Annotated in this window: 53 protein-coding genes (1 of these 53 running past the window's edge); 17 read left to right on the forward strand and 36 right to left on the reverse strand. The window is 51.7% G+C overall.

What is annotated here, in order from left to right:
* Window positions 1-465 precede the first annotated feature (465 nt).
* The 4 genes from BLP45_RS11625 to BLP45_RS11640 all read right to left on the reverse strand — a co-directional run bounded on the left by BLP45_RS11625 (window position 466) and on the right by BLP45_RS11640 (window position 4295).
* Entirely contained in the window at window positions 466-858 is a 393-nt protein-coding gene (locus BLP45_RS11625) for a hypothetical protein (protein WP_090372654.1), read from the reverse strand.
* Window positions 859-910: 52 nt separating this feature from the next.
* Window positions 911-1798: a succinate--CoA ligase subunit alpha gene (gene sucD, locus BLP45_RS11630; protein ID WP_090372655.1), complete on the reverse strand. Its 888-nt coding sequence runs from the start codon at window positions 1796-1798 to the stop codon at window positions 911-913.
* Window positions 1786-2991, reverse strand: a complete 1206-nt coding sequence (locus BLP45_RS11635; RefSeq protein ID WP_090372656.1) for a malate--CoA ligase subunit beta — start codon at window positions 2989-2991, stop codon at window positions 1786-1788. The genes sucD and BLP45_RS11635 overlap by 13 nt, the downstream gene beginning before the upstream one ends.
* Window positions 2992-3344: 353 nt before the next feature.
* A complete protein-coding gene (locus tag BLP45_RS11640; RefSeq protein ID WP_090372657.1) occupies window positions 3345-4295 on the reverse strand; it encodes an HpcH/HpaI aldolase/citrate lyase family protein in 951 nt (316 codons plus the stop codon).
* A 385-nt stretch (window positions 4296-4680) separates the two neighbouring features.
* On the opposite strand from BLP45_RS11640, the gene gshA reads away from it, so the two are divergent.
* Window positions 4681-6288 (forward strand): glutamate--cysteine ligase, encoded by a 1608-nt coding sequence (gene gshA, locus BLP45_RS11650; protein ID WP_090372659.1) that lies wholly within the window; start codon window positions 4681-4683, stop codon window positions 6286-6288.
* Window positions 6289-6344: 56 nt separating this feature from the next.
* On the opposite strand, the gene mltG is transcribed toward gshA, so the two are convergent.
* From mltG to BLP45_RS11695, 9 genes are all read right to left on the reverse strand, one after another.
* Window positions 6345-7343: an endolytic transglycosylase MltG gene (gene mltG, locus BLP45_RS11655; RefSeq protein ID WP_090372660.1), complete on the reverse strand. Its 999-nt coding sequence runs from the start codon at window positions 7341-7343 to the stop codon at window positions 6345-6347.
* A 135-nt stretch (window positions 7344-7478) separates the two neighbouring features.
* Entirely contained in the window at window positions 7479-8726 is a 1248-nt protein-coding gene (gene fabF / locus BLP45_RS11660; protein ID WP_090372661.1) for a beta-ketoacyl-ACP synthase II, read from the reverse strand.
* Window positions 8727-8765: 39 nt separating this feature from the next.
* Complete coding sequence (gene acpP / locus BLP45_RS11665) at window positions 8766-9002, reverse strand: acyl carrier protein (protein ID WP_090372662.1); 237 nt, start codon at window positions 9000-9002, stop codon at window positions 8766-8768.
* A gap of 212 nt (window positions 9003-9214) precedes the next feature.
* A complete protein-coding gene (gene fabG, locus BLP45_RS11670) occupies window positions 9215-9955 on the reverse strand; it encodes a 3-oxoacyl-ACP reductase FabG (RefSeq protein ID WP_176754737.1) in 741 nt (246 codons plus the stop codon).
* Between the two features lie 26 nt (window positions 9956-9981).
* Window positions 9982-10977 (reverse strand): ACP S-malonyltransferase, encoded by a 996-nt coding sequence (gene fabD, locus BLP45_RS11675; RefSeq protein ID WP_090372664.1) that lies wholly within the window; start codon window positions 10975-10977, stop codon window positions 9982-9984.
* A gap of 131 nt (window positions 10978-11108) precedes the next feature.
* On the reverse strand, window positions 11109-12068 hold the full coding sequence (locus BLP45_RS11680; RefSeq protein WP_090372665.1) for a beta-ketoacyl-ACP synthase III: 960 nt from the start codon (window positions 12066-12068) through the stop codon (window positions 11109-11111).
* Between the two features lie 93 nt (window positions 12069-12161).
* Window positions 12162-13226, reverse strand: coding sequence for a phosphate acyltransferase PlsX (plsX, locus tag BLP45_RS11685; protein WP_090372666.1), 1065 nt, complete (start codon window positions 13224-13226; stop codon window positions 12162-12164).
* 79 nt (window positions 13227-13305) lie between these two features.
* Window positions 13306-13485 carry a 50S ribosomal protein L32 gene (gene rpmF, locus BLP45_RS11690; RefSeq protein WP_090372667.1) on the reverse strand — a complete coding sequence of 60 codons (180 nt, stop codon included), beginning with the start codon at window positions 13483-13485 and terminating at the stop codon, window positions 13306-13308.
* A 25-nt stretch (window positions 13486-13510) separates the two neighbouring features.
* A complete protein-coding gene (locus BLP45_RS11695; RefSeq protein ID WP_090372668.1) occupies window positions 13511-14011 on the reverse strand; it encodes a YceD family protein in 501 nt (166 codons plus the stop codon).
* Window positions 14012-14245: 234 nt separating this feature from the next.
* On the opposite strand from BLP45_RS11695, the gene BLP45_RS11700 reads away from it, so the two are divergent.
* Both BLP45_RS11700 and BLP45_RS11705 read left to right on the forward strand, forming a co-directional pair.
* Window positions 14246-14842, forward strand: coding sequence for a Maf family nucleotide pyrophosphatase (locus BLP45_RS11700; RefSeq protein ID WP_176754738.1), 597 nt, complete (start codon window positions 14246-14248; stop codon window positions 14840-14842).
* Entirely contained in the window at window positions 14839-15546 is a 708-nt protein-coding gene (locus BLP45_RS11705) for an SAM-dependent methyltransferase (protein ID WP_090372669.1), read from the forward strand. The genes BLP45_RS11700 and BLP45_RS11705 overlap by 4 nt, the downstream gene beginning before the upstream one ends.
* Before the next feature lie 8 nt (window positions 15547-15554).
* Here the strand turns inward: BLP45_RS11705 and BLP45_RS11710 are convergent, their stop codons facing one another.
* Together BLP45_RS11710 and BLP45_RS11715 are read right to left on the reverse strand one after the other, a co-directional pair.
* Window positions 15555-16505, reverse strand: coding sequence for a S49 family peptidase (locus tag BLP45_RS11710; protein WP_090372670.1), 951 nt, complete (start codon window positions 16503-16505; stop codon window positions 15555-15557).
* 307 nt (window positions 16506-16812) lie between these two features.
* Window positions 16813-17856, reverse strand: coding sequence for an RluA family pseudouridine synthase (locus tag BLP45_RS11715; RefSeq protein ID WP_090372671.1), 1044 nt, complete (start codon window positions 17854-17856; stop codon window positions 16813-16815).
* 406 nt (window positions 17857-18262) lie between these two features.
* Between BLP45_RS11715 and BLP45_RS11720 the strand changes: the two genes are divergently transcribed.
* Window positions 18263-21070 (forward strand): Rne/Rng family ribonuclease, encoded by a 2808-nt coding sequence (locus BLP45_RS11720; RefSeq protein WP_090372672.1) that lies wholly within the window; start codon window positions 18263-18265, stop codon window positions 21068-21070.
* A gap of 74 nt (window positions 21071-21144) precedes the next feature.
* Here the strand turns inward: BLP45_RS11720 and BLP45_RS11725 are convergent, their stop codons facing one another.
* The 5 genes from BLP45_RS11725 to glnE all read right to left on the reverse strand — a co-directional run bounded on the left by BLP45_RS11725 (window position 21145) and on the right by glnE (window position 27477).
* A complete protein-coding gene (locus BLP45_RS11725; protein ID WP_090372673.1) occupies window positions 21145-21660 on the reverse strand; it encodes a low molecular weight protein-tyrosine-phosphatase in 516 nt (171 codons plus the stop codon).
* Between the two features lie 95 nt (window positions 21661-21755).
* Entirely contained in the window at window positions 21756-23132 is a 1377-nt protein-coding gene (locus BLP45_RS11730) for a phosphomannomutase/phosphoglucomutase (RefSeq protein WP_090372674.1), read from the reverse strand.
* 233 nt (window positions 23133-23365) lie between these two features.
* Entirely contained in the window at window positions 23366-23572 is a 207-nt protein-coding gene (locus BLP45_RS11740) for a zinc-finger domain-containing protein (RefSeq protein WP_090372736.1), read from the reverse strand.
* Between the two features lie 40 nt (window positions 23573-23612).
* On the reverse strand, window positions 23613-24533 hold the full coding sequence (locus BLP45_RS11745) for a branched-chain amino acid transaminase (protein WP_090372676.1): 921 nt from the start codon (window positions 24531-24533) through the stop codon (window positions 23613-23615).
* Window positions 24534-24690: 157 nt separating this feature from the next.
* Window positions 24691-27477 (reverse strand): bifunctional [glutamate--ammonia ligase]-adenylyl-L-tyrosine phosphorylase/[glutamate--ammonia-ligase] adenylyltransferase, encoded by a 2787-nt coding sequence (gene glnE, locus BLP45_RS11750; protein WP_090372677.1) that lies wholly within the window; start codon window positions 27475-27477, stop codon window positions 24691-24693.
* Window positions 27478-27824: 347 nt separating this feature from the next.
* Between glnE and BLP45_RS11755 the strand changes: the two genes are divergently transcribed.
* From BLP45_RS11755 to tldD, 3 genes are all read left to right on the forward strand, one after another.
* The gene (locus BLP45_RS11755) at window positions 27825-31655 is read left to right on the forward strand and encodes a YhdP family protein (RefSeq protein WP_256327803.1); all 3831 of its coding nucleotides are present in this window, start codon (window positions 27825-27827) and stop codon (window positions 31653-31655) included.
* 252 nt (window positions 31656-31907) lie between these two features.
* Window positions 31908-32768, forward strand: coding sequence for a carbon-nitrogen hydrolase family protein (locus BLP45_RS11760; protein WP_090372678.1), 861 nt, complete (start codon window positions 31908-31910; stop codon window positions 32766-32768).
* A gap of 39 nt (window positions 32769-32807) precedes the next feature.
* The gene (gene tldD, locus BLP45_RS11765) at window positions 32808-34268 is read left to right on the forward strand and encodes a metalloprotease TldD (RefSeq protein WP_090372679.1); all 1461 of its coding nucleotides are present in this window, start codon (window positions 32808-32810) and stop codon (window positions 34266-34268) included.
* A 97-nt stretch (window positions 34269-34365) separates the two neighbouring features.
* On the opposite strand, the gene BLP45_RS11770 is transcribed toward tldD, so the two are convergent.
* The 4 genes from BLP45_RS11770 to BLP45_RS11785 all read right to left on the reverse strand — a co-directional run bounded on the left by BLP45_RS11770 (window position 34366) and on the right by BLP45_RS11785 (window position 36239).
* Window positions 34366-34788 carry an RDD family protein gene (locus BLP45_RS11770; protein ID WP_090372680.1) on the reverse strand — a complete coding sequence of 141 codons (423 nt, stop codon included), beginning with the start codon at window positions 34786-34788 and terminating at the stop codon, window positions 34366-34368.
* An 82-nt stretch (window positions 34789-34870) separates the two neighbouring features.
* Complete coding sequence (locus BLP45_RS11775) at window positions 34871-35170, reverse strand: DUF3106 domain-containing protein (RefSeq protein WP_256327804.1); 300 nt, start codon at window positions 35168-35170, stop codon at window positions 34871-34873.
* Between the two features lie 74 nt (window positions 35171-35244).
* Window positions 35245-35613, reverse strand: coding sequence for a DUF3619 family protein (locus tag BLP45_RS11780; RefSeq protein WP_090372682.1), 369 nt, complete (start codon window positions 35611-35613; stop codon window positions 35245-35247).
* Window positions 35610-36239 (reverse strand): RNA polymerase sigma factor, encoded by a 630-nt coding sequence (locus BLP45_RS11785; RefSeq protein WP_256327805.1) that lies wholly within the window; start codon window positions 36237-36239, stop codon window positions 35610-35612. The genes BLP45_RS11780 and BLP45_RS11785 overlap by 4 nt, the downstream gene beginning before the upstream one ends.
* Before the next feature lie 656 nt (window positions 36240-36895).
* Here BLP45_RS11785 and BLP45_RS11790 point away from each other — a divergent pair.
* The 6 genes from BLP45_RS11790 (at window position 36896) to BLP45_RS11815 (ending at window position 40669) form a co-directional block, all read left to right on the forward strand.
* Window positions 36896-37351, forward strand: a complete 456-nt coding sequence (locus BLP45_RS11790; RefSeq protein ID WP_256327806.1) for a TlpA family protein disulfide reductase — start codon at window positions 36896-36898, stop codon at window positions 37349-37351.
* 9 nt (window positions 37352-37360) lie between these two features.
* A complete protein-coding gene (locus tag BLP45_RS11795) occupies window positions 37361-38014 on the forward strand; it encodes an energy transducer TonB (protein WP_090372684.1) in 654 nt (217 codons plus the stop codon).
* Window positions 38015-38018: 4 nt separating this feature from the next.
* Window positions 38019-38759, forward strand: a complete 741-nt coding sequence (locus BLP45_RS11800) for a MotA/TolQ/ExbB proton channel family protein (protein WP_090372685.1) — start codon at window positions 38019-38021, stop codon at window positions 38757-38759.
* Window positions 38759-39181 (forward strand): ExbD/TolR family protein, encoded by a 423-nt coding sequence (locus BLP45_RS11805; protein WP_090372686.1) that lies wholly within the window; start codon window positions 38759-38761, stop codon window positions 39179-39181. The genes BLP45_RS11800 and BLP45_RS11805 overlap by 1 nt, the downstream gene beginning before the upstream one ends.
* Window positions 39182-39283: 102 nt before the next feature.
* Window positions 39284-39805 carry a FecR domain-containing protein gene (locus BLP45_RS11810; protein WP_090372687.1) on the forward strand — a complete coding sequence of 174 codons (522 nt, stop codon included), beginning with the start codon at window positions 39284-39286 and terminating at the stop codon, window positions 39803-39805.
* A gap of 162 nt (window positions 39806-39967) precedes the next feature.
* Window positions 39968-40669: a type 1 glutamine amidotransferase gene (locus BLP45_RS11815; RefSeq protein WP_090372688.1), complete on the forward strand. Its 702-nt coding sequence runs from the start codon at window positions 39968-39970 to the stop codon at window positions 40667-40669.
* A gap of 25 nt (window positions 40670-40694) precedes the next feature.
* Here BLP45_RS11815 and BLP45_RS11820 read toward each other — a convergent pair whose 3' ends face one another.
* From BLP45_RS11820 to rpsT, 7 genes are all read right to left on the reverse strand, one after another.
* The gene (locus BLP45_RS11820; RefSeq protein ID WP_090372689.1) at window positions 40695-41180 is read right to left on the reverse strand and encodes a YajQ family cyclic di-GMP-binding protein; all 486 of its coding nucleotides are present in this window, start codon (window positions 41178-41180) and stop codon (window positions 40695-40697) included.
* Between the two features lie 54 nt (window positions 41181-41234).
* On the reverse strand, window positions 41235-42467 hold the full coding sequence (locus tag BLP45_RS11825; RefSeq protein ID WP_090372690.1) for an argininosuccinate synthase: 1233 nt from the start codon (window positions 42465-42467) through the stop codon (window positions 41235-41237).
* Window positions 42468-42615: 148 nt separating this feature from the next.
* Window positions 42616-43557, reverse strand: coding sequence for an ornithine carbamoyltransferase (gene argF / locus BLP45_RS11830; protein WP_090372691.1), 942 nt, complete (start codon window positions 43555-43557; stop codon window positions 42616-42618).
* Window positions 43558-43742: 185 nt separating this feature from the next.
* Window positions 43743-44915, reverse strand: a complete 1173-nt coding sequence (locus tag BLP45_RS11835; RefSeq protein WP_090372692.1) for an aspartate aminotransferase family protein — start codon at window positions 44913-44915, stop codon at window positions 43743-43745.
* Between the two features lie 151 nt (window positions 44916-45066).
* The gene (locus BLP45_RS14645) at window positions 45067-45216 is read right to left on the reverse strand and encodes a hypothetical protein (protein ID WP_176754739.1); all 150 of its coding nucleotides are present in this window, start codon (window positions 45214-45216) and stop codon (window positions 45067-45069) included.
* 25 nt (window positions 45217-45241) lie between these two features.
* Entirely contained in the window at window positions 45242-47221 is a 1980-nt protein-coding gene (locus BLP45_RS11840; protein ID WP_090372693.1) for an aminotransferase class I/II-fold pyridoxal phosphate-dependent enzyme, read from the reverse strand.
* 246 nt (window positions 47222-47467) lie between these two features.
* Window positions 47468-47731: a 30S ribosomal protein S20 gene (gene rpsT / locus BLP45_RS11845; RefSeq protein WP_090372694.1), complete on the reverse strand. Its 264-nt coding sequence runs from the start codon at window positions 47729-47731 to the stop codon at window positions 47468-47470.
* A 208-nt stretch (window positions 47732-47939) separates the two neighbouring features.
* On the opposite strand from rpsT, the gene murJ reads away from it, so the two are divergent.
* Both murJ and BLP45_RS11855 read left to right on the forward strand, forming a co-directional pair.
* Window positions 47940-49478, forward strand: a complete 1539-nt coding sequence (murJ, locus tag BLP45_RS11850; protein WP_090372695.1) for a murein biosynthesis integral membrane protein MurJ — start codon at window positions 47940-47942, stop codon at window positions 49476-49478.
* 440 nt (window positions 49479-49918) lie between these two features.
* Window positions 49919-50881 carry an MlaA family lipoprotein gene (locus BLP45_RS11855; protein ID WP_090372739.1) on the forward strand — a complete coding sequence of 321 codons (963 nt, stop codon included), beginning with the start codon at window positions 49919-49921 and terminating at the stop codon, window positions 50879-50881.
* A gap of 245 nt (window positions 50882-51126) precedes the next feature.
* On the opposite strand, the gene htpX is transcribed toward BLP45_RS11855, so the two are convergent.
* From htpX to xseA, 5 genes are all read right to left on the reverse strand, one after another.
* A complete protein-coding gene (gene htpX / locus BLP45_RS11860) occupies window positions 51127-52008 on the reverse strand; it encodes a protease HtpX (protein ID WP_090372696.1) in 882 nt (293 codons plus the stop codon).
* 182 nt (window positions 52009-52190) lie between these two features.
* Window positions 52191-52697 carry a disulfide bond formation protein B gene (locus tag BLP45_RS11865; RefSeq protein ID WP_256327807.1) on the reverse strand — a complete coding sequence of 169 codons (507 nt, stop codon included), beginning with the start codon at window positions 52695-52697 and terminating at the stop codon, window positions 52191-52193.
* A 360-nt stretch (window positions 52698-53057) separates the two neighbouring features.
* Entirely contained in the window at window positions 53058-54239 is a 1182-nt protein-coding gene (locus tag BLP45_RS11870; RefSeq protein WP_090372697.1) for a THUMP domain-containing class I SAM-dependent RNA methyltransferase, read from the reverse strand.
* 52 nt (window positions 54240-54291) lie between these two features.
* On the reverse strand, window positions 54292-54666 hold the full coding sequence (locus BLP45_RS11875; protein ID WP_090372698.1) for a DUF423 domain-containing protein: 375 nt from the start codon (window positions 54664-54666) through the stop codon (window positions 54292-54294).
* Between the two features lie 407 nt (window positions 54667-55073).
* Complete coding sequence (gene xseA, locus BLP45_RS11880) at window positions 55074-56417, reverse strand: exodeoxyribonuclease VII large subunit (protein WP_256327808.1); 1344 nt, start codon at window positions 56415-56417, stop codon at window positions 55074-55076.
* Window positions 56418-56735: 318 nt separating this feature from the next.
* Here xseA and BLP45_RS11885 point away from each other — a divergent pair, with 318 nt between their 5' ends.
* Together BLP45_RS11885 and BLP45_RS11890 are read left to right on the forward strand one after the other, a co-directional pair.
* On the forward strand, window positions 56736-57350 hold the full coding sequence (locus tag BLP45_RS11885; protein ID WP_090372699.1) for a MotA/TolQ/ExbB proton channel family protein: 615 nt from the start codon (window positions 56736-56738) through the stop codon (window positions 57348-57350).
* A 163-nt stretch (window positions 57351-57513) separates the two neighbouring features.
* A protein-coding gene (locus BLP45_RS11890; protein WP_090372700.1) for an ExbD/TolR family protein crosses the window boundary here: on the forward strand, window positions 57514-57671 show its beginning. 259 nt of this gene lie beyond the right edge of the window; the window shows 158 of its 417 coding nt (coding positions 1-158); its start codon is at window positions 57514-57516; its stop codon lies off the right edge, out of view.

Consider the following 57671-nt stretch of genomic DNA (forward strand, 5'->3'; position numbering starts at 1 on the left):
GTAGGACGTCGCCGCCATCAACGCCCCAAATGTGAGCACCATTAGCCTCAGCCCAAGCTTGACTACCATTTCGTTTCTCCTTTGTTTGCCGTAATTCCAGATGAAACCGCATGTACAGTTGTCATGGGATAACTCATGGTTTCTCCTCGGAGGCAAGTATCCGCTTCACGTTATAAAAATATGAACTCCACTACGGGCCATATTTTATTTCTGGTTTATGGAAACGGGTAGCACCAGTGCCGCGACTCTTTCTGGTACCACGAAAACTGCTTCAATCACGCGATAAATCAACCACTGGCGACAGGCGGAGGAGATTGTATAGGAAATTACGGGCCAGCATGGAACAGCCTTATGACCGGTACAAGACCCGGAAAGTACGTTTATTGCGCTGGAGGAAGTAAGACCGCACCGAGCGATTGCTCGTGGGCGCCACACTCGCAGGAATAGGCATCGGGCCGGGGATTATTACTTGCTCATCATCAGCCAGAATACCAGGCCAGCCAGCACGCTGACCAGTAAAATACAGGCAATAAGCAGAATCTTCACTCGAACTCGAAACACTTCAATGGCCTCAACGATCAGCGCATTCTGTTCAGCAAGGGACTTGATTAGCTCGGTGGAGGATTTTTGCTCATCGCTCAATTCAACGATTCTTGTCTCTAACAGGCGGACGCGTTTATTCAGCTTATCCGCATTGGCGAAACCATCACCGGCTGATGAATTTGGGGCTTCGGCAAAACCGCTTGCGTCGGTCTTGGTTGCGGAAAAGAGATGTTTTGCCGCCTTGACGATATGGGGTGCCGATTCCAGTACATCTCCCCACGGAATGATCTTTAATGCTGTCATCCAGATTGCCATGTCCTAAGCCTCCACTGTCAAGCATACCCTGATAAAACCAGGTGCATAAAAACTACATCCTGGCCAGCACCTTGGCAACCGTTTCGCCCATCGCGGCGGGCGTTGGGCAAATTGTGACGCCCAACTCCTCAAGGGCAGCCACTTTTTCCGCGGCACTTTCACCTGCCGACGAAATAATCGCCCCGGCGTGGCCCATGCGACGGCCCTCAGGCGCGGTTAAACCTGCAATATAAGCGATTAGCGGCTTACTTAAATGTTCTTTGGCAAAAACACCGGCTTCAACCTCCTGGGGCCCGCCGATTTCACCGATCATGACCACTACCTTGGTCTCGATATCTTCCTCAAATCTTTCCAGGATATCCCGATGCGAACTGCCGATAATCGGATCCCCGCCGATTCCCACCGAAGTCGATATGCCAATACCCAACGTTCTCATCTGATCAGCGGCTTCGTAGCCGAGTGTCCCCGAGCGACCGATAATTCCGACATGACCTTGAATATAAATATGCCCGGGCATAATTCCCAACATTGCCCGGCCGGGGCTAATCGTACCGGCACAGTTTGGTCCGGTGAGCACCATTCTTTTTTTGAGGGGAAAGCGACGCAAAAAGTTCTTTACCGTCATCATATCCTGAGTGGGGATACCATCGGTAATCGCCACACAGTATTTAATACCGGCATCAGCGGCTTCCATAATTGAATCCGCCGCAAATGCCGGCGGAACAAATATGATGCTCGCCTCGGCTCCCACTTGTTGCACAGCTTCTTTTACCGTGTTGAAAACAGGCAGGCCCAAGTGTTGCTGACCGCCTTTGCCGGGAGTCACGCCGCCAACAACGCGGGACCCGTAGTTGATCATGTCCTGTGCGTGAAAGGTGCCGGTTTTACCGGTGAAGCCCTGAACAATAATACGCGTACTCTCGTTAATTAAGATTGCCATATACTTTCCCTTCTGCGTTCCTCCGCAATGACCTCGTTACGCGCATGGACAACCTTATCAGCCGCCTCCGCCAGCGTTCCCGCCGTGATAATAGGCAAGCCGCTCTCAGCAATGATCCGCCGGCCTTCCTCTACATTTGTACCGGATAAACGCACAACCAGCGGGACTTTCATGCCAATATTTTTTACCGCGTGCACGACACCTTCGGCGATCCAGTCGCAACGATTAATTCCGGCAAATATATTAACCAGCATCGCTTTAACGCCTTCGTCAGCCAATACCAGGCGAAATGCCTTTTCGGTGCGCTCCGCTGACGCTCCACCCCCGACATCAAGGAAATTTGCCGGTTCTCCACCCGCCAGCTTGATCATATCCATAGTGGCCATCGCCAGACCCGCACCGTTAATCACGCAGCCGATGTCGCCGGTCAGGCCAACGTAACTCAAGCCGTGATCCCCCGCCGCCACCTCCCGAGGGTCACCTTGGGTTTTATCGCGCAATTCGGCAATTTCATGGCGGCGAAATAAAGCGTTATCATCAAAACTCATTTTTGAATCCAGTATGATCAGTTCGCCGCTACCTGTAATAATCAACGGGTTGATTTCCAGCATATTCGCATCATGATCGCGCAAGGCGCGATAACAACCTTTTATGGTTTTAATGGCATGACTGAGTTGCGTTGCCTCCAATCCTAATGCAAAAGCCATCTCGCGCGCCTGAAAGTCTTGAAGACCGACAGCAGGCTCGACGTAAATTTTTTTGATTGCATCAGGATTTGTTTCAGCCAGTTCCTCAATTTCCATCCCGCCTTGCGCGGAGCCTATCATGACAATACATTCGGAGCTCCGGTCAATCAGAAAGCAGAGATACAGCTCTCTCACAATATCTATCCCTGCTTCGATATACACTCTTGAACAAACTTTTCCTGCCGGGCCGGTCTGATGCGTAACCAGATTTTTTCCCAATAATTCTTCCGCTGCCGCTTTCACCTCGCTATGCGTGTTGCAGACTTTGATGCCGCCTGCCTTACCGCGTGCCCCTGAATGAATCTGTGCTTTTACCACCCAGATGTTTCCGTCGATCTCTCTGGCGCGCTGCACACTTTCTTCGGGACTGTAAGCCAAGCCGCCCTCTGCGATCTTAACGCCATATTTAGTCAAAATCTCTTTCGCCTGATACTCGTGAATGTCCAATCTATCACCTTATCTGTTTAAAGAATCATTCATCTGGATTTCCTATGAATCGTTGAGCCGGAAGCAGATCAAGTTAATGCGGTGGAAAATAACAGCAACTTTAAACCTGAACCGGCGATCGACCGCTCATTTTTCATTTAATTGCCATGAGTCAAAAAGGTTTTTTTGATGACTTTAACCTTTGTCTTTATATGCGTCCGCTCCAGGATTTTAGGTTAGCTGACTGTCCTGGAACCTATGCATTCTGTGTCACTCGATTCTGGAGCTCACACCTCCGCGGTGCGCAACAACGCGCTTTAACCGATCCGATAAGGCCGAAAAGAAAAAGCCGCTAAAGGCGGCTATTGAATTGGCTATTCGCTTTTTGCGGCGATTGCTTCCGCCATCTTGACAACGTTATTGGCCATTCTTGCAGAAGCAGCGTCAATTAATCGACCATCCAGCGCAGCTGCACCTTTGCCTTGCGCTGCCGCTTCTTTTAAAGCAGCCAAAATGCGTTGCGCTTTTTCAATTTCCGCAGCAGGTGGTGTAAACACATCATTAGCGAGTGCAATTTGTGACGGATGGATTGCCCACTTTCCTTCACAGCCTAAAGCAGCGGCTCTTTTAGCCGCGAGTTTATAACCATCAGGGTCTTTAATATCGCCAAACGGACCGTCAATGGGACGCAAACCATATGCTCGGCAAGCCACTGTCATGCGGCTGATAGCAGCGTGCCATTGGTCGCCTGGATAATCCGGGTTAAGTCCGCCGATATTTGTTGTTCGGGCGCGATTACTGGCTGCGTAGTCGGCTACGCCGAAATGTAGTGCTTCGAGGCGGCCCAATGTGCCATTACGGGCGATATCCTCAACATTAGCCATGCCTAAAGCTGTCTCGATCAAGGCTTCGAGACCGATTCTATTCTTTAACCCTTGCTGCATTTCCAATTGGTTTAGCATGGCCTCAACCATGTATACATCGGCATACACCCCTACTTTGGGAACCAGGATGGTGTCCAGTTTGCCGCCCGCTTGTTCGACGAGATCAACAACATCGCGAACCATGAATTGCGTATCCAGCCCATTTATACGCACTGAAATTGTTACGCCATGTCCTTTCCAATCCAGGTCATTAAGCGCTTCGATAACATTTTTACGCGCCTTTAATTTGTCATCGGGAGCAACCGCATCTTCGAGATCAAGAAAAATGAAATCCGCGCCGCTTTTCATCGCTTTCTCAAACATCCCGGGATTCGACCCCGGAACAGCTAACTCGCAGCGCTGCACGCGTAAAACAGAAGCCTCATATAATGTGTGACTCATTTTCTCCTTCCTGGGTAATTTACAACGTCAAAATTTTATTTTCCGGGCCTGAATCAAGGAAAGCAACAACCCGACATTTTATTGAATAGCCCGCCATTCTACTTTTGAAGGAAGCAAAGTCAATTTTTACGTTCGGAAGCCGAGCAAATCCCAGTTGGATGTGCATTTCGGTATCCGCATTAATCCAATTTCCCGGCCCACCCGCAGCTTGCAGATACACGGGAACTTGGGCGCCGGATAGGATTTATTGAATTCATCAATGAAGCACATCCATGCCAAGGAAGAGATTAAAGATTGACTGCTCGCCTCTAATCCTTGAGGATAATCTCTAAAACAGAACAGGAATTTCTCTTGAGCTGTTTGAAACGGAGCCAGGGAGCAGTAGATGCCATACAAATTGCCTGATGGATACTTCAAAAGAATCGTCAACGAATCCCTTCAACCTTTATTAATCGACGGCTTAAAGGGTATCGAAAAAGAAAGCCTTCGCATTACCCGCGAAGGATCAATATCCCAACTACCCCATCCGGTTCGTCTGGGGGCTGCCCTGACCCACCCGCACATAACGACTGATTATTCTGAAGCTTTGCTTGAGTTGATCACTCCAGCATTATCCGATGGACGTGAAACATTACGTTTCTTGACAGACCTGCATAAATACGTTTGCGCAAATATCGATGACGAGTTGTTGTTGGCGTCAAGCATGCCTATCGGTGACCTGACGAATCCGGCAATTCCTATTGCCGAATATGGCTCATCCAATATCGGAATGATGAAGCATATATACCGGCGGGGCTTGGGCTACCGCTATGGCCGCTGTATGCAGGTCATTTCCGGGATTCATTTTAACTACTCGATTCCTGAGCAATTCTGGCCTCCGTACCAGCAATTAACGAGACATGCCGGAAGCTTGCAATCATTCACGACGCATTCGTATATGGGAATGATCAGAAATTTACAGTGTTATGGCTGGCTTATTCTGTATTTATTCGGTTCTTCCCCGGCAGTCAGCAAAACTTTTATGGATAGCCGTCATTCTGCCCATTCTCATACATTAGAGAAGTTCGATGAAACGTCATATTATAAACCTTATGCTACTTCTCTGAGGATGAGCGAGATCGGCTATATCAATCCCGTTCAATCAATGTTTCATGTTTCCTTTAATAGTCTTGATGATTATATAAGGGACCTGGCCAGGGCCACCTCGGTACCTTATCCCGATTATGAGAGAATTGGATTAAAAGCAGGAGACCAATATCAGCAATTGAATACTCATTTCCTGCAAATTGAGAATGAATATTACACCTCGGTACGGCCAAAACAACCTACCAGACCGAATGAGAGACCTCTCCAGGCATTAAGAAGCAGGGGTATTCAATATATTGAAATGCGATCTCTGGACGTCGATGTTTTTGAACCTGTCGGAATTTCGGTTGAAACAACACGATTTCTTGAAGCTTTTAGCCTTTTCTGTTTATTCCTGCAAAATCCGCCTTATGATTTGAAGCAGTATGAGGAGATTAATAGCAACGCATTGTCTGTAGCCAACAGAGGAAGGGATCCAGCACTGAAACTATTAAAAAAAGGACGGGAAACTTCACTGAAGCAGTGGGCGCTGATGCTATGCGAGCAAATGCAGGAAATTTGCGACGTTCTGGATAAAGGTAATAGCGATAAGCCCTATACCCAGGCATTGGACAAACAGATGGAAGTTATTCGCCATCCCGAGTTAACGTCTTCAGCAAGAATGCTCTCGACAATGCGAGACCAGCGTCTGTCAATTACCGATCTGGTATTGCAAAAATCACAGGAATATACACATTACTTTAAGAACTGCGCATTAGATGCTTCCGTGAAAATCAGTTTTGATTTTCAGGTTGAAACGTCGCTGGCGCAACAGAAGCAGTTGAATACAGCAACCGAAATTCCTTTCGATAAATACTTGAACAACTACTTTTTTCAAGATGCCGAAGCCAGCGGGGTTTATTCGTAAGGGCAATCCCGAAACCCATATTCATGATCCCGTAATATACCGTGGATCGTAAGGAATTACGGTGTCCTCCTTTTCTGGTATTTCGTTACCGCACGATTGTGATCCGCTAAATTACTTGAAAAATGCGATTCCCCGTTCCCTTTCGAGACAAAGTACAGCGCATCGGTTTTAGCAGGATTCAGCACCGCCTGGATCGAGGGCAGTCCCGGCATGGCAATAGGGGTGGGCGGCAGGCCGCGGCGTGTATAAGTGTTGTACTCCTGATCGGCCAGAAGGTCTTTCTTACGCAGGTTGCCATCGAATTTTTTGCCGAGGCCATAAATAATAGTAGGATCGGTTTGCAACAGCATACTTAAACGCAACCGGTTGACGAATACGCCAGCCACCATTGTCCGGTCGCTTTCCTTGCCGGTTTCTTTTTCAACGATCGAGGCGAGAATCAATGCCTGATAAGGATCTCTCAGCGGCAAATTTACAGCGCGTATATCCCATTCCCTATTGAGATGATTTTGCATCGCGTGATAAGCGCGCCTCAATATTGCGACATCGCTACTGCCTCGCGCAAAGAAATAGGTATCTGGGAAGAATAGCCCTTCCGCTGCTGTTTCGCTTGCTCCGATCGACCGTAGAATTTCCTCGTCGCTCAGGTTGGTGGTATCGTGCCGAATGGCCGAATGCTCATCCAGGACTTGCCTAAGCTGCAAGAAAGTCCAGCCTTCTATAAATCTGATTTCACTTTGATTGACGTCACCTTTGGTGATGCGCTCCAGCAGCTCCAGGGGTGACGTACTCACGGCAATCTCATAGTCCCCGGCCTTGAGTGAGGACGCGAGTCCCATCACCCGCGATAGCAAGACAAACGACCAGACGTCACGCAAAACCCCCGCATCGGCTAATTGCTTGGCAACGCTTCTCAGACTGCTGCCGGGCTCAATGGAAAATTCGTAAGGAACAACAGGAAGTTGAACTGGCCTGTTGACCTGGTAAGCAAACCATGCGGTGAACAGGAATATGCCAGCCAGTACGAGCAAACTGATGCGTTTTAGCGTGCGCATGCGCTACAACGAAAAATTAACCTGAAGTTGGAAGGGGGAATGTATGGTTAGAACTCACCAAGAAGGTGCGGGGATCAAAAAGTGTTGTGGCGCATTACTAAAAGTGAAAAAGAGCGAGTCAGCTATCGATCTAGTTTAAGTCTTACGAAAGATCAGCGTGCCGTTGGTGCCGCCGAAGCCAAATGAATTCGACATCGCCACGCCAATTTTCATTCTTCGTGCGGTATTGGGAACGTAATCCAGATCGCACGCCGGATCCTGCTCGAAAATATTAATAGTGGGTGGTGCAATCTGATGATGTACCGCGAGCGTGGAGAATATTGCTTCCACCCCACCCGCGGCACCCAGCAAATGTCCGGTCATGGACTTTGTGGAATTGACGACGAGTTTTTTCGCATGTTCGCCGAAGCAGCGCTTCACCGCAATGGTTTCCGTGAAGTCACCGAGCGGGGTGGAGGTACCGTGGGCATTGATATAGTCCACCTCAGCAGCATTCACCGCTGCATTTCTCAACGCGTTGGCCATGCATCGCGCGGCACCCTCCCCGTCTTCACAAGGTGCGGTCATATGATAGGCATCGGCGCTCATGCCGAAGCCAGCCAGTTCAGCATAAATTTTAGCCCCCCGGCGCTTGGCATGCTCCATCTCTTCCAGTACCAGGATCCCCGCGCCTTCACCCAGCACAAAGCCGTCGCGGCCCTTGTCCCACGGCCGGCTGGCGGTAGCGGGATCATCGTTGCGAGTCGATAGTGCCCGCGCCGAGGCGAACCCGCCAATAGAAAGTGGAGTGACACAAGACTCCGCGCCACCCGCTACCATTACATCGACATCGCCGTATTCGATCAGCCGGGCCGAGTCGCCGATGCAATGGGTCGCGGTGGTACAGGCAGTGACAATGGCAAGATTCGGTCCCTTGAAGCCGAACATGATAGAGAGATTACCCGCGATCATGTTAATAATGGTACTGGGAATAAAGAATGGCGAGATTTTGCGCGGACCCGCGGCAAGATACGCGTTATGCGTATCCTCGATCATTGATAAACCACCGATACCGGAACCAATGTTGACGCCAACGCGCTCGGCGTCAACCTGGGTATTGGCTATGTCTTCAATACCGGCGTCCTTGACGGCCTGGATCGCCGCAGCCATGCCATAATGAATGAAAATATCCATCCGGCGGGCGTCTTTGGCGGCAAGATAGTGTGTGGCATCGAAATCCTGGACCTCTCCGGCTATCTGAGAAGCAAATGCGGAAGCATCGAAACGCGTAATCCGGGTAATGCCGGATTTTCCTGCGACGACATTGTTCCATGCATCCGGAACATTGTTGCCAATAGGCGAAATAATGCCCAGGCCGGTGATGGCTACCCTACGCTTGGACAAGATTGACTCCGATATGGGGATTGTGCTTGAAGCAAGAAATCAGTTGGTGTGAGAATTTATGTAATCAATAGCCTGTTGAACGGTATTTATTTTCTCTGCCTGTTCGTCGGGAATTTCGCATTTGAATTCTTCTTCCAGTGCCATGACCAGCTCCACGGTATCGAGCGAATCCGCACCCAAGTCATCCACAAAAGACGATTCGTTCTTCACATCAGCCTCATTCACTCCCAGTTGCTCGGCCACAATTTTTTTTATACGCTGTTCTACATTTTCCATCTAGGTACCTCTTCTCCAGTAAGAAAAACGCCGCCATTCTAGCAAGTTTTCAAGTATTAATAAAATCAGAACCAATCAAAGATGAAAAAGCATTACGGATGCAACCGATACATAAAACACTATCCATGCCATTTGTCATTAATGATCACTACCTCAACCAAACGAGACAGGTAGATTATGAATGTTACTGCATTTAGCGGAATAACTTTTGATTAATCCATATACATTCCACCATTCACATGCAGCGTCGCTCCAGTAATATACCCCGAAACTGGAGAGGCAATAAACGCGACCGCTGAAGCCACATCCTCCGGACGCCCCAATCTCCCCAGCGGTACTTGCCGCAGGAGGTTTTGCCGTTGATTGTCATTGAGCGAGCGGGTCATGTCGGTCTCCACGAAACCCGGCGCAATGCAATTCACCGTGATGTTACGGCTGCCCACTTCGCGCGCCAAAGATTTGCTGAAGCCAAATATTCCTGCCTTGGCGGCGGCATAATTGCTCTGTCCCATATTACCGGTAGCGCCCACCACCGAGGAAATATTGATGATCCGTCCATAGCGGGCTTTCATCATGGCTCGCAGGACCGCGCGGCTTAAACGAAAAACTGATTTGAGGTCAGTTTCCATGATTTCATCCCATTCCTCATCCTTCATTCGAATGAGCAAGTTGTCGCGGGTGATACCGGCGTTGTTCACTAATATTCCGATATCCCCAAATCGCTCGTGTACCGCTTTTAGAACATTTTCAATCTGCGCAATGTCATTTACGTTCAAGATCACGCCAGCACCTTTGACGCTGGTCTCTTTCAGGTAACGGCTGATGATTTCCGCACCATCCTCGGTGGTGGCGGTACCCACAACAGTGGCTCCCTGCCGGCCTAGCTCAAGCGCAATAGCCTGGCCGATGCCCCGACTGGCGCCGGTAATGAGCGCTAATTGATTTTGCAGCATTATTGTCCAGTATGTTCGATCATGAATTAACCTGGATAAACCCGCGCAACAGGCGTCGGACTTTCTCCACCCTGCATCAATATGCTGGCAGCATCCTGAAGCGCTGCGCCGTCCGGCAATGCCAAGCTCTGCAAATTTCGGTCGACGTGCTTGTTAAGCCCCGACAGCACCTTGCCTGGACCGCATTCCATCACATGGCTGATGCCCGCGGCAGCAAAAGCGCGGATGGTTTCGGTCCACCGCACCGGCCTGCATAATTGCTGCACCAGAATTTCTTTTATTGCGACGGGATTATCGTGTTGTTGCACATCCGCATTGTGCAACAAGGGGATTTTTGGCGACTTAAGGGTCACATCCTCCAACTGCTGTCGCATTTTGTCGGCCGCCCGACTCATCAAGGAGCAATGCGACGGCACGCTCACAGGCAACATCAGTACTCTTTTTGCGCCACGTGACTTGGCTAGTTCCATGCCGCGCAATACCGCATTTTTGTGCCCTGCGACCACTATCTGGCCAGGCGAGTTAAAATTCGCCGGTTCCAACAATTCCCCGCTGGAAGAATCCGTGACTTCGTTGCACACTGCCCGGACCACTTCATCGTCAAGCCCCAGGATCGCCGCCATGCCCCCAATACCTTCCGGTACCGCCTGTTGCATCGCCTCTGCCCGAAAGCACACCAGTGGCAGCGCATCGGCAAGAAGCAATGCTTCCGAGGCTACCAAAGCCGTATATTCCCCTAGGCTATGACCGGCCATAAAAACGGGTTTCGCGTCACCCAAACTTTCCCATGCACGAAATACCGCGATACCTGCCATAAGCATCAGCGGCTGGGTGTTGATCGTCAGATTCAGCTTATCAGCCGGCCCCTCGTTGACCAGCGCCCAGAAATCCTGTCCAAGAATATCGGATGCCTCGGCAAAGGTTTCCCGGACAACGGGAAAATCGGCATATCCTTTCATCATGCCCAGCGACTGTGAGCCTTGACCAGGAAATACGCATGCAAATTTTAGGGGAAACTTCATTGCTGTTCCCATGTTTGATCGATTAGGCCCAACAATTGCCCATCATTGATGGGAACCAAAACTGAAAATTCCAATGCTCATCATCGAATGGTCGCAAACACGCCCGGCTATATGCCTTGTCATCCCACGGTTTACCAACGAAGCAGCACCGCTCCCCAGGTAAAACCTCCGCCCACCCCCTCCAGCAGCACGTACTGGCCGGATTGAATACGTCCGTCGCGTACGGCGGTATCCAGCGCCAGCGGGATAGAGGCAGCGGAGGTATTGCCGTGGCTATCCAACGTGGCAATTACTTTCTCCATTGGTATCCCTAATTTTTTTGCGGTGGAAAGAATAATGCGGATATTGGCCTGATGCGGAATCAACCAATCAATATCGGATACTTGCAATGCATTTTCAGCCACAGCCTCGTGGACAACCTCTTCCAGTACTTTTACCGCAAACTTGAAAACAGTATTACCTTCCATTGTAAGGAACGGCTTGCCTTGCACTTTGCCACCACAAATGCTGCCAGGTACGGCAAGGATTTTACTGTGGCTGCCGTCGGCATGCAGATGGCTTGAAAGTATTCCCGGTTGATCACTTGGGGTCAGTACCACCGCACCCGCGCCGTCTCCGAATAGCACACAGGTGGCGCGATCGGTCCAATCGAGGATGCGAGAATAAATTTCGGTACCAACCACCAACGCGGCACGATATTTGCCCGCGCGAATAAAAAGATCGGCGGTGGCAAGCGCATAGATAAAACCGCTACATACTGCCTGCACGTCGAATGCCGGGCAATCCTTGACACCAAGCTTATCCTGCAAAATGCAGGCAGTACTGGGAAAAATCACGTCCGGCGTGGTAGTGGCGACAATGATCAGGCCGATATCTTCAGCGGTGACTCCCGCCGCGTCCATTGCCGCGCGACTGGCGTGGAGCGCCAAGTCACTGGCCATTTCACTGTCTGCCGCGATGTGTCGTTGTGTAATACCGGTGCGAGTGCGTATCCATTCGTCACTGGTATCCACCATGCGCTCAAGATCATGGTTGGTGAGAATTTTTTCGGGCAAATAACTGCCTGTCCCAGTGATTCTGGAGTACATCATCTAAATCCGGCAGTTGGCCGCTCATTATTCAGTTTGGCGTAATGATCCATAAAGACTTTTTTGCCCCCTGGGCTTCACCCTTCGGTTGGCTCCCTAAAGGGCGGGACGTTCTTCCGGCAAGGGAGGAGGATACGATGTTGGACTTTTAGGTGAACGCGGCAACTCCGCTACACGCTCCCTTATATGACGCAACATCCCGCCACGAACCTCATCTACGGCGCGCGCGATTGCGAAACCAAACGCATAACTGTCTGCCGACCCGTGGCTCTTAATGACGATGCCACGCAACCCCAGCAGGCTCGCTCCATTGTATTGACGGTGGTCCACCCGGCGCTTGAATGCATTGATGACCGGCAAGGCAACGACTCCCGCCAACTTGGTGAGAAGATTGCGCCTGAATTCCTCGCGCAGGTATGTGGAAAGCATCTGCGCCACACCCTCCGAAGTTTTCAGGGCTACATTGCCAACGAAACCGTCACACACAACCACATCGGTCGTCCCTTTATAAATGTCATTACCCTCAATATTCCCGTAAAAATTCAATCCACTGACCCGAAGCATCTCCGCCGCCTGCTTCACCACTTCGTTGCCTTTGATCTCTTCCTCGCCGATGTTCAGCAGGCCGACGCTGGGCCTCTCCTTACCTTCTACAGAAGATACGAGGGTCGCTCCCATGACGCCGAATTGAAGCAGGTGTTCGGCATTACAATCCACATTGGCGCCCAAATCAAGCACGTAAGTGCGTCCCCTCATAGTGGGCAATACCACCGCGAGCGCTGGCCGATCAATGCCAGGGAGCGTTTTCAGGACAAACCGTGAGGTCGCTATCAAGGCTCCGGTGTTACCAGCGCTGACGCAGGCTTGGGCTTCACCGCTTTTGACCAGATTGATAGCAACTCGCATCGAAGAATTTTTCTTGCCGCGTAACGCCAGGGCGGGCGACTCATCCATGCCCACAACTTCGCTTGCAGCATGAATCCGTAACCGTGGGCTGGATGCAAACTTGATGGCACACAATTCTGCTTCAATAGCGTCGCGGAGTCCCACCAGAACAATGTCCGTCCCGGGATTGCGATGGAGGTAATCGACGACGGCGGGCACCGTCACATGAGGGCCGTGATCGCCACCCATGCAATCTATGGCTACGGTAATATCCAATCTTGGCGCCCCCTAAGCCCGAGATGCGGCCAGGATAAACTGAAAACTTCGGTACCCCCGCGAAACGATGGGGCGAAATTCAATCTCCCTTTGCCTTGACGACCTTCTTTCCGCGGTAGTAACCGTTGGGGCTGATGTGATGACGTAAGTGTACTTCGCCGGTATTAGAATCCACCGTCAGCGGCGAACTGGTCAAAAAATCATGCGAGCGGTGCATCCCGCGTTTTGACGGAGATTTTTTGTTTTGTTGGACTGCCATGGTCGTTTAGCTCCTTTAATGAATTTCAATGCAGCTTTTTCAGTTGCGTCAATGCGGTAAAGAGAGGCGTGGCGCCCGCCGTGTCATTATGGTTCAGCGTACCCAGCGAGCATTCACTCTCCTCATGCCGGGGCGAAATCGGCAAGCCCAGAATTATTTCATCCTCAATCAGCCCTAGAATATCCATGTCAGGTTTCGCCAGGATGCCGTCAGCCGATTCATTTTCATCAAGACGAGAAAGTTCATCCTCATTTCTTGTCAGCAACAGCTCCGTTCGTAAATCCAGCATGTGCCGGAGTTCGCCAAGGCAACGCTGGCACTGCAGGCTTATCGTTCCCTGAACGGCGACTCGCAAAACAGGGTTGCCGTCCCTGTCCAGAGCGCCACTGACCATGTACTTAAGCTCGTCGCGATCGCCAACCAGATAATCCTGCAAACGCTCAAAGTCGGAAACAACAATTTTACCATGATGTTCCCCACCTTTATAGGCAAAATCAAGGGTATCTATGACAAGGCGTGCAGACATAAAAGGGTTTTATAAAATCAAATTACGGGGCATTTGCTTCCCGGCTGGCCTTCAATTAACGGCAAATTATTTTTATCTGACAGACAGGCGACTTTGTAACTTCTTTCGCGCTCAATTGATAAATGAACACATTTGGTATTAGAATTTGGAAGGCACTCGTACGCCGTGCGAGGCACTCATACGGCGCGCATAATATATTTTTTGCCTCCGAGTGTCAAAATCATCTAACAAACCTTGAAAACACAACAAATTGCGCAACAACTTGTATTGGGATCCAGCTCCATTTATCGTCGCGAACTACTCCTGCGCCTGCAAATTCCGTTTGAAGTCTTTAATCCGGAAATAGATGAAACTCCCCTGGCAGACGAGATTCCTGAAGCCACCGCCCTTCGCTTAGCCGCCGCAAAAACTCGTGCAGTTGCGGTGAATTATCCCGACGCCCTGATTATTGGCGCCGATCAAGTGGCGGTACTGGAAGGCATCCGGCTCGGCAAACCATTGAACCGTACAAACGCGGTCAAACAGTTACAGTTCGCTCGTGGAAGAGAGGTGGTATTCCATACAGCGCTGAGTCTTTTCAACGGCCGCAAGCACAACATACACACGCGGCTTATCCCTTCTCGTGTCAAGTTCCGCAATTTAAGCAATCGGCAAATCGAAAACTACCTCGACCAGGAGCAGCCGTATCATTGCGCCGGAAGCGCCAAATCCGAAGGATTGGGTATTGCATTGATTGAACGCATGGTGAGCGACGATCCCACTGCGCTAATTGGCTTGCCGCTGATCGCATTGGTGGATATGCTGGCATGCGAAGGGGTGGAGATCGTGTGAATTCCGGTACGCTCTATCTCATTCCCACCCCGCTTGGCGAAGGTGATATCAACTGGATGCTTCCTGTTGCCGTCAGACAATGCATAGCCGGACTCCGCCACTATATTGTCGAGCATCCAAAAACTGCCCGGCAATTTCTGAAACAGGTTGGCGGTATCCCGCCGTTGCAGAACATCAGAATGCAAGTGCTGAATGAGCACACCCAGCTCAAGGAATTTGCCAACCTGCTTGAACCATTGCTGACAGGAAACGATATCGGGCTATTATCTGAAGCCGGATGCCCCGCTGTAGCTGATCCCGGTGCAGGATTGGTGCGGCTTGCTCACCAGAAGAATCTTCGGGTAGTGCCACTGGTGGGTCCGTCTTCCATACTGCTGGCGCTGATGGCTTCCGGATTAAACGGGCAGCACTTCGTGTTCCACGGCTATCTTCCGATAGAAAAAAACAAACGTGCCGGGAAAATTATTGAACTGGAAAGAGACTCTATCGTCCGTGACCAGACACAGATATTCATTGAAACCCCCTATCGCAATCAGAGACTATTGGACGCCATTGCTCTTACCTGCGGAAATGACACCGCGCTTTGCATCGCTTGCAACCTTACGTTGGCCAGTGAATTTATTTCAACCAGAACAGTCAAGGAATGGAAGCGTGGGTTCCCTGATCTCAAGGATAAACCCGCCATTTTTTTGCTGCATGGGTAACTGGTTTGCTAACGTAATCCCCAGCTATTTCCTGCACTGATCAGCGTATCCGCCACGACTGCCCCGAAACGTCTGGCGAAGCGCTCGGCAAACCCTTCCCGGGTCGTGTAATCCACGATATGCTCGGCCTTGATAATTTCGCGCGCCACATATTCGGCGCTGCCTATAGCGTCAGTGAGCCCCAGGTCTATGCTTTTCTGGCCGGTCCAGACAATGCCGCTGAATATTTCTGGCGCCTCTTTCAGGCGTTTCCCCCTACCTTGCTGCACCACCTGGATAAACTGCTGATGGACATCACCCAGTATCTCCTTGGCATGTTCCTCCTGTTCTGGATTAGGGGGTGAGAAAGGATCAAGGAAGCCCTTGTTTTTCCCCGCCGTAATTAATCGCCGATCAACGCCGAGTTTTTCCATTGCACCGGTAAAACCAAAACCATTCATCAGTACACCGATAGAACCCACGACACTTGCCTTGTCTACATAAATTTTGTCGGCAGCGACGGCAACGTAATAACCACCAGAAGCACAAATATCCTCGACCACGGCATAAAGGGGAATTTTTGGATATTCCGCGCGCAAACGGCGGATTTCGTCGTTGATATAACCTGCCTGCACTGGGCTGCCGCCGGGGCTGTTGATGCGCAGAATCACCCCTCGTGTTTTTTCATCCTTGAATGCATTCTGCAAGCCCGCATTAATATTATCAGCACTGCTGACGCTGTCAGGGGAGATTACGCCGCGCAACTCGACCAGGGCAGTATGTTTTCCGGCAATGGACATGTCATTACCCCCAAACCAACCCAGTCCATAAAACAGAAGAATAAACAGGTAGATAAAGGCGAGCGACTTGAAGAATACGCTCCAGTGACGTGCCCTGCGTTGTTCCTGCAAAGAAGAAAGCATCAGTTTCTCAAGTACCTGCTTCTCCCAGCTTTCATTACGATTCTCTGAATCGGCCATGATTTTTTCAGTCCTTCAAATAAGACAAGCAGCAAACCGCATTGGAGCGGCTGTTAATAAAATATTGCCATCTGTTTTCCTGGCACAGGCTCTCTCCAACTGCCTGCATTGCCGAAAACCGCTCGGACCTCAAGACATATAAATCAAATCACACCAATGGATCAAGTATAACTGGAATCACGGAATTCCCTTTCTATCCAAACCAGCGGTTGCTACCCCGATTAATAACTTTTTCACCACTGCCAGCGGAAATTCCCTGACATAGGCTTCAATGATTCGATGACGGCTTGGACGACACCAGTATTGTTCACTCTGGCTCTGCCGATCCATCCATATTGATATCCAATATATCCAATCCATTTAAAAATTCCTGTAGATCTTTCGCTAGCGGCGCTTGCAGACGTAAGCTCTTGCCAGTCTCGGGATGTGTCACCGCGGCCAGGAAAGCATGCAGGAACATACGCTCCAATCCGGGTTTTCGGCCGCTTCTGGCCAATTTCTTGTTCAGCGCGAAATCGCCGTACTTGTCATCACCGGCAACAGGGAAACCGAGATGAGCAAGATGTACCCGAATTTGATGAGTACGTCCCGTTTTTAGTTCCGCTTCCAGCAGGCTGAACCCGCGCCAGGCTTTCTTCAGGGTAAATATGGTATGAGCTGCCATTCCCGCTTTTTTGTCTCTCGCTTCCGAGGCCACCGCCACGCGCCGTTCGCCGGCTGCCGTGACGTATTTGTTAAGGGACAGCTTGACGTTTTGCCTCGGATTATGCCATTTGCCTTTCACCAGCACCAGGTAACGTTTTTCCATCGACCCTGCGCGGATTTGGCGGTGTAATTCAACGAGCGCCGCCCGGTTTTTAGCGAGAAGTAGAATCCCCGAAGTTTCTCTGTCAAGACGATGAACCAGTTCCAAGAATTTCCACTCGGGATGCTGGGTGCGCAATTGTTCGATAACTCCGAAGCTCACTCCGCTTCCGCCATGCACCGCGACGCCGGCAGGTTTGTTGATCACCAAAAGCGCTTCGTCTTGAAATAAGATTTCGAACCGGATCAACTGGGATTTGGTTATTTTCTTGTTGGCTGGCACATGACTTTCCGCGATTCTTACCGGCGGAATACGCACCATATCACCCAACCTGAGCTGGCGGGCCGCATCGACGCGTTTACTGTTAAGCCGCACCTGCCCGCTACGCAGCAGCTGGTAGATATGGCTTTTGGGCACGCCTTTAAGGCGCTTGATCAAAAAATTATCGATACGCTGGCCGTTGCTATCCTCCCCTACGATTTCACTGACTACAGCGCTCGGAGGAAATTCTTTGCCTAAATCCTTAATTCTACTTATACTTGCCAATTCGGAGTTCCAGCTTATCCTTTATCCGGTGCGCGAAATGGCGCTGTTGATGAGATCTTGTCCGACAGAGACAGGAGTGAAAGCCAACCCGAAAATTTGATTATGGTTAATGTCGCTCACCAATAAAGTAGCGATGGTAATTGATTTGCGCGCTCAAAGCACACGTAGATTTCAGTTTCGTAGCGTCCGCTTGCTGGGGCAGCCATAGTCGAAACCTGATTGAAACTTAATTTCCCGGTCCTGCTTGGAAGAAAGCAGGACCCCATGACAAGCCAGAGAAATAGTCATTAATAAGCAGCCCGACACTATGATGAAAGTTGCCTGACTAAGAAATTCTCGTATACGTGCTCGGATATCCCGTAGCGCGTAGGCTGTCTGCCCGTGACTAGAGCGCGGGAGGCATAAAATGAAACGCATGCTATTTAACGCGACACAGCCGGAAGAACTCCGTGTCGCCATTGTTGATGGTCAAAAACTTATTGATCTCGACATTGAATCCGCCGGCAAGGAACAACGCAAGAGCAACATTTACAAAGCAGTCATTACCCGTCTCGAGCCCAGTCTCGAGGCCGCTTTTGTCGAATACGGCGGCGAACGTCACGGTTTTCTTCCCTTCAAGGAAATTTCCCGCTCTTATTTCAAGGAAAGTGCCGATCCGACCCGGGTTCGCATTCAGGATGCGCTCCATGAGGGGCAGGAACTCATTGTTCAGGTAGATAAAGACGAACGTGGAACCAAGGGAGCGGCGCTTACCACCTATATTTCCCTGGCCGGCCGCCATCTGGTTCTCATGCCCAACAATCCCCGGGGCGGCGGTGTCTCGCGCCGCATTGAGGGTGAAGACCGGGCGGAACTGCGTGATGTCATGTCACAACTGAACGTCCCGACGGGGATGAGCATTATCGCCCGCACCGCCGGGATAGGCCGCAGCGAGGAAGAATTGCAGTGGGATCTTAATTACCTGCTGCAGCTGTGGCGTGCAATTGAAGATGCTTCCAAAAATCAAAGTGGCGCTTTCCTGATTTATCAGGAAAGCAGTTTGGTAATACGTGCTATCCGCGATTATTTTCATCAGGAGATCGGCGAGATCCTGATTGATACCGAAAGCATTTACGAGCAGGCGTGCCAATTCATGAGTCACGTCATGCCAGCGAATGTCGGTCGCGTCAAACTCTATCGCGACGATGTACCATTATTTTCGCGTTTTCAGATTGAGCATCAGATTGAGACCGCGTATTCACGTCAGGTGACATTGCCTTCGGGCGGCGCCATCGTTATTGATCACACCGAAGCGCTGGTATCGGTAGACGTAAACTCGGCACGCGCTACGCGTGGTTCCGATATCGAGCAAACTGCGCTCAATACCAATCTGGAAGCCGCAGACGAGATCGCGCGGCAATTGCGGCTGCGTGACTTGGGAGGGCTGGTGGTAATCGACTTTATCGATATGGAAATCACCCGTAATCAGCGTGAAGTGGAGAATCGCCTGCACGATTCATTACGGTACGATCGGGCGCGTGTGCAGATGGGCAAGATCTCACGTTTCGGCTTGCTGGAATTGTCGCGCCAGCGCTTGCGTCCCTCGTTAGGCGAGAGCAGCTACATTTCTTGCCCGCGTTGTCATGGCACCGGTCACATTCGCGGCACGGATTCCTCAGCATTGCATATTCTGAGAATCATTCAGGAAGAAGCCATGAAAGAGAATACCGCGATACTTCACGCCCAAGTGCCGGTTGATGTTGCCACTTATTTGCTGAACGAAAAACGTGCGGAAATTCATGCTATCGAAGCGCGCTTGAAGGTAAATGTCGTTTTGATCCCGAATATTTACCTGGAGACTCCAAACTACGAGATCACACGTCTGCGTCATGACGACGTTAAGCTGGGTGAAGTTCAAGTCAGCTATCAGATGGTAGAAAAACCGGCACAGGAAATTGTTCTGCCCTCAACCGCGCAGGAAGCCAAGCCAACCCGGCAGCAAGCAGCTGTGCATGGCATCACGCCATTGCAACCGGCTCCGATACGTGAGCAAAAGCCGCAATACGAACCCGAACAGCCCTCGTTTCTGGATAAGCTGTTCGGCTGGTTCAAACAGATGAGCGGCGAAGAAAAGAAAGTTCAGCCGAAACCAGTCTCAGTCAGTTCACAACGACCAGAGCGCGGACGCGCCCGGCGTGATCGCGCCCGGGAAGGACGCGATGGCGAATACAATGAGAAAGCCTCACGAAGTGGGCAACGCGGACGTGACGACCGTGGTGAGCGTGGCAGCGAAGCCAGCGGCGTCTTGAGCCAGATGAGTCAGAACCGGGAAACCCCGGCGCAACGTATCGATCATGCCGAATCGAAACTCCAGGGCGACAGACCTGCTCAAAAAAAGCAGCCGCGACCACCGCGTGAAGAAAAAATCCGGACTGAAGCCAAGCTGACGCCAGGAGAAGAACAGCCGGCTACCGACGCCTTCTCGCAGCAAGGCGAAGACGGTGGACGCCGTCGACGTCGTGGCGGAAGACAGCGTGATCGTGGTGAGCGCTCAGAACGTGCTTCGCGTGAAGGTAAACAGGCTGCTGTGCGAGACTCTCACCCGCAGCAAGCTAAGCCAACCCCCGTCGCGCATGAAGAAAGCGCCAAACCTGAGACCACGAGTCCGCTTCCGATACAGGAAGCACCGGCTCTCATTCTTACTTCTTCTTCCTTACAGGCATCAGAGATACTTTCAGAATCAGAGACCGCTTCTCATTCTGCATCCTGGAATATAGAACAGGCGCCGGGAATCGTGGCGTCAGAAACACCGGTAGAGCGTTCGGACCCAGCCAAGGAGCCGGTATCAGAGGACGAGCTGGGCAAGCAGCAGCCCATTCAAAAGAATTTTGTGGAACCCGCTGCTAGCCCGCTTGCCTCTATCACAGCAACACGAGAACCTGTCCAGGCTGAAGTTTCCGAGCCACGGAAGGGGGCTCCAACGGCAACGCTCGAATTAATAACCGGTTCTGAACCGCAAGAGTCCATGCAAATCCAGCCCCCCAGTGTAATCGAACCGCCGGATCTGGTCGAAAGCGGGCTAATCATGATCGAAACCGTTCCGGAAAAAATAAAACCGGTTGAAACCGATGCAGCAGGAGAGTCAATGCTACCGGAGCGGCGCCGAAAAAGACCGTCTCCTGCTCCAGTAGTGGAGCAGGATGAACCGCTGGTACAAGTTGAGACGCACAAATAAAATAGGTTATTGCAGCACATCACAATAAAAAAGGCGGGGAATCGCTCCCGCCTTTTCATATGGCATCCCATGGCTCAGCCATATAAATTTCCGTTCTTTTCGTTACGGAGGCGATCAAGCAGCCCCTGCCCCGCCTCCTCTACCAAATTCAGCACCTGCTCAAAGCCCTGATGTCCACCAAAATAAGGATCTGGCACCTCTTTCACGCCTTCAGAGAACCTTGTACTGTACTGCATTAACAGTCCGAGCTTGTGGCTGTATTGAGGCGGGCATTCCCGCTCAAGTATGGCGAGATTGGCTCTGTCCATTGCCAGAATGTAATGAAAAACCTCGAAATCCCTCTCATGTATCCGGCGGGCACGTAATTCTTTCGTGTCATAACCACGCCGCACTGCCGCTTTCTGAGCCCTTCCATCCGGTGGTTCACCGGCGTGATAATCATGTGTACCGGCGGAATCGATATAAACTTCTTTCTCAAAGCCGGCAGCTCTGACCTGATGCCTGAACACTGCCTCCGCAGTGGGCGAACGACAGATATTACCCATGCAGACAAACAGAACTCCTATTCTCTTTTCTCCCAATTTCGTCATGATGTCCTGATTACTCCGTTCTTACCAAGCTCAAAAGTCTTCAACGCTATCCGTAGCAGTAATATAAAACCGTAAACCAACTATCAGGGAAAAGTTCAGTACGGCAAAACCACTCCCGGTAATGCGTCCAGGATAACTCTGCGGAAGTCATTCTGTATACGCTTCAAGGCTGCGTCGTCGTCCGCCTCGAATCGTAGTACGATTACCGGCATGGTATTGGATGAACGGGCCAAGCCGAAGCCGTCCTTGTATTCCACCCTCAGTCCATCGGTGGTAATAACGCGCTCAGGATTATCGAAGCGTGCGGTTTTCTGTAATTGCGCGATAACTGCGTAGTTCTCGCCTTCTTTCAATCTGATTTGCAACTCCGGCGTGCTGATCGCATCGGGGATAGCGTGCAGGACAGCATCGATATCCGCTTGGTGACTGAGTAATTCCAGCAGGCGAGCGCCCGCATAAAGGCCATCGTCGAATCCGTACCAACGCTCCTTAAAAAAAATGTGTCCGCTCATCTCTCCTGCCAGCAGCGCACCGGTTTCCCTCAATTTGCCCTTGATGAATGAATGCCCGGTTTTCCACATGATGGGCTTGCCGCCATGTTGCTCGATCCATGGCGCCAGATTGCGGGTGCATTTCACATCAAAAATGATCTGACTACCGGGATTTCTGGATAATACATCAGCAGCAAACAGCATTAATTGGCGATCAGGATAAATAATACTGCCATTCTTCGTGACCACACCCATCCGATCACCGTCTCCGTCGAACGCAAGCCCGATTTCCGCGCCGGTGGTTTTAAGGGCGTGGATCAGGTCGTGCAGATTTTCAGGTACGGATGGATCAGGATGATGATTGGGAAATGTACCGTCCACTTCACAAAACAGCTCGGTTACCTCGCATCCCAGTCTGCGATACAGCGTTGGAGCATAGGCCCCCGGGACCCCGTTGCCGCAATCCACAATGATTTTCATCGGACGCGTCAACTCGACATCGCTGGTTATCCGTTGAAGATACGTTTCGGCGATGTCATGCTCGCGATAATGGCCATTGCCGTAAGTAAAGTCGTTGTTTTCCAGGCGCGAACGCAAGGCCTGAATGGATTCGGCAGCCAGAGTTTCACCACCCAGCACCATTTTTAAGCCATTATAGTCAGGCGGATTATGGCTGCCCGTGACCATTACTCCAGAATAATTGCATAGCGTATGTGCTGCAAAATAGAGCATAGGTGTGGCGATCATCCCCATATCCACCACGTTAATGCCGCTTTTTTGCAAGCCTCTTGCCAATGCCAGCGCCAGTTCCGGCCCTGACAATCGGCCGTCGCGGCCTATTGCGACCGATGCGAGCCCCCGTGTCCGTGCCTCGGAACCAATCGCGTGGCCGATGGCTTCCACGATCTCAGCGGTTAGGGTTTTGCCGGCGATACCGCGAATATCGTAGGCTTTGAAAATTTCATATGGGATTGCATGCATGAGATTTTATGAAGCGGCGGGTGGGATACTCAGGCTAATTCAAGTGAATGTGGACACGAAGATTGTACAAAGCACAGGGGTGGAACGAAATAAGTATTCTCAGCAGAAGCGGGAGTATATGGGAACACTTGATCACCCCTTCATTGCCATGACGAGAGGGGGGAACACATCTGAATGGCTTGCCGAAGCACCGGCACCCTGTTGCGAGTTCAAATAACACGATTTCACTTCGGTCAATGATGCCCCGCCGTCGCCCCACCCTTGAGTGTATAGCGTGTCCCGCAGTATGGACATAATGCCTCGCCCGTGTCTTCTATCGGTAGAAACACGCGGGGATGCGAGTTCCATAACAGCATTGAGGGTGTTGGACAATGCAGCGGCAGGTCGTCAGTCGTGATCTCGATGTCGCGCTGTTTGCTATCGTTGGCGTGATTCTGCATCAGCTGTTTCCCCGGTTTCATTAGATTTAATCGGATGTGATCAGACATAAGTGAGCCAGTCGGCATGGGTGCTGCTCTTGCCGTTGACGCAGTCGAAAAACATGGTTTGCAGTCTGGCAGTGATCGGGCCGCGCTTGCCGTTACCGATACTGCGATGATCAAGTTCGCGAATCGGCGTAACTTCGGCTGCGGTACCGGTAAAAAACGCCTCATCCGCGCAATATACCTCGTCGCGTGTGATACGTTTCTCGATTACCGGAATTCCTATTTCCGCGGCGAGTTCTATGATGGAAGCGCGGGTGATGCCTTCCAGGCAGGAAGTCATGTCCGGCGTATAGAGTTTGCCGTGCTTGACAATGAATATATTCTCGCCCGATCCTTCCGCCACATAGCCATCCACATCCAGGAGCAAAGCCTCATCGTAGCCGTCGGTGGCAACTTCCTGATGGGCCAAGATTGAGTTAGCGTAGGTTGCGACCGACTTGGCGCGACACATATTGACGTTGACATGATGACGCGTAAATGACGAGGTTTTGACACGAATGCCTTTTTCCAGGCCATCCGCCCCCAAATAGGCACCCCACGGCCAAGCGGCGACTGCCACATGCACCGACAGTGTCTTGGCGGAAATGCCCATGGCCTCCGAGCCGTAAAAGGCGATCGGACGGATATAGCACGATTCCAGGTTGTTCTGCTTTACCATCTCGCGTTGCGCTTGCATCAGCGTTGCCTTGTCATAGGGCATTTTCATCATGAAAATATGCGCTGAATTGAACAGGCGGTCGGTATGTTCCTGGAGACGGAAAATTGCGGGCCCCTTGGGCGTCTGATATGCGCGCACGCCTTCGAATACCCCCAAACCGTAGTGCAGAGTATGGGTAAGCACATGGGTGGTAGCGTCGCGCCACGGAGTTATTTTTCCATCGCTCCAGATCACGCCGTCGCGGTCAGCCATTGACATTCAGAGACTCCGGGAGAGAATTCAGAGGTGAGTATTCTAACGTATTTTTCTGATGAAGAATGAAAACCCCGGCCTTCGAACGGCACAGCTTGGCAGTGAAAACAACAGATCATCAAAGCTGATAAGTGATAAAACAAAAGTCTATATGAGCATTTGGTCAGAAATCGACGGTGCCGAATACTTCTTCCCATAATCGCAATACCGCTGCAACTTCAACTCTCAAATAATCCGCCTCGACGCGTGCAAATTTCCGGGATTTGTTATCTATTGACGGCGTGCCCCCCAAACCCGAGTCTCCGCTTAACCTGAGCCGGTGTTGCACACGCCGGAATTCCCGATAGGCGTTAAGCGCCTTTTCCGCTGCCTCCACGTGAATAAGTCCAAGCTCCCCGGCAAGCTTCAGCAAAGCAATATTGCCGATATTGTTAGTCAATTCCAAATAGTCGCAAGCATGGCCCAGAATCAGGTATTGCACGATGAATTCAACGTCAATGATGCCGCCGCGGTCATGCTTGATGTCAAACAATCCGGATGAATTGGGATGAGCATCCAGCATTTTTTGCCGCATCTTCAAAACCTCGCGTTTCAGATTCGCCAAGTCACGCCGCTGGCGAAGAACTTCTTCGCGCGTACGCTCGAAAGCCTCTTTCAAATACATATCCCCCGCTACGAAACGCGCTCGGGTTAACGCCTGATGCTCCCACATCCAGGCCTGATTTTTCTGGTATTGATCGAAAGCGTCGATAGAACTTACCAGTAAACCGCTGGTACCGTTGGGACGCAAACGTAAATCGGTTTCATAGAGCAAACCTGCCGAGGTGTAGCTGGTAAGCCATGAGTTGATGCGCTGGCTCAGCCTGGCATATATTTCCGGCGCATCGGGATGAGCGTCGTCATAAAGGAAAATAATGTCGAGGTCGGACGCATACCCCAACTCCTTCCCGCCCAGCTTGCCATAGCCGACGATGGCAAAAACGGGCTCAGCCCGATGCTTCTTTCTCAACCCTGACCATGCAAGCCGTAACACCGTCGCAAGCACCAGGTCGGCCAGGTCTGTCAAGTGATCGCTCAAGGTTTCCAGCGGCAGCAAGCCTTCCACATCCTTGGCCAGCAATTGGAATACCTGGGCATGGTGAAAATGCCGCAGTACATCCATTTGTTGCTCGACATCATCACCCCCAGGCCCGCCCGCGTCGTTTAATTGCTGCGTTAACCTCACTTTGGAGCGGGACCAATCGGGCACGCTTTGAACGTCGGCGGGATTAAGCAGCTCGTCCAGCAAAATCGGGTGCTGGCTCAGATATTCGCTGGCCCACTGGCTTGCGCTGACAAGTTTGGCTACCCGCTCCACGGCTTGCGGATATTCCCGCAATAGCGCCAGATAGGCAGCACGTCGGCTGATGCTTTCGAGCAATTGCAGTAACCGCTCGAAGGTGATGTCGGCGGATGAAAATCTGGCGGCTGCCTCAATCAACGCGGGTACAAGCGCATCCACTTTTGTTTTACTGGACTCGGGCAGCTGGCGATAACGAACACTCGTCCGGAATTCCTGCAAGCGGCCGAGAGTTTTTTCCGGACGGGAAAACCCCATTGCCAGTAATTGTGCTGCGGCAGCGTCTGCTCCAGCTCCCGCCTCATCCTGGTCCTGCCATAGTCGGGCGATGATATCGAATGTTTGGGATTCCTGCGGAGCCGCAAATATTTGGCCAAATTGACGCGTTACATTGCCGCGATGGCTGTCAAGCTCCCGCAGAAAAGTGGCGCAATCGGGGAAACCCATGGCAGTAGCGATCAGCATCTGATCTGCGGGATTTTCTGGCAGCGTCTGGGTTTGCTGATCATCCAGATACTGCAAACGGTGTTCAAGATTGCGCAAAAAACAATAGGCATCCGAAAGTTCCGCAACTGCTTTATCGGATAATTGCCGCTTCTCCCGAAGACGTTGCAATACAGCAAGCGTGGAACGAATACGCAAATCGGGGTCAGCCCCCCCCCGTATCAGTTGAAATACCTGGGCAATGAATTCAATCTCGCGGATGCCGCCTGGTCCAAGCTTGATATTTTCGTGCATTTCGCGGCGGCTGACCTCCTGGCGAATTTGCGAGTGCAGGCCGCGCATTGATTCATAGGCGCCGAAGTCCAGATATTTCCTGAATATAAACGGTTGCGCTATTTGCTCCATAAACGCCGAACCTTCCGCGAACGGCCCGGCAATTACCCGACTTTTGATCCAGGCATAGCGCTCCCATTCACGTCCCTGGGTCACAAAGTACTCCTCGAGCATGGCGAAACTCATTGCCAGCGGACCACTTTCGCCATAGGGGCGCAGCCGCATATCCACCCTGAAAACATAGCCATCGGGCGTGAGATCATTGAGGCTGGCGATCAGCCGCCGTCCCAGACGAGCAAAAAAATCATGATTGGAAATAGACCTGTGCCCGCTGGTTTCACCCTCTTCGGGATAAATGAAAATCAAGTCCACATCCGACGACACATTAAGTTCACCACCGCCCAGCTTGCCCATCGCGATTACCAGCATTTCCTGGATTGTCCCGTTCCCGGCACTTTGGGGCTGGCCATAACCGTCGGGGGCAGTTAGCCAGGCACAATGGCGTTCGAGTGCAAAACCGATAGTAGTTTCCGCCAGCTCGGTCATGCTTGCCATGACTTCGTCAAGATTGGCCAGTCCGCCTAGATCACGCGTTGCGACGCGCAACATTACCCGCTTACGCAAGCCCCGCAACACAACTTTCAGGCCTGTCTCATCGTTTGCAGCCTCGGAGTTTGCATTCAGAAAAGCCTGCATTTCATCTTGAAAAAAAGCGTGCAACAAGTTTTGCTTGAGCTCCATCAGCAATTCGGGCTCGCTCTCAAGCAAGCGCCGTACATAGCGGCTGAATGGCAGGACAGCGTCGACTATTTCAGCAGGGCGATCGTCATGCATGATTGAGAATTCAGAGTTACAATAAATCGCGGAAGAATTGATATTCCAACGGCATGGAGCATCATTTACTGTGAAATGGAACAAAGAGAGGCTTGGCAATATCTAATTCTTTTGGCACTGTACCTTATTATCTGGATAGGCGCTGATGCTTTCCTGGGTGTAGTGAGTCAGAGATTTCGGTGCATAATTAACGTCAGACAAGGCGCGAGGAGGCACATAGTTATTCCTATGCAACGACGAGCAACGTAGTATGGCGGCAATCCAGTCATTTCTAAGTAGCGATATCTCTGATTCACTACACCAAGATAAAGAAGACATCATCCCGAGTATAAAACCGGAATTATTTATTGAACTTATCGGAAATTTTACCTCTTGCAGGACGAAACTGCGTTCTGTGCCGGCTGTTGACGTGGGTCCTGCTTGTCGTCGCGCTATGTTTTTCCATCCTGCTGTTGTCATTACGCTACTGGCTGCTACCTGACGTTGAGCAGTACCGTGAAAATATCGCTTCCGCCATCAGCCGCACTTCGGGGCAACACGTAACCATCGGCGAAGTCAGGGCGGAGTGGGATGGGTTTCGTCCCCATATGATGCTGCGTACGATAAAGATCCACGATAAAGAGGACAACCTCACATTGCTGCTGGATCGATTAGAGGGCACGCTTTCGTGGCTTTCCTTGGTACACGGCGAATTGCGCTTTCGCGACATCGAGATCGAACAACCCGACCTGATCGTGCGTCGTGACAGCTCCGGCGTGATTCATGTAGCCGGCTTTGCGCTCAATGGAGAGCTGACTGGAAGTGGAAACGGCTTTTTTGATTGGCTGTTGAGTCAACGGCAAGTTATCATCAATAACGCCAGCATCCTCTGGCAGGATGATCAGCGCCGCGCGCCAGAACTCGAATTACTCGTGGATCTGCGGCTTGAGAATCGCGGGAATCGCCATCGCTTCGGCATTCGCGCCACGCCTCCCGTCGAGCTTGCCGCACAACTGGACATGCGTGGAGATTTTATCGGCGAGTCGCTGGATAGCCTCGAACAATGGCGAGGACAACTGTTCGCGCAAATCGATCAGGCCGACCTTGCCGCCTGGGGAGCCTGGCTGCCCTTCTCGCAGCAAATACAGCTCCATCGGGGCAGTGGAGCGCTTCGTGTATGGGTCGGCATGAATGGAGCGGACATAACGAAATTAACGGCGGATATGCGCTTGCATAATGTCAAGACACAGCTTGCGCGAGATTTACCGGAATTGAGCCTCCACCGTCTACAAGGAAGAGTGGGATGGCAAAAAATACATGATGGAACCAAGGCGGGTATCGAAATGTTCGCCCATAACCTTGATGCTTCTGTTCCTGGCAAACGAAAATTACAACCGGTAAATTTTTTTCTCAGGATGATGCCCGCTCAGGGAAAATCCAGTAGCGGAAAATTGAATGTCAGTAAGCTAAATCTGGAAATCCTTGGGCATCTCGCGCCCTATCTGCCAATTAGCATGGCGTTACGCGAGCAATTTAATCAGACGTCGCCCCGGGGGGAAATTCATCATATGCGGGCAAAGTGGGACGGTGAATGGCCAACGCCCACCTACTTCAGCGCGAAAGGGGGGTTTACCGACCTGAGCATGAAAAAGAACAAAAGCCTGCCGGCATTCAGTGGCATGACCGGAAATATCGATGTTAACGAGCGTGGCGGGACGCTGAATCTCAATTCTCAGCAGGTCAGGTTGGAATTGCCTGACTTTTTCAATGGACCGTTGGCGCTGGATGCGTTTACCGGCCAGGCAAGCTGGAATTTTTTACCCGGGAGCTCCATCGCCTTTAAATTCAACAATGTCTCGTTCTCTAATGCCCATACTTCCGGGTTAGTTCACGGGAGTTATCGTTTCGTGCCTGACGGGCCGGGAGTGATCGATCTGGTCGGTCAACTGACGCGTGGAGATACCCGCTATTTGGGGCATTACATACCAACCAAGGCAAACCATTACTTTCACGATTTGTTTGATAAATCGAATATTGAGGGAGAATTAGTGGATGCGCGGTTGCATCTTAAGGGTAATCTGGCCGAATTCCCTTTCGACAGCACTGACACCGGCATTTTTCGATTCCACGCAAAAGCCTCTAGGATAGCATTGGATATCCCAGGATGGCCACGAATAGAGGATATCTCAGGACATCTGCAATTTCATGACGGCCTGATGAAATTTGACGCTTCGCAGGCAACTATTTCCGGCACGAGATTGAGTAAGGCGAAGGTGCGCATTGCAGATATGACTGCATTCGATGCAATGCTGGAGAGTGAAGGTGAAATAAGCGGACCCACTGGGGAATTCCTGAGGTTTGCAGCGAAATATACAGGCGATACCCTTATCAGCAACATTGTCGAAGATATCCGCATCACCGGTACCGGAAAACTGCTCTTCACGCTGGATATTCCCCTCCACCATACGGGCGATAGCAAACTGGCTGGAAGCTATCAGTTTATCGATAATCAGGTTAATCCAGGCCCGCGCATACCCAATTTGGATAAAATCAACGGCATGCTTATCTTTACCGGTTCCGGGATGAGGATAGAGAATGTAACCGCCCAGTTCCTGGGCGGGCCGGTGATCATCAACTCCGCGCCTACACCGGACGGAAGTACACGCCTATCTGCGACCGGCAAGGCCAACCTCGATAACCTGCACGAAGCCGGCCGGAGGGTTTCGGGTACGAAGGTGTGGGAGCGCCATTTGCAAGGCAGCACCGATTGGAGAGCAGCAATCCATATACACGACAAACTGGTGGATGTATCTGTTGAATCATCATTGCAGGGCCTCGCCTCAGATTTACCTGCGCCTTTTTCCAAGGCTGCTACTGATATCGCGCCACTACGTTTTGAAAGAAAAGCCACAGGCTTGGATAAGGATGTCCTGAATTTGAACTATGCCGGATTGGTAACGGCAAGAATCAACCGTTCGCGGGATGATGCGGGTAATTATCATGCGGAGCGTGGCATCGTCAATTTCGGCATGACAACCGGTATAGCGGGTATATTGCCCGATAAACCGGGGATATCGGTAAACGGCACACTGCCCCTGCTTGATCTGGATCAATGGCGCGGCTTACTTCAGCAGTTCGATGACAAGCCGGGACCTTCGCTGAACCTGACAGACATCGACCTTCACATAGGGACCCTCGACTTGCTGGGCAGACGTCTCAACGATATCGCGTTTAATGCGAGCAAGGATGAAGGATTATGGCACTCCACGGTGACAAGCAGGGAAATCAAGGGTGGTGTCAGCTGGAAACTGGATGGCAATGGCAAAGTCGTGGCACGATTGAGGACGTTGGTCATGCCTGCCGCGTCTCCAGCCAACCCAGGTTTTGTAATGCAAACACGGCAGGAAGAAAAGAACCTGCCTGCGCTCGATGTAATCGCGGATAGCTTTACCGTCGGGGAGAAACAATTAGGCAGACTTGAGCTGATAGCCAGTCCACAGGAACAGAGTTGGCTAGTGGAAAAACTGCATATCACCAATTCTGACAGTTCCCTGATTGCGAACGGAATATGGCAAAGTCGCGCTACGCCACCTCGCATACAGGCCTCTATTAAACTGGAGGCCAGCGACATTGGCGAGTTTCTGACGCATCTCGGTTATCCTGATCGCGTGAAGCGTGGAAGCGGCGAGCTTGAAGGCGTATTGAGCTGGTATGGCAGTCTACGATCGGTAGACTATCCGACGCTGTCCGGCAGCTTTAAGATGAAAGCCAGGCGAGGGCAGTTTCCCAAGTTTGAGCCCGGGATCGGCAGACTATTCGGGATGTTCGACTTGCGAGCACTGCCAAGACGGATAACATTGGATTTTCGGGACGTATTCAGCGAGGGTTTTGGTTTCGACGACATTTCCGGCGATGTGAAAGTCGTCCATGGTGTGGCGATCACCGATGATTTCAGGATCCAGGGGCCCGCAGCCAGGATAGTCATGAAAGGGGAATTGAATCTGGAAGCGGAAACCCAAAAGCTGCATGTCACAGTGACTCCTTCACTTGGATTGGCCACTCCAGTGGTGGGCATTGTCAGCAAGGCGTTGCAAAATCCTTCCCGCTCCAATGAATACAATGTTACCGGCACCTGGGCGGATCCAAGTATTATCAGAATACCCCGCCACACGCAGGAATCCAGGGAGCATGAACAGTAGTCTAAGGGTTTATAAAACCATTCTTTTGGGTTACCCTGTTTCTGCCGATCAGTCAAACTTTACAGACAAACTTTATACTTGCTGTTGCTGGATTGTCCAGCCAATCCGGTATGCCGTGGTAGCGATGAATCCCGGATCACCTGCGATAACAGAGAGTCTTTTGCCAGCACGTCGACGCGTATCTGAGATTGCCATATTAATGTACGATTGGACTTTTACTGTTTCTGTCCGTAAAAATTAAGGCGTTAAATAATGCTTGATAATTTAACCACACGCACTGTGCCGGCAACTGGAAAAACGGCCGGTTCCATTCGTATCGCCGCGATTCAGATGGCTGCGGGACCCAATGTGTCCGGCAACTTGGAAGAGGCGGCGCGGCTGCTTGACATGGCAGCTTCCCAGGGGGCAAAGCTGGCGGCGCTGCCCGAGTACTTTTGCATCATGGGAATGAAAGATGCCGATAAGGTAGCGGCACGCGAGCAGGATAACTGTGGGCCGATACAGGAATTCTTGAGCAAAACCGCAAAACGCCTCGGTATCTGGCTGGTAGGCGGATCTGTTCCACTGGTATCGTCCAGGCCCGACAAGGTGCGAAACAGTTGCCTGGTTTATAACGATATGGGCGATCAGGTTGCGCGTTACGACAAAATACACCTATTCGGCCTGGAGCTTGGCAACGAGCGATATGCCGAAGAAAAAACCATTGAAGCGGGCTGTGGGGTGGTTGTCCTGGAATCACCATTTGGCCGCATCGGTCTTTCCATTTGCTATGACCTGCGCTTTCCCGAGCTTTATCGCTCAATGGGGAAGGTGGATATCATCTTTGCCCCGGCCGCTTTTACCGCGACTACCGGGAGGGCGCATTGGGAAACGTTGATCCGCGCCCGCGCCATCGAAAATCTCGCATACGTCGTTGCGCCGGCCCAGGGGGGGTATCATGTCAATGGGCGGGAAACGCACGGCGACAGCATGATCGTTGATCCGTGGGGGGTGGTGCTCGATCGCCTCCCACGCGGATCGGGAGTCGTGATTGCGAATATAAACCCAGAATATCAGGCTAGCTTGCGCAATAGCTTGCCCGCACTGAATCATCGCACGTTGTATCACTGTTGAGCCTCTCTTCGAATACTTTTTCTTGACCTGGATATCACCATGATTACAGAATCTGTCACCCAACCCAACGATCTCTTCGCTACCGCCAATCGTTGCCTGCTAGCGCCCCATGAGATAGATACGGCCGGCTTACAGCAAGTGTTTGGGCAAATGCTTGCGCATCATGTTGAATATGCCGATCTGTATTTTCAGTATAACCGTGCCGAGGGCTGGGCTCTGGAAGAAGGCATCGTTAAATCCGGTAGCTTTAATATCGACCAGGGAGTGGGCGTACGCGCGGTAAGCGGCGACAAAACCGCGTTCGCCTATTCTGACGACATCAGCATGCCCGCTCTTGCTTCCGCAGCGCAGGCCACCCGTGCCATTGCGCGCCAAGGAGTGACGCAATCGGTGCAGGCGGTCAGGCGCAGCAAAGGACGTGAACTTTACCTGCCCCAGGATCCCATTGCGAGCCTTAAAGATGCGGATAAAGTGGCGTTGCTGGAAAGACTTGAGGGATATGCCCGTGCCATTGATAAACGTGTTATTCAGGTCATGGCATCTCTCGCCGGAGAATACGAGGTGGTGCTGGTGGCCCGTAGTGATGGCCTCGTGGCAGCGGATGTGCGGCCTCTGGTACGGCTCTCATTGCAAGTCATTGCCGAGGAAAACGGCAACCGCGAACAAGGTGTGGCGGGTGGAGGCGGACGCTTCGATTACGCTTATTTCACTGACGACGTGCTGCGCGATTATGCGGCAAAAGCAGTGCATCAAGCCCTCGTCAATCTCGCCGCAAAACCTGCCCCGGCAGGAACCATGACAGTGGTGCTTGGTGCCGGCTGGCCGGGAATATTATTACATGAGGCCATCGGCCACGGGCTGGAAGGGGATTTCAACCGCAAGGGCAGCTCGGCATTCTCCGGGCGCATTGGCGAACGTGTTGCCGCGACAGGCATAACCGTGGTGGACGACGGCACAATCGCTCGACGGCGTGGGTCGCTGAATATAGATGACGAGGGGAATCCCACCCAATGCACGGTACTAATCGAAAACGGCATACTCAAAGGCTATTTGCAGGACAGCCTGAATGCACGGCTGATGAATGTACCCGTCACAGGCAACGGCCGACGTGAGTCGTTTGCTCACATTCCCATGCCACGGATGACGAATACTTATATGCTGAACGGCGACAAAAGCCCTGACGAGATCATCGCCTCCGTGAAACATGGTCTGTATGCGGTAAATTTCGGCGGCGGCCAAGTCGACATCACCAGTGGAAAATTCGTCTTTTCCGCGGCGGAAGCCTACATGATCGAAGATGGAAAAATTTCTTACCCTGTAAAAGGCGCGACTTTGATCGGCAACGGTCCGGACGTGCTGACCCGGGTATCAATGATAGGCAACGACATGACTCTCGATCCTGGAGTCGGTACATGCGGGAAGGAAGGTCAGAGCGTACCGGTAGGAGTAGGTCAGCCGACGCTCCGTATAGATGGGCTGACGGTAGGTGGAACTGCTTAAACCCAGCCTGGCATTTTGTACAAGATACCTGCCGGCGCAATCGCAGGGTGCGGATAAAGACTCTTGCGTTTCCGAGGTTTTCCTCATCATCTTGGATTCATCCCTTGTCCGCTAATTTCACGATGCGTGTGCCCGCCAGCCTGTCATGCAGAAATTGGCGGTCACGGTCGAATAACGCCCAGATCACGCCACAACCAAAACAAAAAATGCCGATCACTGCAAACAGGTAGCGCGCAACTGCCTGTTTTAGAGTAAGTCGATTCCCATCAGCACTGATCACGCGGAACTTCCAGGTCTGCATTGGCAGCGTTTGTCCGCCGTGGGTCCAGAACCAGGTAAAGTAGGTCCCTGCTACCAGCAGCAGATATAGCTGGAAAGCCGGCCTGAAAAAAAGAGAGCTGGTGTCGCGGAATATAAGATGGAAGACGAAGCTGGCGATAAATAACACCGCAACCAGGAGCAGCGACTCATAAATCATGCTCACCAGCCGCCGCCAGAATCCGGGTGCGGAGATTTTCATTTTTTGACAGGAACACGCGCTGTCGTTACGTCAGATGTTTTGACGAAACGCGAACAACATGACAAGGTAAACCGGTAGAGCGCTATCTTTGGCCTCTCTGGCTTTCGGGAATCTGCTCATATTCGCGCCATTTCTGCTTGATTTCATGACGCTTGTCCGGTGGTAGCTTTTTTATCGCCTTATACTTCTCGCGCACCAGTTCGCGCTGCTCAGGAGTAAGCGAATACCAATCGCGCATTTGCAATTGCGTGCGTTGCTGCTCCGAAGGCGTCATTCCCGGATAGCGTTTAGCAATGCCCAGCCATTTCTTTTTTTTAACCGGATCCATCTTGTCCCATTCTTGCGCCAGTGGAGCCAGGACCTCCCTTTGCTGAGGTTTCAATTCCTCCCAGGAAGGCTTGCTGGATTCAGACAGGGAATGGGTGGGAAATGAAAAACATAGCCAAAATACTATTGCTAGGAGGGATCTAGCCATGCATCGAACTCGTTGTCGAGGTAAGCGTTGATTGGCAGGTCATCGACAAGCAGCATGATATCAATTTCCTCATTTTCGTCGCTCAGGTGAAGAGCCTGCCAATAGACGATGCTTGCAAGAACGAACAGCAAAGTTATCAGAGATAGCAGTTTTCCCGTTTTTTGGTACCACTCGTGCCCGCTCCGGGCAGAAGCACCGCGACCGACGGTTACTATTCCTTTGGCCATATAATAATTTTCGAGCGAAGCCCCACGGACTGATTGCAGCTGATTCAGTGTGCTCTGCTTCATATCATCCACGCCACGATCCAGCAGTTGCGCAACTTTCCTTCCTATTTCCGACTCATTCATAGCTTAATTCCTTCTTTTTTCAGTATGATAGCAAGGGAATGCGTTGCACGCGAGCAATGAGTTTTCACGCTTCCTTCGGAACACCCCATTATTGTCGCGGTCTCCGTGACATCCATTTCCTCCCAGTAACGCAACAGAAAGGCCTCCCGTTGACGCGGGGGAAGGGTTTCAATTGCTTTCTCAATTAGACCAACCAGTTGTGTCTGCTCCAATTGTTTATGAGGATCATCAAAATTCGACTTTGCCCTTATCTGCAAAGTTTCCAGCAGGTCGTAGTCTTCATTTTCCTTCTCCCGATGATTGGGCGTGAAAGATGAAAACAATGTCGTCCATAAGGAACGCGTTTTCTGCCGCCGGTAAAAATCCCGTATGGTATTTTGCAGGATACGCTGGAATAGGAGGGGCAATTCTCCTGGTGGCTTGGCGGCATACTTCTCGATAAGCTTCGTCATCGACTCCTGAACGATATCCATCGCCACATGCTCGTCGCGTACCGCGAACAACGCTTGTTTATAGGCACGCCGTTCGGCTTCAGCCAGAAAAGTAGAAAATTCCTGTTGGGTAGCCAGGGCAATTTGCCTACGGAGATTATGAGTAAATGAGCCAGGCGGCAGTAGATTACGCATGGCGCAGGCAATGTTAGCAAACTTTTTACGATTTGCCCGAGCAGTTGCTGGAAAAGGACGCGTAACAAGCCATTAAGAGGCTGAAATACTTGCAAGGATTGAAGATAGTAAGGCCTGACAACTCAGCTTCGGTTGGTGCATGGTCTTATCAGTCTCGATAAGTCAAGGTCGGCTGACCGGGGAAGTAGCAGTATTATCGGCTTTGTTCCGCCATTGCAGTCATTGCCAAAGGGAAACGAAATGAGCTTTGTGGTGTTACAGGCGCTTCGGAGTAAATATTATTTGCGAACCAAGCGCAGGAATTTCAGTCATAAGTTTCCCTATCTCGGCAGGCTCATTTCTATCCTGCGACAATTTGTCGCATTGTGGTATCGGCTTCTCGCGCCTACCATGCTCTCTCACCAGCTTAATAGAGAGCGCCTAAGGGGAATACAACAAGAAATAGCTGAAATGCGCTTATGTGCTATGTGTGAATGTACGAATTAAGTGGTAAAATTTCGACGTTGAACTGCGACTGATTCTTAATTAGATTTACATTCCTTATGTTCAATACTTCCAAACCCTTGGCAGGCGGGTGCGAGACTGTCCGTGACATGTTTCACTACCGCCGTCATCCGGCCCTCTGCGGTTTACTCCTCGTATTGATGCTAACTGTCATGAGCGCCCCCAGAGCCGCTGAAGATGTTCATCCGTTCAAGCTGGGAAGTCTATCGCAAGTTCTCGGAGCCCGGGAAGGACAGCCTTTCGTTCTCGTCTTGTGGTCCCTTGACTGCCAATATTGCCCCACGGAATTGAAAATGCTGAGCGAACTCAAACGTAATCATCCCAAGCTGGATGTCGTTCTGATCGCCACCGATACAGTAAATGATACGCCACAACTTATTTCCCGGGCAGAGAGCTATGGAATGAGCAAGGTTGAGCAATGGGTCTTTGCGGAGGATATGCCGGAACGATTGCGTTTCGAAATTGATCGTCGCTGGTATGGCGAAGTGCCGCGTACGTATTTCTATGACCCAAAGCATCAGCGTGAGGCCAAGACTGGCCTGGTCAGCAAGAAATTTGTTGAAGACTGGCTGGCCCGCAATAGCGTGCCTGACGTGGGGCGGCATTAAGTGCATGGAATGAAGCGCAATTCTGTCTCTTTGCCCGGCCTGATGTTTGTTCTTGGGATTCATGGCGCACTACTTTATTTCCTGTTTAAGCAGGAATTGATTCCACCGCCTGAACAATTAGCGACACTACTTGTCAATTTTATCCCCTCACCCAAGCCAAAAGAAGAGGCCAAGCCTGAGCCGCCCCCGCCGGCACCCAAGCCCCAACCGGTAAAAAAACCGCAGTCGCGCCAATTAGTGGCGGAAGCACCGGTGATATCCAAAAGCGAACCAGTCGCCCCACCGCCGCCGCCGCTGCCGCAACCGGAGGCAGAACCGGAACCAAAACCAGCGCCGATAGCGGAAGCGCCACCGCAGATGTCGCCAGGCCCAGTTACGCTTTCTGCAGAGCTATCTGTCGCGTGCCCTGAATTGAACGCTCCTGCTTACCCGGCCCTTTCGCGACGGCTGGGAGAAGAAGGCAAGCTGGTGCTACGAGTAGAGCTGGATGAGAGCGGCCGTGTTAAGGTCGCACAGGTGGTTGACAGCAGCGGATTTAAACGTCTCGACGAAGCCGCAATGGTTGCGGTAAAAACCTGGCGTTGCAATCCACCTCAGCGTAATGGCCAGCCGGTTCGAGCCATTGCGCTGCAACCCTTCAACTTTGTATTGCAAGGAGATTGATTTAATGGAAAAAGGACTCGGATTCTCAAATTTTCTCGCCCAGATCGACGGCGTTGGTATCTGCGTGCTGGCGCTGCTGCTGGGACTTTCGGTAGCGAGCTGGTACCTTATACTTACCAAGGGTATTTCCAACTATCTGGCGGGCCGCCGCGCGGAAGTTTTTCTGAAACGTTTCTGGAGCGCCAATTCTCTGCAAGAGGTCAACTCGACGCTAAAAGAAGGCACAAGCGATAACGCGTTTGCACACCTTGCACAACTTGCGACGGATGCCGCGGTTGATTCGGAAAAACACGGCTTGCAGAAACTTGCCGCTGCAGGCGGAGCCAGCGAGTTCATCACGCGCGTATTGCGCAATGGCATCGACCAGGAGGCGACCCGGGTTGAGAACGGTCTCACGGTGATAGCCTCGGCCGGCTCAGCTGCGCCTTACATTGGCTTATTCGGCACAGTGTGGGGCATCTACCACGCGCTGGTACAAATCGGTCTCTCCGGTCAGGGCACCTTGGATAAAGTCGCTGGGCCGGTGGGTGAAGCGCTCATCATGACGGCATTGGGGCTGGCCGTAGCAATACCGGCGGTGTTGGCCTACAACACTTTTGTGCGGCGCAATCGCATATGGCTGGGGCGGCTTGATGCCTTCGCGCATGACCTGTTTGTATTGATCGCCGTTGGCGCCAAAACCAATAGTTCTGCGGGTGACGAGCGCCAACTTCGGGTAGTGGCCCCTAACGAAAGGAGGTCGTGATGGCGTTTGGCAGCATGAACAGTGGCAGCAGTCGCCAGACCCCTATGACGGAGATAAATGTTGTGCCGCTCGTGGACGTCATGCTGGTACTGCTGGTAATCTTTATCATTACCGCACCGTTGCTCACGCATTCGGTTAAAGTTGACTTGCCCAAGGCATCAAGCAGTCCGAATATCACCAAGCCGGAACATATTGAATTTGGTCTTCGCGACGATGCCAGCCTCTACTGGAACGGTGAGCCGGTTACCCTGGAGCAATTGGCGCCGCGCTTCGCCGCCACAGTAAAACAAGATCCCAATGTGGAGCTGCATATTCGTGCCGACAGACTTGTTCATTACGAGCATGTAGCGCGGGTGATGTCAATTGCCGCCAAAGCCGGGCTCATCCGCATAGGATTCGTTACCGATCCCTCACAACAATAGTTGTGTACCGAACATGGTTAAAATCAAGACCTCGATCGCCAGGCGTCCGGAAAGCTGCATACTGTCCGGCAAACACAGTATGGTCCGTGCCGCTACAGCTATATGTCCGCCATAGCGCGCCCCCGCAGTTGGCGGCGCATCGTGCTGCACTGTATCATTGCGTCCACGGGGCTGGGTCTAGGTCTCGTATCATGGTATATTGCCACACCCACCGCAACCCGGATTCACGAAACCGTACCGGGACAACGCCTGACGATCACGGCTACGCCAGATATCGACATCAGTCTGGATGCGGACAGTATGGTCACCATCACCAACACTCTGCCTCCCCGGATCGAATTGTTGCGAGGCAACGCTTATTTCGACGTGAAAGGCAACGAGTCCGGCAAGCTGCAGATAAAGGTGGGTACGGCGTACATCAGGGATATCGGTACTCGCTTTAGTGTCAGCATGCACACGAATGGCGGTACTGTTGCCGTTGCGAGCGGACAGGTCGAAATCCAGGTAGAGGCGGGAAAGTACTTGGTAGGCGCGCATGAAAGGGCGGATTTCAGCAACACGAATGTCATCGGACAGAGAGTTATCGCTGAAGCGGACGTCGCCCCTTGGCGGCTCGGTCGATAGCAATTTGCAGCTACGTTGCCGTGAGAAAACCCGATAGCTGCGACGCTCGCAACCATTCGTGACCATATTCAGCCGTCACCTGTCACCCCAATCCCGCAGACTGGAACAGGATCGGGTGTTTTGCGCTGCTAATCAACCCGCATAAACCAGGACCTCATTCCCATGAAACCCGTCGCAATCTTCAGGCATTTTCCTACCGAAGGTCCGGGTTATCTCGCCACATTCCTTGATTTTCATTCCATTCCATGGCGACTCGTCAAGGTCGATGCCAGTGAGGCGCTTCCTTCCAGCGCCGACCATTTCAGTGGGCTGGTATTCATGGGCGGACCTATGAGCGTTAATGATAACCTGCCATGGATTGAACCGGCACTTGCGTTAATTCGGCAAGCGATAGCTAACGATATTCCAGTGCTGGGTCACTGCCTTGGCGGACAATTAATGGCAAAGGCACTTGGCGGCGTGGTGAGAAAAAGCCCAATCAAGGAAATCGGCTGGGGCGAAGTCAGCGTCGCAGTTAACGCTGTCGCCTGCGAGTGGTTTGGCGAATTATCAGTTTTTGAGGCATTTCACTGGCACGGCGAAACCTTCAGTGTGCCAAGGCACGCCACCCGCTTGCTTTCCAGTCCCTACTGCGAAAATCAGGCGTTCGCGCTGGATAGGCACTTGGCCCTCCAGTGCCATGTGGAAATGACTGAAAAAATGGTTAAAACCTGGTGCAAAATAGGCGTTGAGGAAATCACTGGGAGCGCTGAACCAGCGGTGCAATCCATAGAGGCAATGCAAACGGATTTGGCAAAACGGGTGCCGGCGTTAAATCAGGTTGCTGGCCGTTTGTATGCGAAATGGATTTCCGGTCTGGGGTGACGAAATTGTGCTGGAAGTATATGCGTTAATCGCGGAAATTCTGGAATTGCAGTGGAAATTCGGTAATAGACTCCTTTACCAGCTGTATCGCTTCTTGCAGCGTATCACGCTTCGCGCCTGAAATACGTACGGCCTCACCCTGAATGCTGCCTTGCACTTTGAGTTTGCTGTCCTTGATCAGCCTGATGATTTTTTTCGCCAACTCGCTTTCCACTCCGGTCTTGACCGTGACTTGCTGTTTGACCTTATTGCCGCTGATTTTCTCTGCTTCTCCCTTGTCCAGGCAGCGCACATCGACGCTACGCTTGGCGAGTTTGGCCATCAGAATATCCAGAACCTGGCCCAGTTTGAATTCATCATCAGCATAAATGGTAAGTGTATAGTCTGCCTGTTCCACCCGCGCATCCGACCCCTTGAAATCGAAGCGGGTGCCGACCTCCTTGTTTACCTGATCGATCGCGTTTCTGACCTCCTGCTTATCAACTTCAGAAACAATATCGAATGATGGCATGACAATCCCCTGTTAAATGCCTAACCACGACCGACGAACTGATTCGTGATCCGATCATTTTCTATTTTTCAAATTTGCCGCAATGCGCATCCGTAGCGCATTGAGCTTGATGAATCCGACCGCATCAGCCTGGTTGTACGCACCCTTGTCTTCCTCGAAGGTGGCGATGTGGGGGTCAAACAGCGAATCCGCTACGGAACTCCGTCCGACCACAATCACATTGCCTTTATAAAGCTTGACCCTTACCGATCCGTTTACATGGCTTTGGGATGCATCAATCATGGTTTGCATCATTCTGCGCTCGGGGCTCCACCAGTACCCATTGTAAATCAGCGTGGCATAGCGCGGCATCAACTCATCTTTCAGGTGCGCCACTTCCCGGTCAAGAGTGATGGATTCAATGGCTCGATGAGAACGTAGCATAATGGTGCCGCCAGGAGTTTCGTAACAACCGCGGGATTTCATGCCCACATAGCGGTTCTCGACCAGATCCAGCCGCCCGATCCCATGCTTGCCCCCCAGCTGATTAAGTTTGGCAAGTATATCGGCGGGTGAAAGTTTTTTACCATTTAAGGCGATGATGTCACCGCGGCTGAATTCCAGATCGAGGTATTCCGCCTCGTCGGGTGCTTTTTCCGGCGACACGCTCCAACGCCACATGGACTCTTCCGGCTCCTGCGCGGGATCTTCGAGGGTACGGCCCTCGTAGGAAATATGCAGCAGGTTGGCATCCATGCTGTAAGGAGAACCGCCCTTTTTCTTCATTTCCACCGGGATTCCATGCTGTTCCGCATATTTCAGCAGCTTTTCCCGGGACGTAAGATCCCATTCACGCCATGGCGCGATCACCCGAATATCGGGCTGGAGCGCATAGTAGCCGAGTTCGAAGCGCACCTGGTCGTTGCCTTTGCCTGTTGCTCCGTGCGAGACCGAGTCCGCTCCGGTTTCTCGCGCGATTTCAATTTGTCGCTTGGCAATCAACGGACGGGCAATACTGGTACCGAGCAGGTATTCGCCTTCATAAACGGTATTGGCGCGAAACATGGGAAAAACGAAATCACGCACAAATTCTTCGCGCAGATCTTCGACGAAAATTTCTTTCACCCCAAGTTGTTTAGCCTTGGCGCGTGCGGGCTCTACCTCCTCCCCCTGGCCAATGTCCGCGGTGAAAGTGACGATTTCGCACTGGTAAGTATCCTGCAGCCATTTCAAGATCACCGAGGTATCCAGCCCGCCAGAGAAGGCTAAAACGACTTTGTTAACTTTGGATGCACCAGCTTTGTTCATTTTTCTCCTGCTTGACGTATTGAATCTAAATCCAGTAGTCGACCGCTCATTTATTAGATCAGTATTATGATTAATAACAATATTTCGTATTATTTGACGCTCAACCTTCCCGGTGAGGCCGCAACTAACTACCGGATTTAGGCTGAACTTAAAATTTTGAATTATCAGGGGCGCCTTTTAATCTCCCCAGCAACAAATACTCCATGAGCGCTTTTTGCGTATGCAGCCGGTTCTCAGCTTCCTCCCATACGACTGATTGCGGGCCGTCAATGACTTCCGCCGCCACTTCTTCACCACGATGAGCAGGAAGACAGTGCATGAACAGCGTATCCTTCTTGGCGCAGGACATCATTTCAACATCGACGCGAAAGTTGGCAAAGTCTTTTTTTCGCTCCTCCGTTTCCGCCTCAAAACCCATACTGGTCCAAACATCGGTGGTAACGAGGTCGGCATCTTTGACAGCATCATGCGGGTCGGCAAATTCCTCGTAATGGCCGGTGCCATAAAGACCGGCCCGTTCCGGCTCGACTTCGTAACCGGCTGGAGTCGAGACGTGCACGTTGAAGTCGAATACTTCCGCCGCCTGGAGCCAGGTGTTACAGACGTTGTTGGAATCTCCTATCCATGCCACCGTCTTGCCCGAGATACTTCCATTTTGCTCAATGAAAGTAAAAATATCCCCCATGATTTGACAGGGGTGGTACTCGTCAGTCAGTCCATTGATCACCGGCACTCGCGAATGCGCGGCGAAACGCTTGATGATGTCATGCTCATAGGTTCGGATCATGACGATATCCACCATGCGTGAAATGACACGCGCCGCATCTTCTACCGGCTCGCCTCGCCCCAGCTGGGTATCCCGGGTGGAAAGATAGATTGCTGCGCCGCCTAGCTGATGCATGCCCGCCTCAAAGGACAACCGTGTGCGAGTCGAGTGCTTGTCGAAAATCATCGCCATGGTACGGTCTTCCAATGGCCAATAGCGGCGGTATTGTTTGAATTCGTGCTTGATCCAGCGTGTGCGTTCGAACAGGTATTCGAATTCCTCCCGGGAAAAATCGTTGAATTGTAAAAAATGATTAATCTGCATAATTATTCTTGAATCATGAGTTGCGCACCTGCAGCCCGTCGGATTTGAAGAAGCGGGAAGGCGTAAAATTGGATACCTTGCCGCGTTGCACCCGATTTCCTTTAAGTAAGTCCGCTAGACTGGCAGAGCTTGAAAACGTGAAACTGAAGATTCCATGTTTCACTTTTTCCACTTAACAATCCTCGTCAAACCATCAAGAATTCCTTCACTATCGCAGACAAGATATTTACCACTTGTTCCGCCTCGTTTCGCTGCATCACCAGCGGCGGCAACAGGCGCACCACGTTATCGGAAGTCACATTGATCAGCAGTCCCCGTTTCAATGCTTCTTTCACAAGGTCGCCGCAGGGTTTGGAAAGTTCGATGCCAATCATCAATCCTTGGCCGCGAATTTGCCTGACATCAGGCAGGCCGGCCAACTGCGCTTTAAACATGCTGCGCATGAAATCGCCCAGTTCCATCGAATTTCTCAGCAAATCATCTTCTTCGATTACCTCCAGCGTGGTAAGCGCGGCAGTACATGCCAGCGGGTTGCCGCCGAAAGTGGAGGCGTGATTACCGGGCTTGAATACGTCCGCCGCCATTCCTTTGGCAAGGCAAGCGCCGATGGCCACACCTGAACCCAAGCCTTTCGCCAGCGTTATCACGTCAGGAACGATGCCGCTATGTTGAAAGGCGAACCATTTGCCGCTACGGCCGATCCCGCACTGCACCTCATCCAGCATCAGCAGCCAGCCATTCTGATCACATAAATGGCGTAGACCCTGTAAATAACTCGCTTGGGGCACATTAACGCCACCTTCACCCTGATAAGGTTCCACCAATATGGCGACAACATTCTTATTGTGTATCCCGACTTGCGCCACCGCTTCCAGATCATTGTACGGAACCCGCGCAAAACCGGTGAGCAGTGGCTCGAAACCGGCCTGCACCTTGCGGTTACCGCTCGCGGTCAGGGTCGCCATGGTGCGTCCGTGAAAGGATTTTTCCATCACGATAATAGTGGGAAGATCGATATTCCGGCCATGACCATACAGCCGTGCCAGCTTGATCGCGGCTTCGTTGGCCTCCGCGCCCGAATTGCAGAAAAATGCGTTATCCATGCCCGACAGTACGGCCAGCTTGCCGGCCAGCTGTTCCTGTCTACCAATATGATAAAGATTAGAGGTATGGATAAGCGTCCCCGCCTGCTTGCAAATTGCCTTCACAAGCTTTGGATGACAATGCCCCAGACCGCATACCGCAACGCCGGCTAGCGCATCGAGATAACGTTTACCCGCTTCATCCCATAACCACACGCCTTCCCCATTGGCAAAAGTAACGGGAAGCTGCATGTAGGTATTCATTAAATTCGACATAAGAGCGTCTCTAGATCCAGGTTTGCAAACATCGTTTCGCGTATAGCCCGCTTTACGTCGTTTCGTCGTGATACTGCTTTACCAGAAATTCTATCGCTTGCGTATCAAGGCATGCTGAATGAAGAATTTTCGAAGTATCCATAGCCGGCAGTCAATTGCCAAATAAGCTGAGCTGGCAACCTGCCGGAACATCAATTTCAAAAAGGGGCATATATAAATAGTCATATCTGCGCCAAATCTTTTTTCCAGGGCCACAATGCACCACGGCGGCATATGCCGCCGTGGTGCATTGTTTGCTCATTGTTGCTGCTCATCCGTATCTTTACCTATTTGACCAGCTTTTTCAAGCCTTTTTCCTCAAGGGTGGTGAGCAGCCGCAGACACGGCAGATAGCCATCGTAAACGATTCCGTGCAGTTCAACACGCTTCTGCGAGCGCAGCATGCTAATCAGATAATGCATGACCTCGAGCGTGATAGTTTGTCCCGGCACCAGTACCGGAATACCGGGCGGATATGGAGTAATTTGATCCGCGCATACTCGGCCGTCCAGGCCGGTGTTGACTCTCTCCTGCTCATCCAGCAGCGGCATCAGTTCACCTCCACAGTAGAACGCGTCGCGCGGCAGATACTTCAGATCAGTAAAACCTGGAATCTCCGGAATCTGGTAAAGCCGGCGAGGCGCCCGGCCCTCGCGCGCAATGCGCATCAGTGCGTCATAGAGCCGCGAAACTTTGCTGCGGGTAGTGCCGATGGTGAGCAGTAGAGTAAGGGTATTGAAAGTGGATTTCTCCACTTGAATATTATATCGCTCGAATAATTCACGAATTAACTCCTCAACGGTAAAGCCACAGCGGGATATATCCACTGTCACCTTGGTGGAATCGAGCTGGATATCGTCATGTTTTACTTCTTCAGGTAATAGATCAGCAAGTTCCAGCACTCGGAACACCCCGGTGGAATTAATTTGCATGCGTACCTCCTTCGCCAGCTCCAGCGTGCGCGAAAGCAGTTTGTACCCTTCCAGTGTCGCCTGCTTGCGCGCCACGTCGAGGCTTGCGATCATGCTGTACTGCGGACTGGTGGAAGTATGCATGTTGAAATTTTCACGAAACAGATGGGCATTAAAGTCAGGATCGTTGACGTGAATCATGCTGGACTGAGAAAAAGCCGATAGCACTTTATGCGTGCTCTGCGTAGCGTAATCCGCGCCCGCTTCCATCGCAGTGGGACGGAAAGCCGGATGAAAGCGGGCAAAGCCATACCAGGCTTCGTCGATGATAACCTTAATGCCTTTAGCATGCGCCGCCTCAATGATGGGAGGCAAGTCATAACGCAGACCATCGTAAGTACAACTTGTGAGTATGAGCGCCTGTGCATCCGGATGGCTTTCAATGGCATTGAACAGGGTCTGTTTGGGTACAGGTCCGTAAACGCTGAATTTCTTATTGACGGAGGAGTCGAGATAAATCGGATAGGCGCCGGATAGAACAACACCATGATGCACGGATTTATGGCAGTTTCGATCCAGCAGCAGCTTTTCGCCGGGAGCGAGCAGCGTCTGAAATATCACCTTATTCGCAGTGGAGGTGCCGTTAGTTGCAAAAAAAGTGCGTCGTGCGCCGAATGCCTTGGCTGCAATCTTCTGCGATTCGGCGATGACTCCGGAGGGTTCCATCAATGAGTCGAGCATCGGTACCGACACCGATAGATCGGCGCGAAAAATATGCTCCCCGATGAATTGGTAAAAATCACTCGCCCATGGGCTGTCGCGAAGCGAATCGCCGGATGAATGGCCAGGCGTATGCCATGCATCTTTCGCCATTAGTACATAATTTTTGAGCTGGTCATAAAATGGGGTGCGTGCTTTTTCCTGAAGCTGGGCATTGAGAATGCGATACATACCTCGATAATCCCGCTCTTCACGATAAAAATAGCCGTCCACCGTTTCCGAAAAGAGCGCATCTACCACTTCATCCACTTTTTCCTGCGCGATCAGGATATAAATATCCAGTTCAGGGCGGAAACGGGTGATTTCCTGCACCAGCCTTAGCGCTGTCATCTGCAAGTTGCGCGCGCCCTTTTCGCCGTTTTTCAGGGTGTAGAGCGTATCGTCCACCACGACCGACTGAATATCGCCATCCTGTTCGATTGCCTGCAGCGCTTCGCGCGCGGTGGTAACGCCTGTAAAACTGATACCCAAGGGATTCTCAAGGGATTTTGCCGCGGCATTCAATCCCTTGATAAGTTCCTTCAGTACCAGCTTCTCGTCGTTAATGACAAGAATTCGGCTAATTGGTCTCTTCATGAACACTTACTTCTGATTATCTGAAATCACTTTATGCGCCAAAATAACATTGATTACAAGCGCAGGCTCCCGGAACAATAGCATCGACATGGTCCATGAGCATGGAAACGGACACAAAAACCGCGGCGACATTCGTCGCAGGCGGGCAATTAGCCAGAAAATATCAGGAATTAATCAGAAAACGTCAGGCAAAATCAAGAAAATAAAAAACCCGGGGAGGCCGGGTTTTTTTATACGATTCGCTGATCAGGCCATCGCCTTGATGGCGGCCGATAGGCGGCTCTTGTGGCGGCTAGCTTTATTCTTGTGGATGATTCCCTTGTCCGCAATCGAATCTATCGTGCCAATGGATGCCTTGAACGCCGCTTGTGCGACGGTTTTGTCGGCGGTTTCAACAGCCTTCCTCACGTGCTTGATCGCGGTGCGCAATTGGGAGCGCTGACTGGTGTTATGCTCACGTTGCTTGACGTTTTGTCTCGCACGCTTTCTCGCTTGTGCACTATTGGCCATAAAAATTCCTCAATTGACTACTACTGAAAATCTTCGAATGTTACGGATATTTTTGCCATATTGCAAGGGGAAACAGGAGCTGAGAAGCTGATTCCCCGAGTTCAGTTGACCTGTAGTCAAGCCACGTGCGGCAGGAACCAGGGTATCTCGCCGGATTTTCTTCTGCCGACATAAATCAACTGGGATATTCAGGTTAAGATACTCGTCCATGAATCTCCTCAAAGCCCTCGCCACCATCAGCGGGATGACCCTGATATCCCGCATACTGGGATTCATACGCGACGTGCTGATGGCCCGTATTTTTGGCGCCGGCATTGAAACCGATGCATTCTTCGTAGCCTTTCGCATTCCCAATCTCCTGCGCCGTCTATTTGCCGAGGGCGCATTTTCACAGGCATTTGTGCCAATACTCGCGGAATATAAAAACCGCCGCTCATCCGAGGAAACACGTGAACTGATCAATCATGTCGCAACGCTGCTGTCGATTGCACTGTTCGTGGTTACGCTGATAGGGGTAATCGCGGCGCCCGTGGTAATTTACGTAAGCGCGCCGGGGTTTGCCGCCAGCTCGGAGAAATTCCAGCTGACGGTTGAATTGCTGCGAATTACGTTTCCTTACATCCTATTTATCTCATTGGTCTCCCTGGCGGGAGCCATACTGAATACCCACGGTAAATTTTCCGTGCCGGCGTTAACGCCGGCGCTGTTGAACCTGTCGTTCATCGGTTGCGCCTTGTGGCTCGCGCCACTCATGAACCCGCCGGTGCTCGCGCTCGCCTGGGCAGTATTCATTGGCGGCGTATTGCAGCTCGCCTTCCAGGCGCCGTTTTTGATGCGCATCAAATTGATGCCGCGTTTACGGCTGAAATCGCCGGATAAGGGCGCATGGCGCGTGCTTAAGCAAATGGGACCTGCAGTCTTTGGCGTCTCTATCGGCCAGATAAGCTTGCTCATCAATACGATATTTGCCTCATTCCTCATTACAGGCAGCGTATCGTGGCTTTACTACGCGGATCGACTGATGGAATTCCCCGCTGGTCTGTTAGGCGTGGCATTGGGAACGATATTGCTGCCGTCCTTGTCGCGCCATTATGCCGACAACAGCACCGAAGAATATTCCCGCCTGCTGGATTGGGGCTTGCGCCTGACTGTGCTGCTAACGTTGCCCGCTGCGCTGGCGCTGGCACTGCTTGCCACCCCGCTTATCGCCACACTGTTTTATCACGGCGAATTTTCGGCTAACGATGTGTGGATGACCCGTAACGCGTTAGTGGCCTACAGTGTGGGGCTGTTTGGTCTGATTCTGGTAAAAGTACTAGCTCCCGGGTTCTATGCGCGTCAGAATATCAGGACACCCGTTAAAATCGCTGTCATCACCCTTGTCGCCACCCAACTGATGAATCTCGCCTTCATCATCCCGCTGCGCCACGCCGGGTTGGCACTGGCTATTGGTCTAGGCGCATGCCTCAATGCCGGATTGCTCTACTACAAACTGCGCAGCCATCAAATCTACCAGCCTCAGCCGGGTTGGGCGGTTTTTATGGTCAAGATATTGGTGGCGCTAATTACAATGGGCAGCATGCTATGGTTTGCCTCGGGCAGCGATACATCGTGGCTGGCGGGCTCCAGTTTCGAGCGCGCGACACGGCTGACATGGGTGGTTGCAATCGGCGCAACAAGCTACTTTACGATGCTATGGCTGCTCGGTTTCCGTCTCAGGAATTTCGCCAGGAGGGGCGCGCCATGAATCCAAATCAGCGGCTGAAAAAACCGGAGATCACCCCTCACCGCACTACTGCTGATGCCATCACCGGGCGTCATCTTCCCCTCTGCAGCACTCCACTGATTCGCGAGCTCTTTGTCTTTGTATTACTTTGTCCTCACTCTTATGGTGCGTTCGCTACAGGACGGATTTAGCTGATGCCTTTATCGAACAGATTCGGAATTGGAGATGATGTCCTTCTAAATCTGAGATAACGTCCTTCTAAAGAAATAATAACGGGCAAAAGCAAGCATCAAGCGCCCTTGGCGCGCAAATCAGGAGAAACCCCGCTTCGCGTTAGAAAAAAACTTGCATTTTAAATTTGAATTCGCCATATAATGGCGACGTTTTGCCCTGCCAACAGCCAAAAATTAAATACCTTGAATATGAACCGCTCCCCCCTTATCAAGTTTCCCGTCCTGGCAATGCTACTGTTGGGATTTTTTCTTAACGGTTGTGCCACGACTAATAAGAGCAAGAGCGCTAAAGAGAACCCAGCCACCAACACGAACGCCGCAACTGACCCGAGCACGCCGACGGATCCGGGCACCACAGTTAATACAAGCGCTCCGGTTAATACAAACGGCACGGTTAATACAAGTGCTCCAACCAACGTAACCGCTTCGGCTAATACGGCCGCCCCATCCGGTAGCAGCGATACAATCAATAATCAAAAAGGTCCACAGGAATCATTTAGTGGTCCCGTATTCAAGAATGCCGCTCCGACCGCTTATCCACCCTATAATAAAAAAGACCCGTGGGAGCCGATGAATCGCGCGGTATTCAAGTTTAACGAATCGGTTGACGATTACGTATTCAGGCCGGTGGCCACGGGCTATAAAACAGTGATGCCCGTTCCCATCCAAATGATAATCGGCAACGTTTATTCCAACGTCAATGATATTCCCGTGACACTCAATAATCTGCTGCAATTCAAATTCCACGAAGCACTGCGGAGCAGCATGCGGGTGGTCGTCAACACCTCCTTTGGTCTGGGAGGCATAATCGATCTGGCCAGCGACATTGGCCTGGAAAAGCGCGATGAAGATTTCGGACAAACCTTGGGGTATCACGGTGTCGCGAGCGGACCGTATGTTGTGCTGCCCTTTCTCGGGCCCAGCTCGACTCGCGATGCCGGTGGCCGTGTATTGGACATTGCCGCCGACCCTGTTTTTGTGGGTAGCTTCTTTGTAGCCCCCTTTATAGGCCCCATCGTCGGGGGAACCAGAGCCATCGATACACGCGCCGGATTGCTGAAATCCGAAAAAACGCTGGATGAGGCCGCGCTGGATAAATATGAATTCGTGCGGGATGCATATCTCCAAAGGCGGCGTAGTCTGGTACATGACGGCAACCCGCCCAAGAGCAAGGATGATGACGCCGATTGAGGGACGGCATATTACAAGAAATCGCCGGACTTCTTCTCTTAGATAATCCCGGGAGTGTTCGGTTACTGCCTCCGACTTTCATTCGATAAACATCGCAAATTAACTCACGGGGGAGAAGTATACCCGTGATTGCCCCAGCTCTTCAAAATCCGAATCAAGCTCCTTCCCTCTGAACAATATCCAAAAGAAAGCAGGGGCGGTACTCCGCTCCTGCTAGTCAGGTACCGGGAACGAACTGCAACGCATCAGGGCATTGCACGTAGTGCCGCGATACGCACCTCAAGCGGCGGATGTGACATGAACAAGCCCTTGAGGCTGCCGCCGCCTCCGGAAATCCCGAATGCCTCCATGCGATCCGGCAACTGCGACGGTTGATGCTGTTGTTTCAGGCGTTCCAGCGCGGCGATCATTTTGTTGCGGCCCGCCAACTGAGCTCCGCCCGCATCGGCGCGGAATTCACGCTGGCGGCTGAACCACATGACTATCATGCTGGCAAGTATTCCCAACACCATTTGTGCCACCAGGGTAGTGATCAGAAAAGCCGGGCCATGTTCCCGTTCGGTTTTGAATACAACCCTGTCCACAAAATGTCCGATGACTCTCGACAGAAAAATCACGAACGTGTTGACCACGCCCTGAATCAGTGCAAGAGTCACCATGTCGCCGTTAGCGACGTGACTCATTTCGTGCGCCAGCACCCCTTCGATTTCATCTTTTTGCATGTTACGAAGCAGTCCAGTGCTTACAGCCACCAACGCCTCGTTGCGGTTCATACCAGTGGCGAAGGCATTCACGTCGGGCGCATCGTAAATCGCCACTTCCGGCATGCCAACCCCGACAAGATCGGCCTGGCGGCGGACAGTCTCTACCAGCCAGCGCTCGGTTGGATCGGACGGCTGCTCGATGACCACCGCGCCTGTCATGCGCTTTGCGGTCCACTTGGACATGGCAAGGGAAATCAGCGAACCGCCAAAACCGATCACACCGGCCAGGATAAGCAGTGAATTAAAGTCTATGCCGATACCCTCGGCATCCAGCATCCGATCTACGCCCAGCAGGCGCAGCGTAATGCTCAGCACCAGCAAAATTGCCAGATTTGTGATGATAAAGAGGAAGATTCGTTTCATAGGTGTGTTCCCGTCGCCTCGAAAAAAGTAGATTGTAGATAAGGCCGCAAGTTCAGATTTCAAGAGCGACAGATCGTTTGCCTGCAAAAATAGCGCTGTGTTTTTTCATTCGTGCCCGGAGTACTCAGACGATTTCACCCGGATGGTTTACTTATTTCTAAAAGGGAAGGCAACACACATAGTTACGGGCGTCGTTGGGGCCGATGGCGCTTGGCAAGCAAAGCGTAAACGCCACAACCGGCAAAAACGATAAAAAAAATTGCCGACCAATCGGGAAGAGTGAGTAACGCAAACTTCCAGGTTACATCGGCGCAATCTCCATTTGCTTCAAACATGCTGGGCCACCATCTGGCGAGCGGCAAGGCATTCAAGAACTTCTCTTCCGGACTGATACCGCATTCGAATGCTTCGGGATAGCGCACGAGCCAGGCTTGACGCAACGCAACGGCCGCGCCGAGGAATGCGGAGACGGTTATCAGGCCGCCGTAAATCCGGCGGCCTGATACCCCTGGAGCGTGAAGAAACGCCAATAGCGCAGCAAACCCCGTCAGCCAGTATGCGATACGCTGCACGACACAAAGTGGGCAGGGCAGCAAATTTTTTACCAACTGGAGGTAGAGCGCGTAGCTGACCAGGCTGGCGCAACCTAGAAATATCAACAGAAAAATCGCTCTGATTCCCGGCTTCATCGAGTGATTATCCCAGATAATCCATTAGGACACGAGATGACGGTGAGGCAGGTTGCGAGTCAGTTTTGTCGGTTGGGAGAAAAGTCCATAGCTGGTCTGTGGACGTGGGCAAGCGGCGAAAATGGCCGCAAACAGACCGCCAATGATATGCTTCGCAATTGGTTGGATTAATAAAAGCAATGGATTTTTGTGTCAGGCTAGGCGCAAACCACAGCGATAGCCGAACCTATCGCGAGGATTTGCAACGACGCATGACGCGAAAAGCCGCGCTTTTAGGTTCAATCAATTGCGAAGCACACCACTAGCACCCGGGTAGGCTCGCAGAGCCGCCTGATGGATTATCTGGGATTTAAATGGCTATCAGGATTTGGTCGGCTGAGGAACGTTGCCTTGCCTCACCCTCCTCATCCCGCCCGCCACCATTTTGTATTCCAGTAAACGGCATTCCAGCGCACCGTTGAACAAGGGAGTACGACGCGATGCATTTAAACGTATCAACTTTGGCAGAAGCGGATCAGCCGTAAAAATGTAAGCTTCCCAGCCACTGAATCTTTTCTTCAGAACGTCCCCCAATTTGGGATAGAACTCCGTAAGCGCTTGCTGCTCACCTATACGTACCCCGTAGGGAGGATTGGTGACAAGGAAGCCGAAGGGAGCAGGGGCGGAAATTTCCAGTACATTCGCCTGCTTCAGTGTGAGGATTTCAGAAAATCCAGCGGCAGATAAATTTGCACGTGCGGCGGCCAAAACATCCCCGTACAGATCGCTCCCGAATATAGGTTGCGGCGTTTTTGGTTTTTGCCGCGCTATCGCAGTTTTCCGCAGCTGATCCCATAACGCTTTATCAAATTTCGTCAGTTTCTCAAAGGCGAAACCGCGCTCCAATCCGGGTGCGATATTTAACGAGATTTGCGCCGCTTCAAGCAGGAATGTGCCACTGCCGCACATGGGGTCAAGTAGCGGAATACCCGGTTGCCAGCCGGTCAAGCGTAAAATTCCGGCTGCCAGGTTTTCCCGTATTGGAGCTTCTCCAGCCCTTTCTCTTAAACCGCGTTTGAACAACGCCTCACCAGAGGTGTCCAGATACAAGGAAAATTTCCAGGCGTCGAGAAAACCGTGGATGCGGATATCCGGCCGCGCCGTATCCACACTCGGGCGGCGGGCGGTAATCTCGCGGAATTTGTCGCAGACCGCATCCTTGATTTTGAGTGTGACAAAATCGAGACTGCGTAGTGGACACTTGATAGCGGCCACGTTAACTCGAATCGTGAGGGCCGGGGTAAACCACTCGTTCCATGGCAACGCGCGAGCGATATTATATACATCGGCCTCACTTGCGTAGGGCTGGGTTGCAACCTGCCAAAGAATGCGACTGGCAATACGGCTTTCCAGATTAGCTCGATAGCAAACGCGCCAATCGCCCTGAAATTGCACTCCGCCATCGCGCCCCTGCACGGAGGACGCGCCGAGTTGCTCCAGTTCAGCAGCCAATATAGGCTCCAGTCCACGCGGGCAAGGAGCAAAAAAACAATGACGCGTCACCGATGCAATGAAACGGAGGCTACAACAATGGTCATGGCGATACTGTGCCGGCTTACTTTACGGACCATGCCGCATAGGCAAGTATCGCCCATGCGGTCAGAAATGCAACGCCTCCGAGGGGCGTAATCGCACCAAGCCCACGTATTCCCGTCAGGCTCAGCGCGTACAGGCTAACGGAAAACAGGATAATTCCTGCGAGCATCAACCAGCCCGACACCGCCACCAATCTCGACTTAGGGAAGTACAGCAACACCAGGCCGACAGCGACGAGACCCAGCGCGTGATAGAAATGATATTGCACGCCGGTCTGGTATACGGCAAGCATATCGGTAGTAAGCCTTTGCTTCAGGCCATGCGCACCGAAAGCGCCAAGCGCAACGCACAGAAAGGCGTTGACAGCACCGAGCATGAGGAAGGTTCTTGGCATTGAGGATAGTTTTCCTGACGAAGAGGACTAAATAAGACGCGATAGCTTCGGGAACCACGTCGGGTTTACGCCGAAAAATCGCAATGGGTATAGCGCGTTGACATCGGCGTACGCCACCATCCCAAGTCTGCATCACCCCCACCCAAATGTCCACAATGATTGCGAACTTTTTACAGCCGCGCCGATACAACGCTATTTGTCCAGCAAGAAAACTGTGAACTTCGCCATTCCGGCTTGACCCGGAATCCAGTCAAAACCGCTAGCTGCGTAGCTGCTCGGATACGGCGAGATATCGGTTTCAGAAAACATCAGATTTGTACCGTTGCCAGTCCGATCAATGGCGAGGAGGCATCGTTACGCATATCAACGACGAGCGTCTGGTAGCGACGATAGGATAGGCATTTTAACTATCCTCCCTTCTCGGTGACGCTCGCCCTGCTCCATCCGTTGGCAAATGTCACGCGAATCGTATCGCCAATGCCAATCTGATCGCTATTCCTCAGTATGGCGCCATCAGCGGTATGGGCGATACTGTAGCCGCGCTCCAATACTGCCGCGGGGTTAAGATGGACAAGATTTGCTTGCTGGCGCTGCAAGCCTGTTACAAGCGTCTGAATGGAGCCGGCAAAGGCGCGGCGCAGGCGCAAATCCAGCTCATGCTGGCGTTCGATCAACCGGGAAATATCGGGACTGGCAACCGTTACGCGCTGCTTCAGTTCGCGCAAACGCCAATACCTGCTTTCGGAATTCCGCTGCCAGGAACCAGCCAGCCGTTCGCGTAAACGCTGAAGGTGTGCTAGCTGTTCATCAATCCGTGCGTGAGGATGTATCAAACGACATGCAAGCATATCGGTATTTTGCATGCGGGTTTCATTACTTTGCCGCATGGCGCGCTGGATGCGGCCGTGCAGAGCTTTCGCGCGATGCAATAATTCTTCGCTATCCGGACAGACGAATTGGGATGCGCCGGTTGGCGTGGGCGCGCGAATATCAGCGACAAAATCAGCGATGGTGAAATCGGTTTCATGACCTATGCCACTGATTAGAGGAATAGAGCAGGCGGCAATCGCCCGCGCCACAACCTCTTCGTTAAATGCCCACAGATCCTCGATACTGCCACCGCCGCGACACAGAATCAGCACATCGCACTCGGCGCGGCTTACAGCCTTTTGAATGGCAGCCGCTATTTTTACTGCTGCACCGGTACCTTGAACCGCTGTAGGATAAATGACCACCGGCAGAGAAGGCATGCGCCGCTGCAATGTGGACAGGACGTCATGCAATGCGGCCGCGGCCGGGGAAGTGATAATACCGATCTGTTTTGGAAACGACGGCAACGGCTTTTTGCGGTCAGTATCAAACAGTCCTTCCTTCCCCAGTCTGGCCCTGAGTTGCTCGAAAGCCTCGAACAATGTGCCCAGTCCGACCCGGCGAATAGTCTCAACGCTCAGTTGAAAGTCTCCACGGGTTTGGTACAACGTTACCAGCGCGCGAACCTCCACCTGCATACCATCCCTGGGCTGCCAATCCAGATATTGGTTCTTATCCCGGAACATGACGCAGCGAACCTGAGCGTTTGCGTCTTTGAGAGAAAAATACCAGTGGCCTGACCCGTAGCACTTGATGTTTGAAATTTCCCCGCTCACCCATAACAGTGGGAAGGCCTGCTCCAGCAAGTCTTTGGCGCTACGGTTTAATTCGCTCACGCTCAAGACCGCGCGAACGATTTCCATTTCCATGAGAAAATTCATCTTGACATTCTACAGTAATCCACACTTGTCACAAAAATCGCATAATCGAATCCCGCAAACCCGCATGTATCCTAGATATGCACATAACCTGCTGTTTTTAAGCGGATCTTTTGAAAGTGCAAAAATTAGTCTAATCAGAAAATACTGTTATGGGAGGACGACTTAATGCCTCTATCTGCAAACTGCCCACAAACTTATCCACAGCAACTGTGGACAAGAAAATACTTCCCTTATAACGCCTTATCCTTGCTGAAAATATGTGGGCAAGATACATTACGGCTCTAGTCCGTATCAAAAAATTACTAGGGAGAACGTAATGTGTTCGCTTTGATTCAGGCTGCCGGCTGGCCCATCTGGCCGATTATTTTAGCCTCCATCGTCGCCGCAGGCATTATTGGGGAGCGTATGTGGGCGCTGCGCCTGAGTATGGTAGCACCGAGAGATCTTCTGCCTAAAGTGGTGCAGGAGTACCGGGAAAACGGCGTTAGCGAAGATATGCTTGCACAGCTTCAGAAAAATTCTCCCTTGGGCCAAATTTTCGCAGCTGGCTTGAGAAATGACAAGAGCACGCGGGAAGTCATGAAAGAATCCATTGAAGAAGCGGGCCGTGCTGTCGCGCATAACCTTGAACATTATCTCACCACTTTGGGAACCATTGCTTCCTTGAGTCCGCTCATGGGACTGTTCGGAACCCTCGTCGGCATGATCGAAATTTTCGGCGCAGGCTCTCCTTCCACAGGGGCCGGCAATCCGGCACAACTCGCCCACGGTATTTCCGTGGCGCTCTATAATGCCGCGTTCGGCATTCTGGTCGCCATTCCAAGCATGATTTTTTATCGTCATTTCCGCGCCAAGGTGGACGCCCTGGTGGTGGAAATGGAATTGCAAGCGCTGAGGCTGGTGGAAATCATTCATGGCGAGCGGCGGGACTGACTTATAGATGAACCTGATTCGGTGTTGACCACTCATTTTTAATTTGCCCCATGATTGATGATAGTTTTTCACGCTCACCTTTTACTGGGCTCGCTCCAGATGGCGGATATCAGTAAATTCTTCACATCCCCTGCGCATTTCTTACCAAACAGCAAATTACTCCATGAATTTTCAGCGAGGCAGACAAAAGGAAGAGCCGGAAATTAATCTCGTGCCAATGATCGACGTATTGCTCGTCATCCTTATTTTCCTGATGATTACCACGACTTACTCGCGATTCTCCGAACTTGAAATCAGTTTGCCCCAAGCGGCGTCCGACAA

The sequence above is a fragment of the Nitrosospira sp. Nl5 genome, from assembly GCF_900102495.1.
GTDB lineage: Bacteria > Pseudomonadota > Gammaproteobacteria > Burkholderiales > Nitrosomonadaceae > Nitrosospira.

Bases quoted from the DNA above. Each gene is read 5' to 3' on its own strand.
- acpP (WP_090372662.1), bottom strand. From the start codon at position 9,002: ATGGAAAATGTAGAACAGCGTATAAAAAAAATTGTGGCCGAGCAACTG.
- BLP45_RS11840 (WP_090372693.1), bottom strand. From the start codon at position 47,221: ATGAAGAGACCAATTAGCCGAATTCTTGTCATTAACGACGAGAAGCTG.
- BLP45_RS11720 (WP_090372672.1), top strand. From the start codon at position 18,263: ATGAAACGCATGCTATTTAACGCGACACAGCCGGAAGAACTCCGTGTC.
- BLP45_RS11790 (WP_256327806.1), top strand. From the start codon at position 36,896: ATGAGCGCCCCCAGAGCCGCTGAAGATGTTCATCCGTTCAAGCTGGGA.
- mltG (WP_090372660.1), bottom strand. From the start codon at position 7,343: ATGCGCACGCTAAAACGCATCAGTTTGCTCGTACTGGCTGGCATATTC.
- xseA (WP_256327808.1), bottom strand. From the start codon at position 56,417: ATGAATTTTCTCATGGAAATGGAAATCGTTCGCGCGGTCTTGAGCGTG.
- BLP45_RS11760 (WP_090372678.1), top strand. From the start codon at position 31,908: ATGCTTGATAATTTAACCACACGCACTGTGCCGGCAACTGGAAAAACG.
- BLP45_RS11815 (WP_090372688.1), top strand. From the start codon at position 39,968: ATGAAACCCGTCGCAATCTTCAGGCATTTTCCTACCGAAGGTCCGGGT.
- BLP45_RS11680 (WP_090372665.1), bottom strand. From the start codon at position 12,068: ATGATGTACTCCAGAATCACTGGGACAGGCAGTTATTTGCCCGAAAAA.
- murJ (WP_090372695.1), top strand. From the start codon at position 47,940: ATGAATCTCCTCAAAGCCCTCGCCACCATCAGCGGGATGACCCTGATA.
- BLP45_RS11795 (WP_090372684.1), top strand. From the start codon at position 37,361: ATGAAGCGCAATTCTGTCTCTTTGCCCGGCCTGATGTTTGTTCTTGGG.
- htpX (WP_090372696.1), bottom strand. From the start codon at position 52,008: ATGAAACGAATCTTCCTCTTTATCATCACAAATCTGGCAATTTTGCTG.
- BLP45_RS11800 (WP_090372685.1), top strand. From the start codon at position 38,019: ATGGAAAAAGGACTCGGATTCTCAAATTTTCTCGCCCAGATCGACGGC.
- BLP45_RS11740 (WP_090372736.1), bottom strand. From the start codon at position 23,572: ATGCAGAATCACGCCAACGATAGCAAACAGCGCGACATCGAGATCACG.
- BLP45_RS11640 (WP_090372657.1), bottom strand. From the start codon at position 4,295: ATGAGTCACACATTATATGAGGCTTCTGTTTTACGCGTGCAGCGCTGC.
- gshA (WP_090372659.1), top strand. From the start codon at position 4,681: ATGCCATACAAATTGCCTGATGGATACTTCAAAAGAATCGTCAACGAA.
- argF (WP_090372691.1), bottom strand. From the start codon at position 43,557: ATGCAGATTAATCATTTTTTACAATTCAACGATTTTTCCCGGGAGGAA.
- BLP45_RS11780 (WP_090372682.1), bottom strand. From the start codon at position 35,613: ATGAATGAGTCGGAAATAGGAAGGAAAGTTGCGCAACTGCTGGATCGT.
- BLP45_RS11625 (WP_090372654.1), bottom strand. From the start codon at position 858: ATGGCAATCTGGATGACAGCATTAAAGATCATTCCGTGGGGAGATGTA.
- BLP45_RS11875 (WP_090372698.1), bottom strand. From the start codon at position 54,666: ATGCCAAGAACCTTCCTCATGCTCGGTGCTGTCAACGCCTTTCTGTGC.
- BLP45_RS11805 (WP_090372686.1), top strand. From the start codon at position 38,759: ATGGCGTTTGGCAGCATGAACAGTGGCAGCAGTCGCCAGACCCCTATG.
- BLP45_RS11730 (WP_090372674.1), bottom strand. From the start codon at position 23,132: ATGCATGCAATCCCATATGAAATTTTCAAAGCCTACGATATTCGCGGT.
- BLP45_RS11810 (WP_090372687.1), top strand. From the start codon at position 39,284: ATGTCCGCCATAGCGCGCCCCCGCAGTTGGCGGCGCATCGTGCTGCAC.
- fabD (WP_090372664.1), bottom strand. From the start codon at position 10,977: ATGAAGTTTCCCCTAAAATTTGCATGCGTATTTCCTGGTCAAGGCTCA.
- BLP45_RS11695 (WP_090372668.1), bottom strand. From the start codon at position 14,011: ATGTCTGCACGCCTTGTCATAGATACCCTTGATTTTGCCTATAAAGGT.
- rpmF (WP_090372667.1), bottom strand. From the start codon at position 13,485: ATGGCAGTCCAACAAAACAAAAAATCTCCGTCAAAACGCGGGATGCAC.
- BLP45_RS11835 (WP_090372692.1), bottom strand. From the start codon at position 44,915: ATGTCGAATTTAATGAATACCTACATGCAGCTTCCCGTTACTTTTGCC.
- BLP45_RS11855 (WP_090372739.1), top strand. From the start codon at position 49,919: ATGCTACTGTTGGGATTTTTTCTTAACGGTTGTGCCACGACTAATAAG.
- rpsT (WP_090372694.1), bottom strand. From the start codon at position 47,731: ATGGCCAATAGTGCACAAGCGAGAAAGCGTGCGAGACAAAACGTCAAG.
- BLP45_RS11865 (WP_256327807.1), bottom strand. From the start codon at position 52,697: ATGAAGCCGGGAATCAGAGCGATTTTTCTGTTGATATTTCTAGGTTGC.
- tldD (WP_090372679.1), top strand. From the start codon at position 32,808: ATGATTACAGAATCTGTCACCCAACCCAACGATCTCTTCGCTACCGCC.
- BLP45_RS14645 (WP_176754739.1), bottom strand. From the start codon at position 45,216: ATGAGCAAACAATGCACCACGGCGGCATATGCCGCCGTGGTGCATTGT.
- BLP45_RS11820 (WP_090372689.1), bottom strand. From the start codon at position 41,180: ATGCCATCATTCGATATTGTTTCTGAAGTTGATAAGCAGGAGGTCAGA.
- BLP45_RS11725 (WP_090372673.1), bottom strand. From the start codon at position 21,660: ATGACGAAATTGGGAGAAAAGAGAATAGGAGTTCTGTTTGTCTGCATG.
- BLP45_RS11710 (WP_090372670.1), bottom strand. From the start codon at position 16,505: ATGGCCGATTCAGAGAATCGTAATGAAAGCTGGGAGAAGCAGGTACTT.
- glnE (WP_090372677.1), bottom strand. From the start codon at position 27,477: ATGCATGACGATCGCCCTGCTGAAATAGTCGACGCTGTCCTGCCATTC.
- sucD (WP_090372655.1), bottom strand. From the start codon at position 1,798: ATGGCAATCTTAATTAACGAGAGTACGCGTATTATTGTTCAGGGCTTC.
- BLP45_RS11785 (WP_256327805.1), bottom strand. From the start codon at position 36,239: ATGCGTAATCTACTGCCGCCTGGCTCATTTACTCATAATCTCCGTAGG.
- BLP45_RS11770 (WP_090372680.1), bottom strand. From the start codon at position 34,788: ATGAAAATCTCCGCACCCGGATTCTGGCGGCGGCTGGTGAGCATGATT.
- BLP45_RS11825 (WP_090372690.1), bottom strand. From the start codon at position 42,467: ATGAACAAAGCTGGTGCATCCAAAGTTAACAAAGTCGTTTTAGCCTTC.
- fabG (WP_176754737.1), bottom strand. From the start codon at position 9,955: ATGCTGCAAAATCAATTAGCGCTCATTACCGGCGCCAGTCGGGGCATC.
- BLP45_RS11745 (WP_090372676.1), bottom strand. From the start codon at position 24,533: ATGTCAATGGCTGACCGCGACGGCGTGATCTGGAGCGATGGAAAAATA.